Below are 46,851 nucleotides of genomic sequence, written 5' to 3'. Positions count from 1 at the left end.
AAGGCCACTGCCTCGCTCGCTGTGAGCCAGGTTTCGGCATTGACCATGCGCCGCAGCTCGACTTCATCAATGTTCGGCGCCTTGGATTTGTAGGCGGCAATGATGACTTCCAGCGCCTGATCCAGCGCGGCGGCAACCTTGCGCAAGTCCTCGGCATCGCCGGATGCGTAGGTGTAGGGGTTATGAATCATCAGCATGGCATTGGACGCGATCACGACCTTGTGCGCGCCGCACACCGCAACACTTGCCGCGCTGGCTGCCAGTGCATCAACCCGGCCGGTGCAACGCTCGCCAAGCCGCGACAGCGCGTTGTGAATGGCCAGACCGTCAAACAGGTCGCCGCCGATGCTGTTAAAGGCCACAACAATTGGCGACACGCCGTCATCGAGCGCTGCAAGGTCACGCACAAACTGGTTGGCAGTGATGCCCCAGGTACCGATCTCACCGTAGACATAGACCTCAATGCTGCGCGCCTCGGCCTCGCCGCTGGCCTTCAGGCTGTACCAGTGTTTGTTTTGCGTCGCCGGTGGATCACCGGCCTTGTTGAAAATGCGTAGCCTGTTCATGGTTTCTCCTTGTCGGCAGGCTCTTCTGGCAAGTCGACGAGCGTTTTGTAGTTGAGGCCCAAGTCACGGGCGCGGGCCTGATCGGCAGCGTTTTCAGCATCGACGGTTTCGGCGTCGTAGCCTGAACGCAGGACCATTTCACTGCGGGAGTTAAAGCCCGCATTGACCTCCATCATTCGCGCCTGAATGTCCTGCACTGGCTGGATATAGGCCCAACCCTGCGGTACCCAGCGGGTGCGCAGGTATTCGCGGCGCCGTTGCGCGTAGTCGTTCAGCTTGAGGCGACCGGCTAACACCGCCATGTCCATCCATGCGGCTCGGACCGGGCGGCAGAGTTGGTGGACGTACACACCGAACTGCAGTTGCTCCAGTCGCCGGCGGAACTCGTTGAGCACGACCCGTAACGCACGATCGTTAACCTCGCGCATATCGCCGGTGAGGATCTCGTAAGGCGTGCCGGTACCGGCTGCTGCGGCCATCAATTGTTGGCGCATAAAGTCCGGGTAGTTGTTGCCCGCATCCGGCGGCTTGGAAAACTCCACCTCTTCGCCCGGTCCCAGTTCCTGCATGGTTCCGGGCTCCAGCGCGACCATCGGGGTAAAGCCGTCGCGGTCTTCGTTGAAGGGCTGGCCGGTCACCGGGTCGAGCGCTAACTGCCTGCCTTCTGGCGGCGGCCGGGAGATAAAGCCGGCAAACAGGTTGGCCACCTCCTGGCGAAACAGCACCGCGTCGTCGTAGTTGTCCAGGCTGCGCAAGCGTTTAAGTACCGGTGCCAAACGCGGCACGCCGCGCAACTGGCCGGGCTCGACCGGTTCAAAGATATGCAGCACCTGCTCGGCCGGTACCCGCACTAACTGGTTGTAACCGGCGTTCAACGACGAGGCATCGCGGGGGTGAACGCGGTACATCCAATAGGCCACCCGCTGGTGAGCCGGGTTGAACTCGATCCCGGCACGGATGCTGTTGCCGTTTTTGGCGGGCTCAAATTTGTCATGGGGTACAAATTCGGGAGCCAGTACCTGGAGCTGCAGCGGTACTGCCAGATCCTCGTCCTGGCCCCGTGGTCGAAGGCGCACAAAGCACTCACCGGCCGTTTCCACGGTTCGGGCAATCAAGGCCTGCTGGCCGTAAAAGTCGGTCAGGCCATCAGCGTCTGATTCATCAACCCAGTCGTCCCACAGCTCCTGCTGCACTTTGCGCAGGGCATCGTCCTCGATCTTGGGTCGTGGAGTGATGCCCGTGCCGATCAAGTTGCTGACGCGTTTGTCGATGACGTTGAAGGCGTACGGGTCATTGCGCACCGCGGCCCGTGAACGTGCACGCAGGTTGCGCAAGGCCGGGGTATTGATGCTGTTGATGCCGATATCGGGCGCGTCCCAACTGGCCGAACGCCTGCCCTCACCGGCTCCTTCGTAACTGGCTTTGATCCGTTCCGGCAGCAAGAAGCCGCTGCGGGTCAGGGTTGGATAGTGGCGTGCCATTAGAGTCCCTTGCCTCCGTGATAAAGCCGGATCACCCGCGAGCGCGGCCCCGCCGAAGCCACCAGCGAAGTGCGGATCTGGTCACGGGCCTTGAGCAGCTCATCCACCGTGCGGTACTCCACAGTACGATCGGCGTAGCGCACGGTTTTTTCGCCACGCGCGATGGCCGCCTCAACCGCGTCGAGGTGCTTCTGGGTAAAGGACATAATCAGCGTCTCTTGAGATAGCCGCTGCTGGAGCTGCGACGTTGAGGAGGTCGTGCGACCGGCTTCGGTGGAGCTACTGGGGTTGGTACAGGATCAGGATCAGGTGATTCCATTGCGGGCTCGGAAACAATGACTGGCCGCGAAACTTTCGAGGAAGCAGTCGGTGCTTTTTCGGCAAACAACTCAGCCTGAGCCAGTGCCTGGGCAACTCGGTCCCAGTCACGCTCCTTGTAGCGATCCAGCCCTAGGTAATGGGCCATTGCCAGGCAATAAACCATCAAGTCCAACGCTTCGTTACGCTCGGACTTGCCTTTGATCCACTCGGTGACCGGCTTACCTTTCACGTAACGCGTCATTCGGCGTTCAGCCACGCACTGCGCAAAAAAGTCATCGGGCAAATCTTTCGCAAAGTGCAATGCCCCAGGACCGCTTTCAAACGGGTAACGGTTATAGATCCAGTCCTTGGCAGTATCAGTCCCGACGATCCAAAGCTCGGCGCCGTTTCGTTCAGTTTGGCCACGCCATGTCACATCGACCATCGAAGGCCGCTGGGCAATGGGGGGTTTGCCAGGCTTACTCGCACCTTTGATTGCAAACACATTGCGCCACCGCCGCAGACGGCAGAACTGGTACACCTCATTTGTGTGGTGTCCCCCGGTGTCGATAGCCGTCGCCAAAATCGACAAGCCCACGCCGCATGGATGCCAATAACGCGACTTCAACTTTTCATCCAGCGCGGACCAGGTGCGCTCATCAGAGGGATCACCCATGATGACCTGGTGATCGATAATCCAGCGCTCTAAGCCCACCCCCCAACCCATCACCATGAATTCAAGCCGGTTGGCCTGCACATCGACCGAAGCTGTGAGCATCAAAGCGCCTTTCGGTACAGAGCCAAGGACATAGTCTTCCTGTAAGGCACGGGCCTGAAGAACGCTAGCCTTGGTCTGCTCCTGAGTGCTGTCCCAGACCTTGGCCAACCGGGTGTTGAAGAACACCTGCATCGCTTCCAGGTCACCACTGGCCTGCTTCACAATGGCCTCGTCGTAGTCCTTGGCCATCGACAACCAACTGGTCCAACCCAATGGCGCATACAGGGCATTGAGGTGAAACCCTACAGTTTCACCATCCCCTTCAGCGTGAGAACGCCACTCGCCCTGGGCCAGCATTTCACCTTTGTGGTGCTCTTCAATCAGTGCACCACAATCAGGGCCGCTGCAGAGGTACTCAATACGGCTGTAATCCTCCGTGTATTTGAGGTTCTCCCACTCAAGAATTTGCATGTGTCGGCAATGAGGGCATGGGACGTAGTAGTAACGCTGGTCGCTGATAGCAAATAGATCAGCGATGCGAGAAGCACCTTTCAGCGTGGGCGAACTCGAAAAGTAGAACTTGGCTTTCCTGCCGAAGGTGCTGCCACGGATTTCAGCGAGCTTGACCGGGTCACCCTCGTTGCCTACGTCCACCTCCCAACGGTCAATTTCATCACCATAAATAAACCGGGCGGCCAGCTCTGCCAGGTTGGCTGCCGAGCCTGCTGTCACTGCATACAAGGTACCACCCTCAAACTCCTTGGTGTCCTGGGTATTCTTGGCATCGCGTGACCTCGGCGCAGCCACTCTTTCGCGCAGCACGGGGGTGGCGTCTATGGTCTTGCTTATCCGGGATGAAACCCGTGACGCCAGTTTGAGTGTTGGGAGCAGCGTCAGAATGTTCGACGGCGACATGTGGATAAGCGCGCCAATCCAGTTCAAAGCTATCTGGGTTTTCATCAACTGCGAAGCCACCATCGTGACCACGCGTTTGCAGGGGTGAGCCGGAGACAGACAACGCATTGGCTCCCGGGCGTATGGAGTGCGAGCGGTTCGATATTGACCTGGCTCAGCAGCACCGACACTACGAGGAATGCGCATGTACTCGTCGGCCCATTCATCAACCCAGAGATCCGGGTCTGGTCGCAAGCCACGGTAATACGCCAAACGGTAAACCTCCGTTCCGTCAGCGTATGGAAAGTACATATGATCAGCTCTTGGTAAGTGCTCGGGAAAGATCACTGATGGACATGCGTTCAGCGTCTTCAAGCGTTCTGCGAATAGAAGTAGTTAGGTGTTTTTCGATTTCCCAGGGATCGGTCATCGCAACCAATTCAGAGGCAATCTGCGGTGGCAGTCCAAGAAGTAGATCCCGCAGCATGCGGCCTGCTTCAAAAGCCGCCTTATCGACGACGCTCGCCTCTACCAGAGAGCCGTTTTCTTTTCGGACCTGGGCTTCGATCTGTTCCGCCTGGGCGTGTTCACGACGTGCCCGGGAACGCTGGTAGTCAGGAATAGACGGAAGCGAGGCGTTAGCCAGTGTGTGAATCGGCGCAGTAGCTGGAGTACTGGCCTGCTTGTCCTGAGCATGACGAGCGCTCACACCAGCCTTGCTGGGGTCACGAGTCATCGCCAGAAATTGCTCACTGGCGTCAACATCCACAAGGCCTGCTTCATTCAAAACCAGACGATCATTTTGAATCAGCTTGCTGATGTGTTGTTTGGACCAACCCTTGAGTTCGCCATATTCCTTACGTGTCAAAAACGCCATGTGGTCGTCCCTTTCAATACCTAGTCAACTGGTCAACCAGTCAACTGTGGTCAACTAACTTTGAAACCCAGCCACTAACGATTTCCCGCGGGTTTCCTGCCCCGTACCCTTGGATATTCCCCAGGGTCCCCGGCAGGATTTCGACTTGGCATTCAGTCTGCGCGATCAATCGGGGTCGGAACCTCACAAACCCCGAGGCGCTTGGCGGCCCAGCGTTCGTAAAGGCCAATGGCAACGTCCGCCCCGGCCATCGCGGTGAGGCAACCCACCGCCGATGACGCCCAGATCGACACACCGTTAGCATGCAGCAACATCATCGTGGACAGCCCGCAGCCAATACAGGCACCCGATCGCAAGGCCAGGCGCCGTACCAGCGACCAGCCCCGGGCGCCGTCCTTATCTGCTCGCCACATCTCGCCCGATACACCGCCGATCAAGGACAGTGCGATCACCAGCCAGATCGGCATATCAGCTAACGCTTGTTGCTCAGTTGTCATGTATGACCTCAATCAAAGAGCGGCGCGTGGTGCTGAAAAAAGAAAACCCCGCCGGGGTGGGCAGGGTTTTCAGTGCGCTGGTGTATGCCAGGGCTTGGTGCACAGCACGTGCTCGGGGAGCGCCTAGGCGCAGAATTCATATCGTGGGGACTTTTTACCCCTGTTCGGTAAAACCGAAAAGTGGGAATTTTCGGTCATTCTGCTCTACTCACTTTGACGCAACTTTGACGCAGGCTTGAGGTAAGTCACCCCGACAAACGGTCAGCGCTTAACCTGCATTGCTCAGCAACGTTGCACGTGTCAGGTTGGTCTCCAGATGGCCGCTGCGCCGAGTATAACCTCGAGTGGTACCGCTTCGAACGGTCAGGATCAACATCACTTGTTGATGCAGTCGTTTAACCCAGTTGCGATACGTTTGGTCTGCCCCCTCAGTGATGCCGAGGAGCCGCATCTGTTCACGTCGCGATATCGCTGGTTGATGCAGGTAACGCAGTCGGGCCAACTGGGCCAGTTGCTTACCTTTGGTTGACTGGCGATCCAACTCGGCAACGGCCGCCGCCACTTCGCTGGCAATGTGATCCATGCCTGCGCCCGCTCCCACCAACAAATCCCGCGAACCGGCCGTACCCCTTGGAGCGCAGCCGCCGTATTGCATGATTGTGGCCATTGGACTACCCAAGCCACCAGCATCCCCAATGTGGCAATGCTGCTCGCCCCAGTGCTGCATAAGCTCTTCGATTTCCTGAATCATCCTCATCTACCCCCTGAAAACCCAACCCGACACAGAAAACAGCCAACCCGACACACACCTAACACACTTAAAAACCTTTAAAAACATACTCTTAATGCCCTATGTGTTGGGTGTGTCAGGTGTGTTGGGGTTCTTCTTACGTACGAGAAATAATTTATAAACATCAGTCTTTGATTTGTTTGGCATGCACATACGCCCGCATGTGCGAGAAACCCAACACACCTGACACACCGATCCCGAAAGCCTTTAAAAACGTGGCCTGTAGCTGTGTCAGGTTGAAGGTAATGACCCGCCACACTGTCAACACACCCCACACAGATTGGGTCGTCATGCTGCGCTGTCCTGTCGTAGCCCGAACTTGACGTGCTCCCAACTGCCCACACTCCAGCCCCCGGCTTTGGCTGCTTCGCGCCAGGCAACGACCGCCGCCCCGAGCCCGGCCGCTGTCACAGATGGGGGTGGGGAAGGTGCAGGATCGATGCCAGCCCAAGGGAAGAAGAACGTACCAAAGGATCGCCGCGAGCCATCCATCCAGGGCTTGCCCTGAATCTTGTCCACTTCGGTGGAGATGAATCCGCTGAACTTGGTATGACTTAAGGTGTGTTCCTTGTTGCGGTGGCACCATTCCAAAAACAACGCGTACAGATCACTGCTGACGCACACGCTAAATGGTGCTCCCAGCAGGCCATTACGCCACTCACGCAGAAAGGTTTGCCAACTGGCCATACTCAAATCTACCAAGCGTTGGCGGGCTTCGGTGTTGGGTGGCCGGGTACGCTGATCGAAGTCCCCCAAGTCATAACTGAGCAGGTATTCATAAAGCGCCGGGATGCCATCATTGGCCAGCTCGTACTTCACCCTCTCCTGCTCCTCAGGCCCCAGTGTCTCCTTGGGCCACACTACCAACATCCGGCGGTCATTTTCACCAATGGGCCAGGGCATGATCTCGTTGGAGAGGAACACCGCATTCATGTGGTTGGCTTCCTCCCAACCATTAACAAACTTGGATTCCATACGCACCGTTTTGCCGGTGACCATGTGTTTGATCTTGCCCACCTGGTTGTATCGCTGGTCACGGCTAACCACTTCCTCGAACACGCCATACAGCTTGTTTGACTGCCATACCGTCCAGCTCGACTCCAGTTGTGACTGCCCAACTGTGGCCGCATATTCGCCATAAATTGCGCCCATGATGTCGCTGAGCAACAAGCTCTTGCCGCTGCCTTCCATGGTCGAGTGCAGTAACACGGCTGTGTCCATCTTGGCGCCAATGTTTTGCAGCGGGTATGCCAACCACTTGATCAACCAATCAGTTGCCGCTTCGTCGTGGTTGCACAAAAAACCAAACAGCGAGCGCAAGGTACGGCACTTGTACGGTGCATCGATCGGGACCAAAGGCAGTCCCTCAAAGGTATTGATGTACACCTCCGGGTCTTTGGTCATACGTGGATCGAACACAATGTGCTGCATGTCCACGGTGCGCCGGTCAGGGCTGTTCAACCACATGCCATAGGCATCACCCAACGCCATACGCATAGCACCCTCGGGGACTCGGCGGCGGCATTTAATGTCCCAAGAGTCTTTGGTGCCGTCTATATAGACGTAGCGTTCGGTCGGGCTCATGCCCTCCCCTGATACCTGCTTGAACTTGGCCTCTGCTTTCGCTTTGCTGGCTTGGCGCTCCGCCATGTCATCGGCAATGACCTTTTTCTGCGTCGACTCAAACCAGTCTTTGGCCAGCGCTTTGGTGACCAACAATTCAAACGCAGGCTTTTTGATAATGACACGCCTGAACATGTCGAAAACTGCAGTCTTACCTTCGATCAAAGCAAAACGCTGAAAGATTCGCTCGGGCGTCCAATCACTCCCCCCGCCCCCCTCAGGTGCAGGAGCCGCTGCGACGGATACGGATTCGCCCGGCCCGCTGGCCTCCTCAGATGGGGTCGGGGGAAGATCCGCCGGGGATGGTCGGGACGACTGCTGCATACCCAACATGCGCGCAGCATCTTTGACCGCTTTGGACTGATCACCGTCATGCTCGAGCAAGCAGAACACCTCAAACGCATCGTTCTGGTGACCATTGGCCAATGGATCTGCCCCGTGGTGCGAATACAGCTTGCCATCGGTGATGGTGATACCCGGTAAGCCCGTGCTGCTTTGCGGATAAAGCCATTTACTGCCGCGCTTGATGTACCCGTGAGTGCGCAGTAATTCTTCAACATCATGACTGCGGTTGAATTCATCAATCACCGAAGGCCGATTGCCAGTTACCTGGGTAGACGACTTGCTCGACTTTGGTTTGACCTTTTCAGCCTTCGGCGCCCAAGGGCAAGCAGCCTCGGCATCACGTTTAAAAATGTCCCAGTTTTGCCAAATGGCCAGTAAGTCGGTGGTCAACACCGGCAGGCCATCAGCGGAGGGTGGTGTGCGCCAGGTATACGGTTTACCGGTACCGGGATGAATTGAAGGAGGCAATACGTCTTGCACCAAGCCTGCGCGCAACTCGAAAACCGTGAACCGCTTGTAGGGCTCGGCTTCGGCACGTGCAGCCGCTTCACCATCCAAATCGCCTGCTTCTTTTGCTGCTTTGGCTTTCTCGATCAGACCTTTAAAAATCGACCCATCAGGGTCGTTTTCGTTGGGCCATGCAAGCGAATGACGCGTGAGATCTATTCCATCCGGCAACTGGAACAGAATACGAAAACGCGCTGGGTTACCGACTACTGTCGGGTACACCAGCGCCATTGCGTCCAAGTCCAGGCCGAGCAACTCGTACAAGACGTGGCGTGTCCACTGGACATCATCAACGTCTAATGAGCACACCCGGCTCGGCCCTAAGACTACGCCAAGGTTGTGCGTTGGATTTGCAGCCCAGAAGGCTTCGGCAGCCTGTGCATCAGTGATGTAACCACCGGGCTTATTCCAGCCAAACTCTTTGGGAGCTTTCTCACCCGGTTCGATGGCAACAAGTGCCAGTTTGAAGGTGTCAATGTAACGTCGTGCCCATGTCGCCATAGGCACAGCGTGAAAGCGATCGGTCATCTGCGGCGCTCCCGCAACTCTTGGCAACTGACGCAGGTTTGGCAGCCTTTGACCTTCTCCTGGCGGAGAACAGGTATCGGTTCATCGCAATCAACACAGATTGATGCACTGAGCGCGGATGCTGAAGCTCGCTGACGTTGCTCCAAAGCGCGTTGTAAAAACTCATCCGCATAGTCATTAGCCAGATCAACGATGTCAGCCATTATCGCGATCCTCCATTGCCTGGCGTGCGCCGGCCATGATGCCCAGTACCTCGCGGATTACGTCCATGCCACGCTTCTCAAGAATGGCAACTTCGTGAGCCTCCCAAATTTCGTCGGCTACACCGTCGTGCATACATGACACAAACTCGCCAGATTCATGAAGCAACTTGCCTACCGCTTTTAACGCTTCTTTTGTGGCAGGCACAGGTGTTGGCTTGTACCAGACAGCTCCGGCTGGGCGCACTAAGGCATCGAGCAAACGCGGATCAGCCGTGAGGCGAATCACCTCCTCCAGCTCATCCGGCGTAAGCCAGCGGCGTTCTTCATCAAGCTTGAGCTTCTTCTGCAGGGAGTCGTTGTCGATCACCATTGCGAATGCAAGTGCGGTGACACCACCCTTGTAGGAACGTCCTGCGCGATAGAGCGCGTGACGCAATGAAAGCACCGGACCAGCGTCCGGTAATAGATCGATGCGACTCATAACCGTAAAAACCCCTTTTACGGTGTAGCCATAAAACAGGGTACGCCCTATCCTACGACCACGACCGATGTACATGTGCTGTGTATCGTCGTAGCTGGACCGGAGGATCTTTGGTGAGAGGCTCCGGTCCAGCATCCTTTTAAGCAGCTTCGTTATTATTCAACTCTGGCCAAATCGCCATCCAGTCGGCGCGTAGATCTTTTCGTGTTACCACCGCCCCAGTGGCCAATTCAATTGCTGAAGCAATCTCGGGACCCGCAGTTTTGTAGCCATAACCAATGGCACGTAGGTAAGAGCGAGTTGTTCCAGTCCTGGCAACAGATTTATCGTCCGCATTCTTGAGCCATACAAGTAGCTTTGTGTTTTTGGGTCGCATGGCGCGCCTCCTCGTTGTCACAGCGCAAATATTACCCAAAGGTAATCACAAAGCAATACCTAAAGGACATTTACCTCTGAGTAACAAGAATGGAATATGAGCGATATGGATATTCATGACATTCGAAGACACAACCTGCAGACGATCCTGACGGTCAGGTTTGGCGGCTACCGAGCAGGCTTAGCTGCTGCAATCGACCGGCAGGCAAGCTATATCTCTAGATGCCTTACGCAAATCGAGAAAAACCGTAAAAGAATTGGCGAAGAATTCGCCCGTCACATAGAGAACAAGCTGGATCTACCGGCAGGCTCCTTAGATACCCCAGACGGAATAAAGCTGCCTGACGGAGAATCAGCTACAGACCACGTCCACGCTATTTCACTGGAAAAAGGTCCGCTATTTTCGAGACCTTTTAAAAGGACGCCAATTTTAGGAACAGCGCAATTGGGACCAGAAGGATACTGGGAGGCACTGGAGTTAGCAGATGGCTGGATTGACGTGCCAAGCTCAGACCCAGGGGCTTACTCCCTACGTGTCAAAGGAGACTCAATGGCTCCAGCCATCCGCAGTGGCTGGGTTGTTTGGTGCGAGCCTAACCATAGACTTGTACCAGGCGAGTACGTCATGGTTCGAAGAGTTAACGGCGAATGCATGGTCAAAGAACTTCTCTATGCAAATGAGGAGGAAGTCAGCTTAATGGCCGTCAACGACGGGTATGGACGCCTCACCATTGATCGGCATGAAATCGAGCAAATTCATTACGTAGGCGGAATTATCCCTCCGAGTAAAATCAACTACTGATCACGCCTTCTCGAACAAAACCGCCCAATCGGCGGTTTTTTTTCATCCCCAGAAAACAAAAATTACCCGAAAACAAAAAAAAATTACCCCAAGGTATTGAATAGATATTTTACCTTGAGGTAATGTTGACTCGTAAACCTCTCACCAAGAGTACAAGCCATGCGAACAACACAGCACAACAACACTCACTGCCGGATATACATCCACCCAGCCGCATGCACTAGCCGCGCCTCAGTCGAAGCCATCCAACGCCATACAGGTCGACTGGTCATCATCACCGCTCCAGGCCGTCTCGCATTGGCAAGTCATCTTGTCGATACTTTCACTCCATTCGGGGGTGATGCAGCATGAAAAAGTTACTGATTGGATTGTCAGGCCGCGCCCGCTCGGGCAAAACAACCGCTGCTAAACACCTCGTCTGCACGCACAACCTCCAAGCCTACGCATTCGCAGACCCGCTGCGTGAAGGCCTAACAACCATCCTCAACCTTAGCCCACGTGACTTTGACGACGAGCACAAAGAACAGCCAATCGCCTGGCTAGGCCGTTCCGCACGTGAACTGATGCAGTCGATGGGCACCGAGTGGGGCCGTAATCAGGTGCACCCAGAACTGTGGCTGCTTCTGGCCGAGCAAAATCTTGGATTCCTCGAGCAAACCAACACAGCAGCCTCCGGCTTTGTGATTAGCGATCTTCGTTTCGAAAACGAAGCGGCTTTCGTTCGGGAGAAAGGCGGCCTGGTCATTCATTTGCTGCGCGAAAGCGCACCCGATGTGAACCCACATATCAGCGAAACCGGGATAGCCATACACGACAACGATTTCGTGGTGCACAACGACGAAACGATTGAGCAGATGACCGGCCAACTGGACGAGATCTTCAATGCTCTTTGCGCTCGCGCAGCGGCTTAAGGAGCAGTCACATGAACCGAACCCTGGATGCTACTGCCGCCCTACTTGGCTTAAAACCACGCGCCTTCCGCAGTCGCTTACGTGAGCTTGGCATTTTGACTCAGAACGGTGAACTGGCCAGCAAGCACCGAGACCAGGGTTATCTGTATGTAGACACGCGCAGTCGCTGGAACGCGAACATCAACACCTTCAGCTATTACGCGGTTGTGATGGTGAAAGAGCCCGGCGTGAGTTGGTTAAGCAAGCAACTGGGCATCACCGTGACCCCTGCTAAAAAGGACGCCGCCGCATGAAACAGAACGCCATCACGCAAGCGATCGGCGCCTTGAAACTGGTCCCGATATTCGTCAACAACCCGGCCATCGTCAGTCGCGCCACGATGATTGGGGCATCAGCAGAGGCTGTTGCTCTGCTTGAGGCACTTCCCGCGGCATCTGCTGAGCTGATCGAGGTGTTTCGTTGCGTAAATGCAGTAATCAGTGACGGGCAGACTGCTTACGTCACCCCTACCCGCTGCCCTGAATACCCATACGGCGCTGTAATTGCCGACAGCGAGGGGCACATTTGTGCCGCGGCGATGGGGAAGACCAAAGAAGGCTTGGCTGAGTTAATCCGCCTCAAGTTGCTGCCCCCACAGGAGCGGTACGGGGAGGATCCAGCGTGAGCAACACACTCGATCAACTGCGCAAGGAGTTCGCCACACCTTGCCCCAGTCTGACGGCGGTACGCGAACGCTACTTCGCACACATCAGGACTGATCGCTACCTGCTCAGCGAAATCAAAGCCGGACGCATCGCACTGAAAGTAACGCGACTACACCGCTCAAGCCGAGCAAAGCCAGTGGTGTATTTGCACATGTTGGCGGCCTATCTAGATGCACAGGCACCTAGCCAGGCCGCCTAAGCCCCCCCCCTGATATCCAGGGGGCTACAAAAACCAACGCAATGAGGCACAGCACATGAGCAAGTCACGTCCATTCATTGACACCCTACGCGACATCGAAGCCGGCGGCCTGCTGGATGAGCTTAGCGAGACCCAGCACAGCCTGATCGACGCCATTCGTTTAACAGGCAAAGGGGGCGAGCTGACGATCAAGCTCGCCTACAAGCCTGATGGCAACGGCCAGATGACTATCAAAGCGGACGTAAAAGCCAAAGAACCGGCCCTTTCACGTGGCACGTCTTTGTTCTTCCTGACCCCCGAAGGCAACCTCACCCGTCGTGACCCACGCCAACAGGATCTTCCGCTTCGGACGGTGAACGATGACAAGCCTGAAGTACTGCGGCAAGTCAGCCAGTAAAAACCTCTCACCACTTGCACTACCCACTGGAGCACATCCAATGCAACAAGCCCTACAACAGCTGTTCACTCTGGCCCAAGCCCTTGGCAAGCCTGTCGACCACCCAGGCCTGGCAGCGCCGATTGCGCTGGTACCGCACGGTGTATCGCTCGAGAATCTGGAGTACCTGCTACCTGCCCCTACCCGCACCAAGCAAAAGCTCACCGTTCTGGATGCAGAGTCGTTCATTGAGTACGTGAATCGCTTCGCAACTTCTGCCACTGCAGTCTTCTGTAACGGTCCAGAAGGCCGAACCTTCTCCGCGGTTATCGATTACCACCAGCCAGAGAGCCCGGCATGGCGCGAACACGTTGCTACCTATCGTTGCCCGACCACTGTTGAGTGGGGTCGCTGGAAGGAAAACGACCGCAAGCGTATGGACCAGGCGACCTTTGCCGAATTCATCGAAGAAAACGTGTGGGACATAACTCAGCCTGCAAACGAACAAAACGCACCAGGTGCAGCTGACATGCTGGAAATCAGCCGCACCCTCGAAGCCAAGAAAAACATCAGCTTCCGCCAAGGCACCCGCCTCGACAATGGCCAAGTGCAACTGACATACAACGAAGAAATCGACGGTCGAGCCGGTGAGGCTGGTCAGCTGCGTATTCCTGAACAGTTCTTTATTGGTGTGAAACCGTTCCTCAGCGGTGACGCATTCTGTGTACCGGCGCGCTTCCGTTATCGCATTCAGGACGGCCGTTTGATGATGTGGTTCGAACTGGTGCGCCCGGACAAAGTACTAGAAGAAGCCTACAACGCAGTACGCGACAAAATCCAAACCGCCATCAACGAAGTGCCGCTTTACGAAGCCACTTTGTAAATAGCCTCCAGCATTACCCAGCCGTCGGCCTCTCACCAATGATCCCGGCGGCGATTTTAACAAGGTACACAGCACATGCACTTACAGCACACGCTCGCGAATAATCCGTGGCAGCAAATCCAACACTCTAGGAGAGCTGCATGATGGAACTTCAAAGCGAGACACTCACTGACGATGAGCTGGCCACCATCACTGGTTATCAAATCCCTTCAAAGCATATCCAGTGGCTGACTAATAACCACTGGGAGTTTGTCCTGACTGGCGCGCGTCGCCCAATCGTAGGCAGGGTATATGCCCGAATGAAGCTTGCGGGTGTCCAGCCTTTGGCTGTCCAAGCGGTGGCCGAAGCGTGGACACTAGACTTATCGAAGGTAAGCTAATAAATGCGCCAGAGAAGTTCTGCCAACCGAGATCTTCCGCCGCGAATGATACGTCGTATACGCAAGGGTACGACCGGAAAGATCTGGGTATCGTATTACTACAACGGAAGGGATGCGGCCGGTAAAAGAAAAGAAATACCGCTAGGTACAGATCTCGATCAGGCCAAAGTTGAGTGGGCCCGACTCGAACGTAAAGCACCACCCAAACCCAACCACCTGATGGCATACGTATTTGATCGGTACGAAAAAGAAATCATCCCCGGTAAGTCAATCCGTACTCAATCCGACAACTACAAGGAACTCAAACAGCTAAGAAAAGCATTTGAGAACGCCCCTATTGAGTCGATAACACCCCAGGTTGTGGCTCAATACCGCGATGCTAGAACAGCTAAGGTCAGGGCCAACAGGGAAATAGCCCTACTCTCGCACGCGTTTACAATCGCACGTGAGTGGGGCCTGACGGACAAGGCCAATCCTTGCTTCGGGGTTCGTCGTAACAAAGAGAAACCCCGGGACTACTACGCCGGTGAAGTAGTCTGGAACGCAGTCTATTCAGAAGCATCACAAGAATTAAAGGATGCCATGGACCTAGCATACCTGACTGGGCAGCGCCCTGCCGATGTACTCAAAATTGCAGCCACCGATTTGAATAACGGATTTTTGCTGATTGGCCAGGGCAAAACCGAAAAACGTCTGCGCCTTCGGTTGGAGGATGCAGGTGTCCAATCTGGGCTGAGCACCTTTCTCAATGATTTGCTGGAGCGCAGAGCTCTCAACGGAGTTAAATGCTCGACGCTAATCACGAACTCGTCCGGACTGCGTATGAGCCAGCAGATGCTGCGTAACCGGTGGGACGATGCGCGAGAGAAAGCAGCAATCAAAGCAGCAACAGATGGTGATCCGGCACTTGCTATCAGCATCCGGCAGTTTCAGTTCAAAGATATTCGCCCCAAAGCAGCCAGTGAGATCGAGTTAACGCACGCGAGTCGCCTGCTGGGACACTCCACTGAGGAGATGACTAAGAAGGTGTATCGGCGAGTCGGGGAGATTGTTAAACCTACAAAATGACCAACCTGATGCCAACATAATGATTACCAGAAGACCACAAAAAGCGAACGCACAATTCAATGCCTGCTATAGGGTGACTTCGTCTTTGTGAGAGCATATAAATGGCCGAAAGCGGCCTTCCCTAAGAGGCTGCTACGGCCAAAAGGAGATACTAGTAGCATCTACTCCACAAAGTCTATGTATGCTCACACCACGGAATCACAACGAATAAATTCAGCTCGAAGACCCTATGGATGCTACGAAGTCTATCGATGACGTAGTGGACGACGGTGCTGCGGGAGTCACCTGAGGAAGCTCAGCAGCATACTGTACAAATATATAGTCAATAACTGAAACTAGCAACTCAATCAGTACAGACCAGTCATCGTTAGTTATGGTTATTTCATTTTCCGCATCAAACTGATGAACCATCTGATTTCGGAGCTTATAAATAAACTTAGCAAGACTTTCAATACCTTTTCCGTTAGTTTCGGGGAGGGTAAAGTCCCAATCGGCGCTATTGACATATGGTAGCCTTGAAAGCGTTAACGGCTGAAGACGAGACACAGGCATCAAACTTAAAACTCTAAACAGTGAATCCTCCTCCTTCCTGCGCCAGCCTAGCTCCTCTATGCATATCTTCGCAACTAGGTGCCCTGCGAGGGTCAAGCCTGTTTTACTCTTTAATGACAAGGCTCTTGGGAGCGTATAGACACTTTCTATGCATCGATAAAGCTCGAGAAATGCATGCTTGTAATGAGTAGAAGTCATACTCCAGAATATATTCTGCTTCATGAAGCTACCATCATGAGAGAGCAAAGATCTGAACTCTGCAAGAAATGGTTCTAGTTTAGGATTTATTAGCTCCAGGGAGTAACTCGCAACATAGTAAGCGACCTCATTTACAAGACGACTCCTGTAAACACTGTCAGGTAAGATCTCAAAGAAAACAACCGGCTCAAAAAAATCTTGCAACTCACTCAGATCGTGCCCTATGTATTCCTTCGAGTCTTCCTGCTGACTTAAGATATTTTCTTCAAGTTCTTGCAAATTAACAGAAGGAACTCTTCTAACGCTCATATCTTTCAGACTTGCAAGTAACAACGCAGAATTCGCATCAACCCTAAGTATTCCCTCCATCTCAAGAACTAGCAGTGCATCTTCCGAAACAAGCAAGTTTGTAAACGCAATATATTTAGTGCTCTCGTAGGTTATTTCATGCAGCCTGATATTGTTGATAAGGTATTCAGGATCACTTACTCTAAGCCGAAGAAATTGCTTGAAAAGCGCCGGAGCCTCTTCTGTGCTAGGAGGGGATATTTTGGCATCTGCGAGCGACTTGATAGTTATGCCTTCACTCAAGGTATCGAAAACATATCTTACATAGTCAATCATTTTACGGGCCATTAGTAGGCCGCCCAACATACTTCCATATTTGGAAGGCTCGGAGCATTAGAGAAAAAGGCAGCAAAAGACTTGAAGAAAAAATCTCGCTCAAACTCTCCAACCTTACCGCTAGATCGCCCGACACGCTCATTCAAACTTACTAACTCTAAGTAGTTGAACAAATCTTCTTCGCTAAGCGTTTCAAGGCGTTCAATTAATGCGTAACACTTATTTTGAAGTTCATTTGCCCTAGCTCGCGAAACATCATTAGCCAGTGAGTATCCGGGCGCTCCAAAAATAAAAACAGCTGCAGCCGTGACAAATCCTAGCCCCGCAGGGGTACTTGTGAATATGTCTTTCCCACTTTTAAATCTTCCATCGACTGCTTCAGCGGCTCGCGCCCTAAAAAACACCGTATCCAAAGACGCGAGAAGCTTTACAACATCTACAAAGCTATCAATAAAGTTATCGTTTGCTGTAGCTTCCGCAGCATCCATTCGAACAAAGTCTTCTGCAACCCGCTCCTTAATATCAATGTTTGTCTTTCTTGAGGAAAAAGCAAGAAAAAACTCGATCAACTTGCTTGCCTGGTATTGGCCAGCCTCAGTTCTTCTTTTTGAATCATCTATTACTAACACATCGACATTGGAAACATCTGCCTTTATTCTTGCTAGAATAGGATCATATATTGTCTCTAACTGTCGTTTTATATCCCATGGAACTTGCCCAGTATTGAGTATCAGCATTCTATAAATAAGACTATTAATATTTGTAGCAAACCAGATTTCAACTCGAACCAAATTACTCTTAAGATCACCCAACTCCGACGCTTCCAACAACGCTGTAGTACGTTGCATACCGTCAATTATAGAAAGTTGATTGTTATCTAAACAACCTAAAATCTGTCTAATCTCTTCATCAACCTTTAAATCTTTCGCCTTATTGAAAATCTCAATAGGCAATATCGCACCCAACACAATAGGCGGTAGAACTGCGCCCGCGGCAATATCCCTGACCATTCTCTCGCGAATTCTTATCCCGGTTTTAGTTTTAAGCGGGGCTCGCTGGCCTTTTATCCCACCTTTGGACTTATAAATATCTTCAATAAGGCCTAAATATTCAAGAGCAGGAATTGTTAGGATCGCCGATAAACATCCTGTTCTTCTGTCAGCTAGAATTTGGTGACCCATAATTTTCCTAAAATACTCAAAAAAACACCCCGATAGCTACGCGCTACGGATTCTGAGTTCTTTATCTCAAAATTTTTGGCCGAGTGGAATAGCAAAATGCCTCTACTGCAGACTCAGAGCGCAAAATTAAGGACATTGCGGATCAATTATCGACCCTCGAGCCAGGGCTACGCTGATGCAAACGAGATCAGTTTGGGTCGTACGTATTCGCCCGGCAGCCTTAGATCGAGAGCTACAGGTTTTCAAGGGCAGCTTAGGCGGCTTATGAACGATAGAAAGCTACATGATATATGAGATCGGTCGATGCCCTACCTCCCTCATAGCAGGGTGCAAATTCCGGAGCTGAAGAGGCTGCTTGCGGAAGCGATCCAAAAAGTTGCGGAAGTGATCGTCAAATCGCAGGCATAAAAAAACCCCGCAGACCTTGATCTGCGGGGCTTTCGAATGTGGAGGCCGAAGCCGGAATCGAACCGGCGTGGGCGGATTTGCAATCCGCTGCATAACCATTTTGCTATTCGGCCAATTGTGTTTGAGGCTTCATTCGAAACATCAAAAACAAGAAACTTTGCCTGGCGACCCTATCGCTGCAAGCCTTTGATTCATCAGCACTTCAGGTGGCTGCCCGGGCTGATGGCGCGCATTATGTACTAGATCATGGAAGCTGGCAACCCCCTGAATTCTAATAATTTTTAGCGAACGCCGAGGGCCGCTGAATGCTCCGGTCTGCCTGCGTCAGAGCAACATCCTTCACCAAGCAAACAAGCGTCCTACCGCTTGTGATACTTATGCCCTCACCATCGGAGGATTTGGCCGACTTCTTCGCCAGAGATGCTCACGTACAGTCTCGCCGCCGTTAACGAACGGACTGACGAACTTATTGGAGCTTTATGATGAAAACGATATGGAAGACTGCCGCTGTCGCTGCAGTAGTTTTGGCAACCAGCGGCTGCATGAGCCACAACGTAAGCCAGCCCAATGCTCCGATCGCCGGCACAGTGACTGCTGACCTGAAAGCCAACATTGAAGTGGGCAGCGAAATTACCGGGCAATCGTCCTCGAATATCTTGTTCGGCATGCTGAAGATCAGCGGCGACAGCGAATTCGCGGACGGCGTGACGTACGGCGGCCCTGCACCTGCCTTCAGCTTGCCGGATCCGGTATCGGCGACCAAGGCTGCCGCTGCCTATAAAGCAGTCAAGAGCTCCGGCTCCGATCTGATCGTCGCTCCGCGCTACGCCGTTTCGGTTGAGGACTACTTCATCTTCAAGAAGGTCAATGTGACCGTGACCGGCAGCAAAGGCACGATCAAGACCATTCGCTAAGCCGCATCATTGACCCGCCTGCACGCCTGAAGTCGCTCGGGCTGATTCCCCAGTCAGCACATGCCCTGCCCTGGCAGCCCTGATGATGTGCCAGGGTTACGAGCGACCGATTGATCGCCAGCGGGTTCGGCGGGACGCATGTCCCGCCACCTGCCGTCAAATCACCACATTGCGAATGAAGCGCACCACCCCCTCGCCATCATTGCGGTAAGCATGCGGCCTGTCACTGGCGTACATATAGAATTCCCCCGCACTGAATGTCAGCGCCTGATCGTCGATCACTAACGTCAGGCAACCGTCAAACACGTAGAGCTGCTCACTCCAGCCCTCGGCATCCGCTTGCGAGAAATAAGTCTCGCCCGGCTGCAGTGTCCACTCCCAGAGCTCCACCTCGCGGCAAGCGACGGCCTTGGCCAGTAACACGGCCTTGCTCCCGGCAATGGCACCCGTCCACGCCACTTCATTGATCCGGCTTGGATCAGGCGAACCCGGCGCCTGAATCAAATCACTGAACGCGACATTGAGGGCCTCGGCGACCCGGTCCAGCGTACTCAGACTGACATTCTTTTCACCCGCCTCGATCGCCACCAGCATCCGCCGACTGACACCGGACAATTCGGACAGAGCGCTTTGACTGAGTTGCGCCGCTTGCCTCAAGCGCCGGACATTCTGACTGACATGCTGCAAGACCGAGGCGCGTTGTGAATTTTCTTTGGGCACTATATTGCTCACCTTATGGGACTGCGCAGTATACTGCTCAGCTTTGGCGCATTGTGCGTCCCCCTCAACCCAGTGCGCAAGGTTGCGACGCCCTTGAAATTTTCCAGACTGCTGTCTTTGAGTTCCCGCCTCAGCAAAGCGGAATGCGTACTGGTGCTGATCACCATGGTGTGGGGCATCACCTTTTTGCTGGTGCAACATGCGCTGACGGCCAGTGGGCCGATGTTCTTTGTCGGCCTGCGCTTTGCCGCGGCAGCCTGTATCGTCGCGCTTTTTTCGATGAACCGCTTGCGCGGCATTACGCTGCTCGAGTTAAAGGCCGGGATGTTCATCGGTGTCTCGATCATGCTCGGTTACGGGCTGCAAACCATAGGTTTGCAAACCATCCCAAGCAGCCAGTCTGCTTTTATTACTGCGCTTTACGTGCCCTTTGTCCCGTTGCTGCAATGGCTGGTCCTGGGGCGACGCCCCGGTTTGATGCCAAGCCTGGGCATTATTCTGGCGTTTACCGGGCTGATGCTGTTATCCGGACCTGGCGGCGCGTCGCTGAATTTCAGCCCGGGTGAAATCGCCACGCTGGTCAGCGCCATTGCCATCGCCGCAGAAATCATTCTGATCAGCGCCTATGCCGGCCAGGTGGATGTACGCAGGGTCACCGTGGTGCAACTGAGTACGGCCTCGATTCTGGCTTTTTTGATGATTGTGCCGACACAAGAAGCCATACCCGACTTTTCATGGCTATTGTTAGCCAGTGCGGTCGGGCTGGGTGCCGCCAGTGCGGTGATTCAAGTTGCCATGAACTGGGCGCAAAAAAGCGTATCCCCCACTCGCGCCACGCTGATTTACGCAGGTGAGCCGGTATGGGCGGGCATCGCCGGGCGCCTGGCGGGCGAGCGGCTGCCAGGGATTGCCTTGCTCGGCGCGGTATTGATTGTTGCAGCGGTGATCGTCAGTGAGTTAAAAACCAGGGGTAAGCCCCTCGCCGCCGATCAGGAAAGGCCAGGCGACGAAGCCTGCGACTAAAGCCACTGCCCTGACCTGTCATGTGAAAAATCCTATTCAGGAGCGTTCATACAAGGACGAAACCGGAACACGCAGCAACGGGTTGCACACATTTTGTAGGATTCCTCTGCAGACTCGTTGTTGGTGATCCACTAACGGCCACGTATGATCGCTCACAAACTCCTGCAGATTAGAAGCCTATGTCCCTGATAGTTCTACTGCTTCTGCCCTTTATCGGCAGCTGTCTAGCGGCTGTTTTGCCGCACAACGCCCGCAACAGTGAATCACTGTTGGCCGGTCTGATTGCACTGATCGGTACCGTTCAAGTAGCCCTGCTCTACCCGCAAATTGCCCATGGCGGCGTGATTCGCGAAGAGTTCATGTGGCTGCCCAGTCTCGGCTTGAATTTCGTCCTGCGCCTGGACGGATTCGCCTGGCTGTTCTCCATGCTGGTGCTTGGCATCGGCACGCTGGTGTCGCTGTACGCGCGCTATTACATGTCACCCGAAGACCCGGTGCCGCGTTTTTTCGCGTTTTTCCTGGCATTCATGGGGGCCATGCTTGGCCTCGTGCTTTCAGGTAATTTGATTCAGATCGTTTTCTTCTGGGAGCTCACCAGCCTCTTTTCATTCTTGCTGATTGGTTATTGGCACCACCGTTCGGACGCTCGACGCGGCGCTTATATGGCGCTGATGGTCACGGGCGCCGGGGGGTTGTGTCTGTTGGCGGGGGTCATGCTGCTCGGCCATGTCGTCGGCAGCTATGATCTGGACACAGTGCTCGCGGCCGGCGATCAAATCCGCGCACACAGCCTGTATCCGATTTTGCTCCCCCTTATCCTGATCGGCGCCCTGAGCAAAAGCGCGCAGTTTCCGTTTCACTTCTGGCTGCCCCACGCGATGGCCGCGCCAACGCCCGTATCGGCTTATTTGCACTCGGCAACCATGGTCAAGGCCGGGGTCTTCTTGCTGGCCAGGTTATGGCCCTCATTGTCCGGCAGTGAAGAGTGGTTCTGGATTGTCAGCGGCGCCGGCGCCTGCACCCTGGTACTCGGCGCGTACTGCGCGATGTTTCAAAATGACCTCAAAGGCCTGCTGGCTTATTCGACCATCAGCCATCTCGGCCTGATTACCCTGCTGCTGGGCCTCAACAGTCCATTGGCCGCGGTCGCCGCGGTGTTCCACATCCTCAACCATGCAACCTTCAAAGCATCCCTGTTCATGGCCGCAGGCATCATCGACCACGAAAGCGGCACCCGTGATATCCGCAAGCTCAGCGGCCTGTTCAAACTCATGCCCTACACCGCGACCCTGGCCATGGTCGCCAGCGCTTCGATGGCCGGGGTGCCGCTGCTCAACGGTTTCCTGTCCAAAGAGATGTTCTTCGCCGAAACCGTGTTCATCAACTCCACGGCCTGGGTTGAAATCGCCCTGCCCGTGATCGCGACCATCGCTGGCACATTCAGCGTGGCCTATGCCTTGCGCTTTACTGTGGACGTATTCTTCGGCCCACCCGCGACCAACCTGCCGCATACCCCGCACGAGCCGCCGCGCTGGATGCGCGCACCGGTTGAACTGCTGGTGTTCACCTGCCTGATGGTCGGGATATTCCCGGCGCAAACCATCGGCCCGTTGCTGGCGGCCGCCGCGCAACCGGTGGTGGGTGGCGAGTTGCCGGAGTACAGCCTGGCCATCTGGCACGGCTTGAATGCGCCGATGATCATGAGCCTGATCGCCATGTCGGGCGGTATCGTGCTCTATGTCCTGTTGCGCAAGCAGCTCAAGCTCGGGCGCTTCCCGCGGCCGCCGCTGACCCGCTACTTCGACGGCAAGCGCTTTTTCGAGCGCAGCCTGGTGGTGATCATGCGCGGCGCGCGCCGGATCGAGCGGCGCATCAGTACTCAGCGCCTGCAAACCCAGCTGTTCCTGTTGGTCCTGGCCGCCGTGATTGCCGGTCTGATCCCGATGCTCTACAGCGGACTCACCTGGGGCGACCGGCCGAAAATCTCGGGGTCGATCGTATTCGTCACCCTTTGGCTACTGGCGATTGCCTGTGCGCTGGGTGCCGCCTGGCAAGCGAAATATCACCGGCTGGCGGCCCTGACCATGGTCAGCGTGTGCGGCCTGATGACCTGCGTGACCTTTGTCTGGTTCTCGGCACCGGACCTGGCCCTGACTCAACTGGTGGTCGAAGTCGTGACCACCGTGCTGATCCTGCTGGGCCTGCGCTGGTTGCCACGCAGGATCGAAGACGTCTCGCCCTTGCCCGGCACCTTGCGCAAGGCTCGGATCCGTCGCCTGCGCGACTTGCTGCTGTCCTTTGCCGTCGGTGGCGGCATGGCGTTGCTGTCCTACGCAATGCTGACTCGCCAGACCCCCAACGACATCTCTTCGTTCTACCTCAGCCGCGCCCTGCCGGAAGGCGGCGGCAGCAATGTGGTGAATGTGATGCTGGTGGATTTCCGGGGGTTCGACACCCTGGGTGAAATCACCGTACTGGCCGCCGTGGCACTGACTGTATTTGCCCTGCTGCGCCGCTTCCGCCCGCCCAAGGAAAGCATGGAACTACCGGCCCAGCAGCGCCTGCTGGCCAAGGACGTGGTCACCGATCTGGTCAACCCGCGTAGCGCCAGCGATACCGCACTGGGCTTCATGATGGTGCCGGCGGTGCTGGTGCGCCTGTTGCTGCCAGTGGCCTTCATCGTATCGATGTACCTGTTCATGCGCGGTCACAACCAGCCGGGCGGCGGCTTTGTTGCCGGCCTGGTGATGTCGGTGGCGTTCATCCTGCAATACATGGTTGCCGGTACACAGTGGGTTGAAGCCCAGATGAGCCTGCGTCCCTTGCGCTGGATGGGCACCGGTTTGTTGTGCGCCACGCTCACCGGCCTGGGCGCGATTCCCTTGGGCTATCCGTTCCTGACCACGCATACGGCGCACTTCAGCCTGCCGTTGCTGGGCGATATTCATGTCGCCAGCGCCCTGTTCTTCGACATTGGCGTATTCGCGGTGGTCGTCGGTGCCACCCTGCTCATCCTGACTGCACTGGCTCACCAATCCGTGCGCGCCCATCGACCCGCTCTTCAAAACAAGACTGGAGCCTCCTGATGGAAGAAGTCATCGCTATCGCTATCGGCGTTCTGGCCGCTTCAGGCACCTGGCTGGTATTGCGTCCACGGACCTTCCAGGTGGTCATGGGCCTGTGCCTGCTGTCGTACGGGGTCAACCTGTTCATTTTCAGCATGGGCAGCCTGTTTATCGGCAAGGAGCCGGTGATCAAGAACGGCGTGCCTCAGGACCTGCTCAATTACACCGATCCACTGCCCCAGGCGCTCGTTCTGACCGCCATCGTCATCAGTTTCGCCATGACCGCGCTGTTTCTGGTGGTCTTGCTGGCCTCCCGGGGCCTGACCGGTACCGACCACGTAGATGGCCGGGAGCCTAAAGAATGAATTTGATGCCGCATCTGATCGTCGCGCCCATTCTGTTACCGCTGCTGACCGCCGCCTGCATGCTGTTGCTGGGGGAAAAACGCCGACCGCTGAAAGCCCGGATCAATCTGGTCTCGACCCTGCTCGGCCTCGGCATTGCCGTGTTGCTGCTGGTGTGGACCCAGCAGCAGAGCACACCGGCAGCCATTGGCGTGTACCTGCCCAGCAACTGGCAAGTGCCCTTCGGGATTGCCCTAGTGGTTGACCCTCTGGCTGCGCTGATGCTGGTCCTGACCGGCATCATCGCCAGCTGCGCCCTGTTGTTCGCCATGGCCCGCTGGGACCGTGCCGGAGCCAGCTTCCACGCCCTGTTCCAGATCCAGTTGATGGGCCTGTACGGGGCCTTCCTGACGGCCGACCTGTTCAACCTGTTCGTATTCTTCGAAGTGCTGCTGGCCGCTTCCTACGGGCTGATGCTCCACGGCTCGGGCAAGGCGCGGGTTTCGGCGGGGTTGCACTACATTTCGATCAACCTGCTGGCCTCGTCCCTGTTCCTGATTGGTGCGGCCTTGATCTACGGCGTCACCGGGACCCTGAACATGGCCGACCTGGCCTTGAAAATCCCCTTGGTACCGGAAGCTGATCGCGGCTTGCTGCACGCCGGTGCCGCCATTCTCGCCATCGCCTTCCTGGCCAAGGCCGGCATGTGGCCGCTGAACTTCTGGCTGGTACCGGCCTATTCGTCGGCCAGCGCGCCGGTTGCCGCGCTGTTCGCGATCATGACCAAAGTCGGGATCTACACCGTGTTGCGGTTATGGACCTTGCTGTTTTCCGGTCAGGCCGGGGCCTCGGCCTACTTTGCCAGCGACTGGCTGATCTACGGCGGCATGGCGACCATCGTCTGCGCCGCCATCGCCATCCTCGCCGCCCAGCGTCTTGAGCGCATGGCCAGCCTGAGCATCCTGGTCTCGGCCGGGATCCTGCTGTCGGCGGTCGGTTTCGCCCAACCCAACCTGACCGCTGCCGCCCTGTTCTATCTGGTCAGCTCGACGCTGGCCCTGAGCGCCTTGTTCATGCTGGGCGAGCTGATCGAGCGTTCGCGCTCCTCCAACGAACCGATCCTTGAAGACGATGCAGAACCCCTGCCCAGCCTGATGGAATCATTGAACCCACCGCGCGGCACCAACCTGGATGACGAGCAGAAAGCCGTGGTCGGCCTGATCATTCCGTGGACGATGGCGTTCCTGGGGCTGAGTTTTATCGCCTGCGCCCTGTTGATTATCGGTATGCCGCCGTTGTCCGGATTCATTGGCAAACTGAGCCTGCTCAATGCCCTGCTCAATCCGATGGGCCTGGGTAACGACACCGGAGCACCGATCTCCGGCAGCGCCTGGAGCCTGTTGGTGCTGTTGATCCTCTCGGGCCTGGCATCGCTGATCGCCTTTTCACGCATGGGCATTCAACGCTTCTGGACACCCCTTGAGCGCCCTTCGCCGCTACTGCGTCGTTTCGAATGTATCCCCATCGTGATCCTGCTTGGCCTGTGCGTGGTGATGACCTTCAAGGCCGAGCCCGTGCTGCGTTACACCCAGGCCGCCGCCGACACCCTGAATACCCCCGAGCGTTATGTGATGGCAGTTCTCGGCACACGCCCGGTACCCAGCCCTGAAGCCAGGGCCGCCCTGCAGGAGGTGCAACCATGAAGCGCCTGTTTCCGGCTCCCTGGCTGTCCCTTGCGCTGTGGCTGCTGTGGCTGCTGCTCAACCTTTCGTTGAGCGCCGGCAACCTGCTGTTGGGCGCCGCGCTGGCCTTTGCGGCCCCGCTGATGATGGCTCCGCTGCGACCGTTGCCGATTCGCATTCGACGTCCCGGGGTGATTCTCAAGCTGTTCTTTCTGGTCGGCCGTGACGTGGTGATTTCCAACATTGCCGTCGCCTGGGGCGTGCTCAACGCCGGCAAAAAGCCGCCACGTTCGCGGTTCATCAAGATCCCCCTGGACCTGCACGACGCCAACGGCCTGGCTGCCCTGTCAATGATCACCACCGTGGTGCCCGGCACGATCTGGTCGGAACTGGCGCTGGACCGCAGCATCCTGCTGCTGCACGTGTTCGACCTGGATGACGAAGCGCAGTTTATTGAGCACTTCAAGGCCACCTACGAACGCCCTCTGATGGAGATCTTTGAATGAGTGCCCTGCTCTCCAATGCGATCCTGCTCAGCCTGTTCATTTTCAGCCTGGCCATGGTCCTGACCGTGATCCGGCTCTTCAAGGGGCCGTCTGCCCAGGACCGGGTTCTGGCGCTGGACTACCTGTACATCCTGGCCATGCTGATGATGCTGGTGCTGGGGATCCGCTACGCCAGTGACACCTACTTTGAAGGTGCATTGCTGATAGCCCTGTTCGGTTTTGTCGGCTCGTTTGCGCTGGCCAAATTCCTGTTGCGTGGCGAGGTGATCGAATGAATTCCGTCAGCGAGCTCTCTCTCTGGATTGAAATTCCGGTGGCGCTGCTGCTGGTACTGAGCAGCCTGTTTGCCCTGTGCGGCGCGATCGGTCTGTTACGCCTAAAAGACTTCTTTGAGCGCATGCACCCACCGGCTCTTGCCTCCACCCTCGGCGCCTGGGGCGTGGCACTGGCCTCGATCCTGTACTTCTCGGCCCTTAAATCGACGCCCGTGCTTCACGCATGGCTGATTCCAATCCTGCTGTCCATCACCGTTCCGGTGACCACCCTTTTGCTGGCACGTACCTCACTGTTCCGCAAACGTATGGCGGGCGAAGACGTACCGGCTGAAGTCAGCAGCGGTGGACGCAGCGAAGGCGGCAGCTGAGACAAGCACAGAAAACAAACGCCCTCAGCCAGCACGCTCTCCGGGAGAGGGCTGGCTGAGGGTCAGACGCCAGTCGAACGCTTCACACCCCCGGCACGCTGACCGGCTGGCCATCCCACTACGCGGGGTTGGTGGCGCAGCCTCGCTGCGCTCGTCAACGGCTACGGATTGCGAGCCGGACCTTACCCTGCCAACGCCCGCAATTTAGCCAGTTCATCGGCCGCCAGCGGGATACCGTCTTCCAGGGATTTGGCCCGCTGGTTGAATCGACGATCGCCGGGCAGGCGCTCCAGGCCGACGGCGTGCATTTGTCGAACGAGTTCCGCGCTGCGCTGGGCGAAGCTGTTGCCACCGGATTTAGTCGGATCGATCACGATCAGCAATTGCCCGGTCCACGGGGTTTGTGCACCCGGGTGCCTGGACCAGTCGAACTCGAATGAGAAGTTGCCCCCGGTCAGCGCGGCCGCCAGCAGTTCGACCATCATCGACAAGGCCGACCCCTTGTGCCCGCCAAAGGGCAGCAAGGCACCGCCTTCGAGGATGGCTTTCGGATCTTCGGTCGGCGCACCGTGTTTGTCGACGCCCATGCCGGCGGGCAACGAATGCCCCTTGCGTGCAGCAATTTGGACATCGCCGTGGGCAATGGCGCTGGTGGCCAGGTCGAATACGATCGGGTGGCCGTCCGCACACGGCGCAGCAAAGGCGATCGGGTTGGTACCGAACAAGGGTTTTTGTGCGCCGTGGGGCACCACGCAGGTCATGCTGTTGACCACACTCAAGGCCACCAGGCCTTCCTCCGCGAACGGCTCAACATCGGGCCACAATGCGGCAAAATGGTGCGAGTTACGAATCGCCAGTACGGCAATCCCGGCACTCCGGGCCTTTTCGATCAGCAACTGGCGGGCCGCAGCCAACGCCGGTTGCGCAAAGCCATTGGCCGCATCGACACGAATAAAGCCCGATGCCACGTCTTCAACCACAGGCGTCGCCTGACCGTCGACCCAATGGCTGGCCAACGACGATAGATACCCCGCAATACGAAACACCCCGTGACTGTAAGAACCATCGCGCTGGGCCCGGGCGCAGTTGTCAGCCAGTACTTGAGCAACAGCCGCTGAAGTACCGTGACGTTCGAAAATGCGTTGCAGCAAGGCGGTCAGTTCGCTGAGGGACAACGACTCTACGGGCTGAGTGGCAGGGGTCTGAGACATGCGGGCGCTCCAATCTAGTTGTTATTGTCGATGTGCAATGGTGGGGCCAACTATCCTGCGATGACAGTTATCTGTCAATTGTTGACTTAATGACAGAAAACATTCACTTTCTGTCTCGCGCTGAAAATAAAAACAGGAAATACAGTTGTGAGCCAGCCCATCAAGCAACGCCTCGAGAGCAGTCTGTCAACCGCCGCCCCTTCGGGCCGGGCGATTGCCAGCTACATGCTGGCCAATCTCTACGAACTGCCCTTTCAGACCGCCGCCGACATCGCCAGCAAACTGGGGGTCAGCGAATCCAGCGTCGGGCGTTTTTGTCGCGCATTGGGCTACAGCCATTTCAAGGACCTGAAAAACGACCTCAAGGAAGACCTGGGTGATGGCCCGTGGCTGGTCGGTGATCGCCTGCAGGAATTCCGCCAACAGTCGAGCCAGAGCCCGCAAGGCCTGCCGCGCAGTTTTGAGCTGGAAGTCGGGGCGCTGGTCAAGGTCTATGAATACAGCCTGACCCCTGAATGGCAAACGGTCAGCCAGCGCCTGGCCACCCGGCGCAAGGTGTTTGTGGCCGGCTTTCAAACCGAGCGCGGGATCGCCGCCTCAATGGTGCATTTACTGCAATACCTGCGTGACGGCGTGCACTTGGTCGATGGTTCGGCCGGGCATTACGCCGACGTACTGCTGTGCCCGGCAGAAGACTGCGCGCTGGTGGTGTTCGAAGCGCGGCGCTATTCACGCCATGCTCAGCACTTATGCCGCAAGGCGCGCGAAGCCGGGATCCCGGTCACGCTGATTACCGATACGTTTTGCGACTGGGCAGACTCGGTCGCAGATGAAGTCTTCCGAGTGCCCACCGAATTCAATCTGTTCTGGGAATCCACGGCAGCCATGCTGTCGCTGGTGCATCTGCTGATCAACGAAGTGTGCAAACAACTGGGACCGGACGTGGAAAAACGTCTTGAGGCAACCGCGGCCTTACACAATGAGTTCGTGGGCTACACATCCTCACCCGGATCAAAACAATAAAACGAGGTGCCAGATGAAAAACGTCATTCGCTTTGCCAGTGCCTGTGCCATGGTTGTTGCCGTCGCGTCCAATGCGCACGCCGACACGCTGACAATCGCCACGGAAGGCGCTTACCCTCCGTTCAACACCATTAACTCAGACGGTACGGTGTCCGGTTTTGACGTGGATATCACCAAAGCCTTGTGCGAACGCATGAATGCCCAGTGCACGATCGTGGCGCAGGATTGGGACGGCATCATTCCCGGGCTGATGGCGAAAAAGTACGACGCTATCGTGGCCTCGATGATTGTGACCGATGAGCGCAAAAAGAAAATCGCGTTTACCAATCATTACTACCGCACACCGCTGTCGATCGCCGTGCCCAAGGATTCAGACATCACCGATGCCCAGACCAACTTCAAGGGCCGAACCATCGGCGCCCAGGGCGCAGCCACCCAAGGCATCTATGCCGAAGATCACTACGAAAAGGCCGGCGCCAAGTTAAATCTCTATCCGACACTGGACGAAGCCAACAGCGAGTTGAAATCAGGCCGGGTCGATGCCGTGATTGCCGACAAGTTTCCGTTGCTGGAATGGATCAACAAGTCCAGCGATGACTGCTGCAAGATCATTGGTGATGTCGACGGCACCATGGCGGACGCCTCGATTGCCGTGCGCCAGGAAGACAACGCGCTGCGCGAGCGCTTTAACAAAGCGCTCGACGAAATCGTCGCCGATGGCACCTATAAAAAGATCTCCAGCCAATACTTCGACTTCGATATTTATTAAGTCGCCCGCCCTCAGCCCAGGCTGAGGGCCTCCCTGCCCAATTACCTTGCCCTGCGTACATGCTGTACGCAGCGGTTGAATGTCGGCCCAATTCTGCCCGGGGATTCGAGCATGCTCGATCAACTCTCACTTCTCTCTTTCGCCAGTGGTGGCTGGGGTTCGGCGCTGCTCGCCGGGGCCTTGGTGACCATTGCCCTGGCGCTAAGCTGCCTGCCCATCGGTTTGCCCCTGGGGCTGCTGGTGGCCGTGGCGGCACGCTCGAAAAACCGCTGGGCGCGCGCCTGGGCCACCACGTTTTCCACGGTGTTTCGCGGCTTGCCCGAATTGCTCACCCTGCTGATCATTTACTACGGCTGCCAGATTGCTGCGCAAAAAATCCTGGCCCTGATGGGCTACGACGTACAGGTCACGATCAATACCTTTGTGGCCGCCATGGTTGCGTTCAGCCTGGTGTTCGCCGCATTTTCCAGCGAAATCTGGCTGGGGGCGTTCAAAACCATTCCCAAGGGCCAGTTCGAAGCGGCGTCTGCACTGGGTCTGTCCCGATTCACCACATTCCGCAAGGTGGTGCTGCCACAGCTGGCACGCATCGCCCTGCCCGGCCTGTCTAACAACTGGCTTTCGCTGCTCAAGGACACCTCTCTGGTGTCGACCATCTCGCTGGTGGACCTGATGCGCCAGACCAATCTGGCGGTCAGCGTGACCAAGGAACCGATGCTGTTCTACAGCGTCGCCTGCCTCGGCTATCTGTTTTTCTCGGCCATTTCCGGGCGGCTGTTCAGCTTCCTTGAACGCTATTTCAGCCGCCACCAACGGAGCGTGCGCCCATGAGCCTGACCGATCTGCAAAACATGTTTCTCAGCCCTGACCTGCTGGAACGCTACGGCCCGCGCTTTATCGACGGGCTCCTGGTGACCGGCAAACTGGTGGCGATTTCGTTCACCCTGGGCGCGTTGCTCGGTTTGCTGATTGCCCTCGGGCGTTTGTCCAGCAACCGCTTTTTACGCAGTTTCACCGGCGCCTACGTCTACTTCTTCCGCGGCTCGCCGCTGCTGGCGCAATTGTTCCTGCTGTATTACGGCCTGGGCTCGTTCAAAGGCTTTTGGCAAGACGTCGGCTTGTGGTGGTTTTTCCGCGATGCCTGGTTCTGCACCCTGCTCGCCTTCACCTTGAACACCGCGGCCTATCAGGCCGAAATTCTGCGCGGCAGCATCCTGTCGGTGGCCCAGGGCCAACGCGAAGCCTGCAAGGCATTGAACCTGTCGCGCTGGACGACGTTCCGCAAAATCATCCTGCCGCAATCACTGCTGGTGGCCATCGGCCCACTGGGCAATGAATTGATCCTGATGATCAAGGCCAGCGCCATCGCCTCGCTGGTGACCATCTACGACTTGATGGGCGTCACCAAAATGGCCTTTTCCCGCAGCTTCGACTTCCAGATCTACCTGTGGGCCGCCGTGCTGTACCTGTTAATTGTGGAAGTGGTGCGCCGCAGCCTGAAGCTGATCGAAGGCCGCCTCGGACGTCACGTGCAGTAAGCCCATTATTCGGGCTGCAAACACGGCCCTCTGCATTAAGGATTTGTTTATGCATTGCGACACTATCGTTCTGGGGGCCGGCATCGTCGGCGTCAGTACCGCGCTGCAACTCCAGGCCCGCGGGCGCAACGTGGTGCTGATCGATCGCGCCCAACCCGGTACGGGAACCAGTCACGGCAACGCCGGGCTGATCGAACGCGCCAGCGTTATTCCCTACTCGTTCCCCCGGGAAATCGCCCGGCTGCTGCGCTATGGCCTCAATCAACAGTCAGATGTGCGCTACAGCCTCAAGCACCTGCCCAAGGCTGGCCGGTGGCTGATGCATTACTGGCGCGAGTCCGGCCCCTCAGGGCTGGCCAAGGCCACGCAAGCGATGCTGCCCCTGATTGAAAAATGCGTCAGCGAACATGACCTGTTGTCCGAGCCGGCCGGCATGGGCGGCCTGATTCAAGACAGCGGCTGGATCGAGGTCTATCGCACCCCGGCCGACTTCGACAAAGCCCAGCGCGATGCCGTCGCCCTGGCTGAGTACAAGCTCAACTACCGGGTGCTGGACCAGCAGCAAGTCCACGCACTGGAGCCGGGCCTGCACTCCGACGTCATCGGCGGCATTCACTGGCTCGACCCCAAGACCGTCAGCGATCCCGGCGGCCTGACCCGCGGCTACGCCGAACTGTTTATCAAACGTGGCGGCCACTTTGTGATCGGTGATGCCACCCGCCTGCGCTCAACGGCCGGCCAGTGGCAGGTGGAAAGCCAGAAAGGCCTGATTGTGGCCAACGAAGCGGTGATCGCACTCGGGCCACAGGCCCGGGATATTTTCGAGCCGTTGGGGTACCCGATTCCCCTGGCTATCAAGCGCGGTTACCACATGCATTACGCCGCACGGGATGGCCAGACCATGCAGCATCCTATTCTCGATTCGGTGGGCGGCTATGTCCTGGCCCCGATGGTGGGCGGCATTCGTCTGACCACCGGCATCGAATTTGCTGACAGCGATGACCCGATCAATGAAATCCAGCTGCGTCGCTGCGAAGCCCATGCCCAACGCCTGTACCCCCTGGGCGAGCGAGTGGACGCCGAGCCGTGGCTCGGGCGGCGTCCCTGCCTGCCGGACATGTGCCCGGTGATCGGCCCGGCCAGTCGCCACAAGGGCTTGTGGTTCAACTTTGGCCATGCTCACCACGGACTGACACTGGGCCCGGTCAGCGGGCGCTTGCTGGCCGAGATGATGACCGGCGAAAAACCCTTCACCGACCCGACCCCCTACAGCGCCGAGCGCTTTAACTGATCATTGGAGACACACTATGCACGCTCAAACTGCCCAGGTTCACAGCCATGTGTCGCCAGTCACTGACACTCGCAAGGTAGTGGTGGATATCGCCGGTCTGAACAAGTACTACAGCGCTTTTCACGTTCTGAAGGGCATCGACCTCAAAGTACGCGAAGGTGAGCGCATCGTTCTGTGCGGGCCGTCCGGCTCAGGCAAGTCGACCCTGATCCGCTGTATCAACCGACTGGAGATTGCCGAAAAAGGCAGCATCCTGATCAACAACACCGACCTGTCGCAGACCACCCGCGAAGCGGCCAAGGTGCGCAGCGAAATCGGCATGGTATTTCAGCATTTCAACCTGTTCCCGCACATGAGCGTGCTCGACAACTGCATTCTGGCGCCGATGTCGGTACGGGGTTTGTCGCGTAAAAAAGCCATCGAACTGGCGCAGCACTTTTTGAACAAGGTCGGCATCGCCAGCCAGGCCGACAAATACCCGAGCCAACTCTCCGGCGGCCAGCAGCAGCGCGTGGCTATCGCCCGGGCCTTGTGCATGGAACCGAAAATCATGCTGTTCGATGAGCCGACTTCGGCGCTTGACCCGGAAATGGTCAGCGAGGTGCTGGACGTGATGGTCAACCTGGCAGGCAGCGGCATGACCATGCTCTGCGTCACCCATGAAATGGGTTTTGCCCGGCAAGTGGCGGAGCGCGTACTGTTTCTGGATGGCGGCATGATCATCGAAGACGCGCCGCCGAACGACTTCTTCAATGCGCCGAAAAGCCCGCGGGCCAAGGCGTTCCTTGCACAGATCGTGCATTGAGACCCCGCCAGGCGCGAGCCTTCTCGCGCCTGGCGTTCAACAGGACTGTTACAGTTGCGCCGCCAGACGCGAGCCCTGATTGATCGCGCGCTTGGCGTCCAGTTCGGCCGCCACGTCGGCACCGCCAATCAAGTGCACGCTCTGGCCGGCTGCCAGCAGCCCGTCCTGCAACTCGCGCAACGGATCCTGCCCGGCGCAGATCACGATGTTGTCCACCGCCAGCAGCTGCGGCTCGCCCTCGCCCACCCGGACGTGCAACCCGGCGTCATCAATGCTCAGGTATTCCACACCGCTGAGCATCTGTACGCGCTTGTTCTTGAGGCCCGCACGGTGAATCCAGCCCGTTGTTTTACCCAGCCCGTTGCCGACCTTCGATGCCTTGCGTTGCAGCAGGTAAACCTGACGCGCCGGGGCCGGCACCTGCGGCGTGATCCCGGCAACCCCACCACGGGCCTCCAGCTGCGTATCAATGCCCCACTCACGCCAGAAAGCGTCGCGGTCCTGACTGGACGCCTCGCCCTGATGCACCAGGAACTCGGACACATCAAACCCGATGCCGCCGGCGCCAATGACTGCCACCTTGGTGCCCACCGGCTTGCGCTGGAGAATCACGTCCAGGTAGCTGAGCACTTTGGGATGCTCGACACCCGGGATCGCCGGAGTACGCGGGGCAATCCCGGTGGCCAGAATGATTTCGTCAAACTGGCCGGCCACCAATTGCGCCACGTCCACGCGGGTGTTCAGGCATAGTTCGACCCCGGTGGTTTGCAGCTTGCGATTGAAGTAACGCAGGGTTTCAAAGAATTCCTCCTTGCCCGGCACGCGCTTGGCGACATTGAACTGGCCGCCGATCTCGCTCGCGGCGTCAAACAGCATCACCTGATGCCCGCGCTCGGCCGCCACGGTTGCAGCAGCAAGCCCGGCAGGGCCTGCACCGACCACGGCGATTTTCTTCACGGCAATGGCCGGCAGGTAGTTGAGTTCGGTTTCGTGGCAAGCCCGCGGGTTGACCAGGCAACTGGTGAGCTTGCCACTGAAGGTGTGATCCAGACACGCCTGGTTGCAACCGATACAGGTATTGATTTCGTCACTGCGACCGGCGGCCGCCTTGTTGACGAAATCCGGGTCGGCCAGGAACGGACGCGCCATCGACACCATGTCAGCATCGCCCTCGGCCAGAATCTGCTCAGCGATGTCCGGTGTATTGATACGGTTGGTGGTGATCAACGGCACGTTGACCGAGCCCCGCAGCTTGGCCGTGACTTTGCTGAACGCACCGCGCGGAACCTTGGTGGCGATGGTCGGGATACGCGCTTCATGCCAGCCGATACCGGTGTTGATCAGGGTTGCTCCGGCCTGCTCGACAGCCTTGGCCAACTGCACGATCTCTTCCCAGACACTGCCTTGCGCCACCAGATCGAGCATCGACAGGCGATAGATAATAATGAAGTCCGTGCCAACGGCTTCGCGCACACGGCGCACGATCTCGATCGGCAGGCGCATGCGGTTTTCGTAACTGCCGCCCCAGCGGTCTGTGCGCTGGTTAGTGTGCGCGGCGAGGAACTGGTTAATCAGATAGCCTTCCGACCCCATGATCTCGACACCGTCGTACCCGGCGCTCTGGGCCAGTTTGGCGCAGGTCACAAAGTCGCTGATCTGCTTCTCGATGCCGTCTTCATCCAGCGCTGTTGGCGTGAACGGGTTGATCGGCGCCTGAATCGCGCTCGGCGCCACTTGCCGCGGGCTGTAGGCATAACGCCCGGCATGCAGGATCTGCAGGCAGATTTTGCCACCGGCCTCATGCACGGCACGGGTCACGACCACATGCTTTTCGGCCTCTTCGGCGGTGCTGAGCTTGGCGGCGCCGCTGTAAACACCGCCTTCGTCGTTGGGCGCAATGCCGCCGGTCACCATCAAACCCACACCACCCCGGGCGCGCTCGGCAAAGTAGGCGGCCATGCGTTCAAAGCCGCCGGGCTGCTCTTCCAGGCCCGTGTGCATCGAGCCCATGAGGCTGCGGTTGCGCAAGGTGGTAAAACCCAGGTCCAGCGGGGCCATTAAATTCGGGTAGTGAGAGGCGGTCATCGGGAAGCTCCACAACAGGCTGAATCACGGAACGCGGGATGCTCTGCGGCTCCCGTCGTTGGATGTCAGGCACAGTAAAGGCTCATCCCACCCCGCTCAATGACCCAAAATTACAAATTATTAACCCAAATGCGCAGCCCCCCTTGGCAAGCCGGCATGGGCCACCTACCCTAGAGGCCGAATCCTGAATACGGCTGCCTGCTCTATTTCCCATGCGTAAACTCATTGGCTGCACCTTACTGACCGCCCTTGTCGCCGCTGCCGGCGCTTACGGGTACTGGACCACTCAACGTGATGTCGGCCACTACCTGTCGGATTTACGTGTCGATCTGGCCATCAACGATGGGGCGGACAATCAGCGGGGCAATCTGCTCGGTATCGAGCCCGACTTGTCACCGCGCGACTTTCAAAGCCTGGCCCTGGTGCACCTGAAACTCGCCGCCTACCTTAATGCTGCCCGCGACGCCGGGTTGCTCAATGACAAAACCATCGTGGTACTGCCTGAGCACATCGGCACCTGGCTGATGTTCAAGGGCGAAAAGAATGAGCTGTACCAGGCTGCCAACCTGAACGAAGCCATGCGCTGGCTGGCGCTGAGCAACCCGCTGGATTTTGCTGGCGCCTGGTTGCGCGCTGATGGCGAAAGCCGGGTCAATGATGCGCACCTGCGGATGAAAGCCGACAGCATGGCTGCCGATTACCAGACGCTGTTTGGCGGCCTGGCCAAGGAATTTGGCGTGACCGTGGTGGCCGGGAGCATTGCGTTGCCGGCACCACGCATCGAGCACGGCAAGCTGCTGCCCGGCTCGGGGCCGCTGTACAACAGCAGTATCGTGTTTGGCAGTGACGGCGCACCGCTCGGCAAGCCGCAACGCCAGCTGTTGCCGACGTACGAAGAACAAAGCTACATCATGCCCAGCCCGGATCATCAGCTGAGTGTCATCGACACCCCCGCCGGCCGATTGGGCATCCTGGTGGGCAGCGACAGCTGGTACCCCGAAAACTACCGCTCCCTGAATGAACAAGGGGCGCAATTGATCGCCGTACCGGCGTTCATTGTGGGCAAGAACACTTGGGAAAATCCTTGGGGCGGCTATAAAAGCGTTTCCACGCCCAGCGAAATCAGCCTGCGCCCCGGTGAAGTCAGCGAAGGCGCAGCCTGGCACCGCCTGACCCTGATCAGCAGCCTGCCCACCAGCTCGGCCGAAGCCGGTGTCACGGTGTTCCTGCGGGGCAAGTTCTGGGACAAGCACAGTGCCGGCCAAGGCTTTATCAGTCGTAATGGCCAGACCAGCCCGGACATGCCGGCGACCGGTGCCCGACTGCTGAACCTCTGGCTGTAAGGCGATGAAACCGCTGCCGATGCGCCTGGGGGACCTGTCGGTGGGGTTTGTGCAAACCCTGGCGGACGCGGTGATCAGCTGCGGTCAGGATCCCCGACCGCTGCTTGAGCAGTTCGGCCTTGATCCTGCACGCCTCGCCCAGCCACTGGCACGGTTGTCGATCCCGCGTTACATGCGTCTGGGGCATGCAGCCATTGCATTGACCGGCAACCCGGCCCTGGGCTTGTGCATGGGCCGCCTCAGTCGCCTGAGCCAGCTCGGACTCGCCGGTGTCACCGCCGCCCAGGCCCCGACCGTCCGAGAAGCGGCCCGCACCCTGATTCGCTTCGAGCCCCTGTATGGTTCCAATTATCGCGGCCAGTCGAGCCTGCACGAGGACGCCCGGGGCGCGTGGCTGCGCTTCTATTCCATCAGCCCGTACAACGCCTATAACCGCTTTGTGGTGGACTCGATCATTGCCGGATGGCTGCAGCAGCTGTCATCCGTTGCAGACCAGCCCCTGAGCTGCGAACAGATCGACATTGAATTCAGCGAACCTGACTATGCCGGGCATTACGCCTCGCTGAGCCAGGTACCGGTGCACTTTCGCGCCGACACCAATCAACTGCGCCTGAACCACGCCACCCTCGACCTGCGCAACCCTCAGCACTGCCCGAGCACCTGGGCCTACCTGCTGCAATTGTGCGAGCGTGAACTGGAGCAATTGACCCGCACCCGCAGCCTGCGCGAGCGCATCACTCAATTGCTGGGACCTTTGCTCAATGGCGGTCGGGAGCCCGACCTGGAAGAAGTGGCGGCACGCCTGAAGCTGCCGACCTGGACGCTGCGGCGCAAGCTCAGCGAAGAAGGCACACAATTTCGCGCCATTCTCAACGACACGCGCCGCGACCTGGCCATGACCTATATCCGTGACACGGAGCTGGCCTTTGGCGAAATTGCCTATCTGTTGGGATTTGCCTCAGCCGAGGCGTTTCAGCGGGCATTCAAACGCTGGAACGCCGAAACTCCGGGAGAGTTCCGACGTCGCCAGCGCCATTCGGCGTGAATGCGACGCCGCCGAGTCAAAGCTCGGTGGCGTCGTCAGCAGGTTCCAGCGGGTCCAGTTCAAAGGCCTGATACTCGAGCAACTCTTCCTGATAGTCATCCATGGCTACATCCTCATCATCTGTTGGTTTTGATCATTGTTCAATGACAGTGAGCGCCAGCATAAAGTGCCCGCATGAAGAAAAAATGACAGCTTCATCGGCCTCCGGTACTCACAGTAAAACGTAGCAGATCGCTTCGGATTTAGCGCACCTTTATTGCGCTGGCGCAGGCTCTGCGCTGGCGGGTGCAGAGGGCTGTACCGTTTCAGGCACCGGGTCCTGCGGCGCAGGTTGCGCAGCGGCTGGAGGCGCAGTGTCCGGCACAGGTTGCACCTCGACCGGGCTGATGGGTTCTGCGGCTGCCGGCGGCACCACCGGCTGCGAGCCGGCAGGCTCGACTACTGCCTCGCTGGCAGGCACCGGAGCCGGTTCAGGTGCTGCCGGTGCCGGTGCCAGCGTCTTGGGCGCAGGTGCCGCGTCGATGTCAGCGGGTGCAGGCTCAGGCACACCGAGGTCAGCCTTGGGCTTTTCAGGGATGTGGGCCGCTTTTTTCACTTCCTTGGGCAGAAAGACTTCCACCAGGGTGAAATAACGCTCGTAGAACTGCGGTGAGGACACGGTTTCGCTGGCGACTTTAACCATCGAATCATCGGAAGAACCGATCGGCATCGATACCGAACCCAATACACCCACGCCAAGGCTGGCCGAATTGTTCACTTTCTTCAGCGCATAACGGTCCTGAAGCGCATTGGCAAACATCGTTGAATGGTGTTCCACCCCACCGTCTTCGGCGCACACCACGTTGAAGCTGATTTCCAGGTGGCTTTCGCCGGTCTGCTGGAAACTCTTGTGACCGCTGATCATGGTCGGGTCATTGCTGGTGATGATGTAGCCCTGACTGAGCAAGGCACGGCGCGCAGCCTCGCACGAGGCTTTGTCGGTAACCGGGTAATTACGCGAAAAAGTCCCTGAGTCATCGAAGTGCTCATGCTCGTAAATCGCGGTTTTCTGCGATGAGCAACCTGCGAGCCCCGTCAGCACTAGGGCGACAAGCGTGGTACGCAAGTGGAATGGCATAGACATTGAACATCCTGAAGATAACGGTGCGAGGCGTATTGTGCATCAGTTCGAGAGGCTCGCGCGCGGTTTGATTCCATACCGCTTGCTGTCTACGACGGCTGCACCGCCGGGCGCGGCCTCGCTCCCCCCGACCGCTGCTACGGGCCACGCCTTTGAGCCGTGATCAGCTCCTGGCTTGCTGGCGTAATGCTAAAGCGGCCACGCCGCACACAATCAACGCCACACAGGAAACGTAGAACGCATCGCTGTATGCCATCAGGTAAGCCTCGCGGCGCACGGTGTGCATGAGGCTTTCGATCACAAGCTGTTGAGCGGGCAACAATTGATTGAAGACAAAATCCTCGCTGCCAGCCATCCCGGCGCGCAGGCGCTCCTGAAACGACGGAGAAAACAGGGTGATGGACTCCCCCACCCGTTCCGAGTGAAAACGCTCGCGTATCGCCACCACCTGGGTCAATCCCGCCGTGCCCACGGCGCCGCCGAGGTTGCGCAGCATGGAAAACAAGGCGGAGGCGGAACCGGCCTCATCTTTGGCCAGCCCGGAGACCGCCAGCACCGACAACGCCACCATAATCAGCGGCTGCCCGATGCCTCGCACCACCGTGGAAGGAATAATCACGTTGGCGGCGCTATCGACATTCAGGTGCGCGCCCAGATAGCACCCCAGCGCCATGATGAAAAAACCACTGGCAACCATCAGCTTCGGGTTGAGCCATTTCATCAGGCGCGGCATGAACGGTGCCAGTACCAGTTGCACCATGCCGTAGGCAATCAGGCTGACACCGATTTCCCGTGCGCTATACCCCTGCAATTGGGAGAGGTAGTTGGGCACCAGAAACACCAAGCCAAAGGTGGCGCCGCCAAAGATGAACATCGCAGCGCTGGCCACGCCGAAGTTGTAGCTTTTGAGCAGACGCAAGTTGATGAAGGACCGCCGGCCGTACAGCTGTGACAGCACGAAATACACCAGGGCAATGCCTGCAATCACCGACATCCAGACAATGAACCCGGAGCCGAACCAGTCCTTGCGTCCCCCTTCTTCCAGAACGATCTGCAAGCCGCCCAAGCCCACGATCATGGCGGCAATGCCACCCCAGTCGCCGCGCCGGAGCAGGCTCAACTGCATGGGCTTGGCATCGATGGACCAGGCGACCGCCATCAGCAGGAGAATGCCCGGCGCCAATTGCAGATAGAAAATCCAGCGCCAGGAATAGGCGTCGGTGAGCCACCCGCCAATGGACGGGCCGGCGGCCTGGGCAACGCTGTTGGACAAAGCAAACAACGCCATGCCCATAGCGATCTTGCTGGGCGGAAATTCGGTGATGATCAGCTGGAACGACAGGGGGATCAGCACCGCACCCGCCGCACCCTGGATCACCCGGATAATAATCATCACCTGCAGGTTCGGCGCCCAGGAGCAGGCAACGGATGCCACCAGGAAAACAAATGAACCCATGAGCATCACCCGGCGCAGGGAGAACACCTGGACCAGCCAGGCCGTCAACGGGATCATCACGATTTCCGCGACCAGGTACGCGGTTGAAATCCACGATCCCTCCTCGAAGGTTGCGCCCAGGGATCCTTCGATTTCCGGCAGTGCAGCACTCGTCACATGCACGTTCATGCCCGCCATGAAACAACCGAACAGCCCGCCGATGACCGCAACCCAGGCGCGCATGGAGACGGCCTTTTCACCTGCCTCACTCATGGGCGGCGCCTTGCATCTGTGGGCGGGTATCCACGCGGGTAATCACAGACATGCCCGGCAAAATGGGGCCGCCCTCATCATGCTCATCAATTTCAACCTTCACTGCAAAGCGCTGCACGATCTTGGTGAAGTTGCCGGTTGCGTTATCCGACGGCAACAAGGCGAACACCGCCCCCGAGCCGGGCGAGAAGCTCACGACATGACCTTTGAGCCGACGCCCCGAATAGCTGTCGATCGTGATGTCCACCGCCTGCCCGGCGCGCATGTCACGCAGCTGGGTTTCCTTGTAATTGGCTACCACGTAAGCCTGCTGCACAGGAACCACCGCCAACAGCGGCAAACCCGGCACGACATATTGGCGAATCCGCACTTTGCGCTGCCCCACAACGCCGTCTATCGGTGAGCGGATCAACGTATCGTCCAGTGCGTGGACGGCCAGATTCAACCGGGCCTGCGCCTGGCGACGTCGGGCAATCTGTTGCTTGAGCGAAGCTTGCGCCAATTGGCGCCGAGTGATCGCAACACTCAGCCGGGTTTGTTGCTCTCGCTGCATCGCCTGCGCACTGTCCACCGCGGCATTGGCCTGGGTGTAGCTGGCGGCAGCGCTTTCCAGGCGCTGGGTACTGGCGGCGTGCTCGCGGGCCAAGCCTTCGTAACGGCGCTGATCGAGGGCCGCCCGACGCCTCTCTGCGCTCGCGCCACGGACATGGGCATCCGCTTGGGCAACAGCGGCCTTCTGCTGGGCAATCAGGCTGTCGGTGACGTGCAGATTCGCCTGTCGGGCTGCGACCGATGCCTCGGTTTCAGCCAATTCAGCGCGTGCCTGTTCCAGCCGGGCCTGATAATCACGATCCTCGATACGCACCAGTACATCCCCAGCCTTGACCGGCTGATCATCCTCCACCAGCACTTGGGCCACGTATCCGGACACCCGGGGACTGATCGGGATCCAGTCAGCACGCACATAGGCATCATCGGTCTGCTCCAGGTAACGGCCGATGGTCATCCAGTACACTCCGACCCCCACCGCCCCGAGCAACAGCGCAGCACCTCCAAGCAGGATCAAACGCCGTTTGCGGCGCTGCTTGCGCGCATGCGCTTGCTCGTCCTGGAGAACGGTTTTTTCATCAACGGCGATATTCATGGGCGGGCACCGGAAAAAGTGACGTTAGCGTGTGAGTACGAATCGACCGGGGCAGCGACCGAAGAGGATTGCCAGCCCCCGCCCAGCGCCCGGAACAGGGCGATCTGGCGTTGCAGCAACTGGCCATCGGCATCGGCGCGTGCGGCTTGCAGGCGAACCAGTTCGCGCTCGCTGTCCAGCACATCAAGAAAGTCGATAGAGCCAGCGCTGTAATTGATCTGTGCCAATGTCCAGGCCTGGCGACTGCTGTCGAGGGCCTGGCTCAAGGCCGCATGGTGTTGCCGCTCGCCGTCATACAACGCCAGAGCCTGACGCACCTCCTTCAGGGCGTTAAGGACACTGGCCTCGAATTGCGCCACCTCTACCTGCTCCAGCGCCCGGGCCTGGTTGACCCGTGCGCGATTGGCTCGCCAGTTGGGAAACTGCCAGGTCATCAGCGGGCCAATACCGAACATCACCGCGCTGCTGTCCCCCAACTCATGGGGCCTGTGACTGGATGCGGACACCGAAGCGCCAAAGGTCACCTTCGGGTACAGGTCAGCCTGAGCGATATCCACTTGTAACGAAGCTGCCTGCAGCACTCGCTCGGCCTGGCGAATATCCGGACGACGCGCCAACAGCTGCCATCCATCGCCCACCGGCAGCGCAGCGTTGAGTTGTGGCACAACGTCACAAGCGGCAACGCCGGTGCCCTGCTCCAGATCAGCCACGCCGGTCAACATCGCCAGCTCGTAAAGCGCCGCTTGCCGACGCGCCTCAAGCATGGGCAGCAGGGCCCGGGTTTCGCCTTGCAATGCTTGCATTCGGCGGTACTCAAGATCCGTGACCACACCGGCGCGACGCTGGCGGTCGATCAACGCCAGGCTTTGCCCGACCACTTGCAGGGAATGGCGCTGGACCTTCGCCCGCGCCCCCAGGGCACACGCGTTCACGTAGGCGCGGGTGGTTTGCGCCGCCACCGTGACGCGCAACAGGTCTTCGGCATCCTGTGCCGCTGCCGCCTGCACCTGAGACCGCTCGAGGGTACGTTGCACCTGGCCCCAGACGTCCACTTGGTAGGCCAGTTCGAGGCCGGGGTTGAACGCCCACTGTGACGGGGCCTGACGCTCGGTCGCCTCGGCCAGGGTCTGATCGTCGGCGGTCCTGCCATAAGCAGCGCCCAGCGATACCCGGGTCGACGGCCAGCGTTCGGCATCGGCCTGCATGATACCGGCCAGCATCGCTTCCACATGGGCCTGAGCCGCCGCAAGGTCACGGTTATGCGCCAACGCCTGCTGCACCAGCGCATCGAGCTCAGGATCGTTGTACAACTGCCACCAGCGCTCGGGCAATGCCCGGGCTGAAACACCTTGCGGCAGGCGATTCAATGCATCGGCTGGCGGCAGCTGCGGTTGGGCCGGCGGATGAGTCACCCATGCGGAGCAACCGGCCAACAAAACGAGCGCCCCGCCCAGGAACGAAAGACGGCCCGGCCACGGGTAAAAAGAAAGCGAACACATCACAGGAATCCAGAGTGCCAAGGAGAAGCGCAGCGTAAAAGAGCGCCGGACTGCGCTTCTCCCGAGTTCCAGACAACCATCGTTTCGATTGGGACAACGTAGCGTCAGCCGCGGTCTTGAGCACAGCCCAAGGTGCCCCGCAGGCGCAGGCGGATCGTGTTCGAGAGCATGGGAGGATGCATTGCGCGCTATCAGGCCAGACGGCAGGTGCTTGGGGTGTAACCCATCGTGCGCTTGAACATGGCGCTAAAGGCGCTGGGGCTTTGGTAACCGTGCTCCAGTGCCACTTCCAGAATGGATACGCCGCAGGCCAGTCGCTGGATACAGAGCAGCAGCCGGGTACGCTTGCGCCATTCGCTGTAGCTCATGCCCAGTTCTTTCTGGAACAGCCGGGCCAACGTGCGCGAACTCATGTTGAGTTTCACCGCCCAATTCTCCAGTTTCGATTCCTGCGAGGGGTTGTCGATAAAGTCGGCACACAACGACTTGAGCCGCGGCTCGTCAGGCAGCGGAACGTGGGCCAGAACCCGTGGTGCCCTGCCGAGCTCCGAGAAGATCAGTGCAACGATTTGTAGGTGCCGCACCAGGGCCGGTTCGCTGTCGGACTCATCGGCCGCCGCGACGATCAACTCACGCAGCAACGGCGAAACCTTGATGACATGACATTCCCCGGTCAGGGCACAGGGCGCACCCGGGGTGATCAACAAGGTGCGCATGCGCACTTCGCCCGTCATGCGGATCTGATGCTCCACACCCGAAGGAACCCAGAGCGCATGCCCGGAAGGCACCACCCATGTTGTCCTGGCCACCGACACCAGCATCACACCATTAATGGCGTAGACCAGTTGACCTTCCGCATGCCGATGCGCAGCCACGATGTCGCCGTGAGCGTAGTTGCCGGCAAGTGCCGCCAGCGCGGTATGAGCATTCATCTCAGGAGGGCACCGGAACGGTCGGCCATTCGGGTGAGATGAGGACAGTGGCGTGCAGGACCCTGAAGCACATGGTGGTTCTCTTTTTTCGGCGGCGGCCAGCCGGGAAGGCGCTGCCCGGCTGAAGACTGGATCCAATATTAAACGAAATGAGGTAGCGACCTCTTGCGTAATCAGGCGCTGTACGTCTCGATAAACACCCGAAAATCGCGTCTGTCTGGATTTTTTGGTGATTTACAGCACGCCTTATCGGACACCAGGCTTTAACGCGGCCTCGCTGCGCTCGACGGCTGCTACAGACCAGGGAGGATTCTCTAGCCGCTGCCGCAGGCTGCAATGCGCTGAACAACTGAAGGTCCTTCGGCTCTTTTCGCAGCCTTCGGCAGCGGCTACACCTGCCTGCAATTGCCGAGCAGAACGAAGCGAACCAAATTCCGGGCACAAAAAAAGCGACCCTAAGGTCGCTTTCTTTGCAGCTTCAGAGAGTTCAAGGGCTCTGAAGCAAATATGGCGCAGCGGACGGGACTCGAACCCGCGACCCCCGGCGTGACAGGCCGGTATTCTAACCGACTGAACTACCGCTGCGTATCGCTCGGACTTGCGTCCGTTTGAAACTTTTAAACCTGTGACTGAAGGGCTTCGGTGCCTTTCAATCGCAAGCCAGGAAAACCTGACTTGTACAAATATGGCGCAGCGGACGGGACTCGAACCCGCGACCCCCGGCGTGACAGGCCGGTATTCTAACCGACTGAACTACCGCTGCGCGTCGGTTGGCTGTTCTTTTCAGAACACCCTTCTCTTTCGAGAAACTCAAGAAGTGGTGGGTGATGACGGGATCGAACCGCCGACCCTCTGCTTGTAAGGCAGATGCTCTCCCAGCTGAGCTAATCACCCTTTTACTTCGTTGAGGCCGCGAAATTTACGCACCTATCGAAGCTAAGTCAAGGACGAGATTGAACTTTTTTTAAAAATAAGCAAAACCCGAAAAGTCCTGACAATAGCGAGCAATCGGCGCGCAAACACACGGATGACTCATCCCCTACTCTTCGTACACCATTTTCTTGCTCATGCCGCCGTCCACCACAAATTCCTGCCCGGTCACAAACCCGGCATTGCGCGACAGCAACCAGGCAACCATGGAGGCAACGTCCTCCACGGTGCCGGCACGACCCGCAGGATGCTGGGCGTGATCGGCGTCGGTCAGTGGCTCGGCACGCCGCGCTGAAGCATCACGCGCGTCGATCCAGCCCGGGCTCACCGCATTGACCCTGATCTCCGGCCCGAGACTGATGGCCAGCGCATGGGTCAAGGCCAGCAAGCCGCCCTTGCTCGCCACATAAGCCTCGGTGTCGGGCTCTGACTGACGGGCCCGGGTGGAGGCCAGGTTCACGATCGAACCACAATGCGCACGCAAATAAGGCGCGCAATGCTTGGCCAGCAACATGGGCCCGGTCAGGTTGACAGCCATGACCCGGTTCCAGTGCTCCAGATCAAGGCTTTCAAGGGTCATGTTGCGCGGATCTGCAATTGCAGCGTTGCACACCAGTGCATCCAGCCGCCCGAACTGACCGAGCACCTGAGCCACGCACTGCGTGACATCCGTCTCGATCGCAACGTCCATGGCCACGAACCAGGCGCTGTCGCCCAATGCCTTGGCCACCTTCGAGCCGCGGGCCCGGTCAATATCGCTCAGCACCACTTGCCAGCCTTCACTGACCAGCCATGCCGCGATACCCAGCCCAATGCCACGTGCAGCGCCTGTCACCAGCGCTACACGGCCATTACCGGCTACCGGCGCCTGAAGTGTCCAGTCGGTCACAGCGCCGCCAAGCCTCGCGCCAGGTCAGCCTGCAGGTCAGTCACGTCTTCCAGGCCGACCGCGATACGGATCAGACTGTCGCGAATGCCGGCAGCTTCGCGCTCCTGAGGTGCCAATCGACCATGGGACGTGGTCGCCGGATGGGTGATGG

At 57.9% G+C, this 46,851-nt stretch carries 49 protein-coding genes and 4 tRNA genes (1 of these 53 only partly in view); 25 read left to right on the top strand and 28 right to left on the bottom strand.

Features of this window, described 5'->3' with window-relative positions:
- The 12 genes from AWM69_RS11830 to AWM69_RS11775 form a co-directional block, all read right to left on the bottom strand.
- On the bottom strand, nucleotides 1–566 hold a 566-nt coding region (locus AWM69_RS11830; protein WP_218726916.1), incomplete at its 3' end, for a head maturation protease, ClpP-related.
- Nucleotides 563–2,047 carry a phage portal protein gene (locus AWM69_RS11825; protein WP_218726914.1) on the bottom strand — a complete coding sequence of 495 codons (1,485 nt, stop codon included), beginning with the start codon at nucleotides 2,045–2,047 and terminating at the stop codon, nucleotides 563–565. The genes AWM69_RS11830 and AWM69_RS11825, both read right to left, overlap by 4 nt.
- Entirely contained in the window at nucleotides 2,047–2,253 is a 207-nt protein-coding gene (locus AWM69_RS11820) for a phage head-tail joining protein (protein WP_133079633.1), read from the bottom strand. The genes AWM69_RS11825 and AWM69_RS11820 overlap by 1 nt, the downstream gene beginning before the upstream one ends.
- A 2-nt stretch (nucleotides 2,254–2,255) precedes the next feature.
- Nucleotides 2,256–4,271, bottom strand: a complete 2,016-nt coding sequence (locus AWM69_RS11815) for a phage terminase large subunit family protein (RefSeq protein WP_218726913.1) — start codon at nucleotides 4,269–4,271, stop codon at nucleotides 2,256–2,258.
- Between the two features lie 4 nt (nucleotides 4,272–4,275).
- On the bottom strand, nucleotides 4,276–4,836 hold the full coding sequence (locus AWM69_RS11810; RefSeq protein WP_218726912.1) for a hypothetical protein: 561 nt from the start codon (nucleotides 4,834–4,836) through the stop codon (nucleotides 4,276–4,278).
- A 152-nt stretch (nucleotides 4,837–4,988) separates the two neighbouring features.
- Nucleotides 4,989–5,333, bottom strand: coding sequence for a phage holin family protein (locus AWM69_RS11805; RefSeq protein ID WP_218726911.1), 345 nt, complete (start codon nucleotides 5,331–5,333; stop codon nucleotides 4,989–4,991).
- A 268-nt stretch (nucleotides 5,334–5,601) separates the two neighbouring features.
- Nucleotides 5,602–6,084: a hypothetical protein gene (locus AWM69_RS11800; protein ID WP_218726910.1), complete on the bottom strand. Its 483-nt coding sequence runs from the start codon at nucleotides 6,082–6,084 to the stop codon at nucleotides 5,602–5,604.
- Between the two features lie 163 nt (nucleotides 6,085–6,247).
- On the bottom strand, nucleotides 6,248–6,415 hold the full coding sequence (locus AWM69_RS11795) for a hypothetical protein (protein ID WP_218726909.1): 168 nt from the start codon (nucleotides 6,413–6,415) through the stop codon (nucleotides 6,248–6,250).
- Nucleotides 6,412–9,126, bottom strand: coding sequence for a DUF5906 domain-containing protein (locus tag AWM69_RS11790; protein ID WP_218726908.1), 2,715 nt, complete (start codon nucleotides 9,124–9,126; stop codon nucleotides 6,412–6,414). The genes AWM69_RS11795 and AWM69_RS11790 overlap by 4 nt, the downstream gene beginning before the upstream one ends.
- Nucleotides 9,123–9,329, bottom strand: coding sequence for a TraR/DksA C4-type zinc finger protein (locus AWM69_RS11785; RefSeq protein ID WP_218726907.1), 207 nt, complete (start codon nucleotides 9,327–9,329; stop codon nucleotides 9,123–9,125). Before AWM69_RS11785 ends, AWM69_RS11790 begins: the two co-directional genes overlap by 4 nt.
- Nucleotides 9,322–9,810, bottom strand: a complete 489-nt coding sequence (locus AWM69_RS11780; RefSeq protein WP_218726906.1) for a phage regulatory CII family protein — start codon at nucleotides 9,808–9,810, stop codon at nucleotides 9,322–9,324. The genes AWM69_RS11785 and AWM69_RS11780 overlap by 8 nt, the downstream gene beginning before the upstream one ends.
- A 139-nt stretch (nucleotides 9,811–9,949) precedes the next feature.
- Nucleotides 9,950–10,186 carry a hypothetical protein gene (locus AWM69_RS11775; protein ID WP_218726904.1) on the bottom strand — a complete coding sequence of 79 codons (237 nt, stop codon included), beginning with the start codon at nucleotides 10,184–10,186 and terminating at the stop codon, nucleotides 9,950–9,952.
- A 96-nt stretch (nucleotides 10,187–10,282) separates the two neighbouring features.
- Between AWM69_RS11775 and AWM69_RS11770 the strand changes: the two genes are divergently transcribed.
- From AWM69_RS11770 to AWM69_RS11730, 9 genes are all read left to right on the top strand, one after another.
- Nucleotides 10,283–10,987, top strand: a complete 705-nt coding sequence (locus AWM69_RS11770; protein ID WP_256930289.1) for a S24 family peptidase — start codon at nucleotides 10,283–10,285, stop codon at nucleotides 10,985–10,987.
- Between the two features lie 347 nt (nucleotides 10,988–11,334).
- On the top strand, nucleotides 11,335–11,898 hold the full coding sequence (locus AWM69_RS11765; RefSeq protein WP_218726903.1) for a deoxynucleotide monophosphate kinase: 564 nt from the start codon (nucleotides 11,335–11,337) through the stop codon (nucleotides 11,896–11,898).
- Between the two features lie 11 nt (nucleotides 11,899–11,909).
- Complete coding sequence (locus tag AWM69_RS11760) at nucleotides 11,910–12,191, top strand: hypothetical protein (RefSeq protein WP_046808749.1); 282 nt, start codon at nucleotides 11,910–11,912, stop codon at nucleotides 12,189–12,191.
- Nucleotides 12,188–12,562 (top strand): hypothetical protein, encoded by a 375-nt coding sequence (locus AWM69_RS11755; protein ID WP_218726901.1) that lies wholly within the window; start codon nucleotides 12,188–12,190, stop codon nucleotides 12,560–12,562. The genes AWM69_RS11760 and AWM69_RS11755 overlap by 4 nt, the downstream gene beginning before the upstream one ends.
- Entirely contained in the window at nucleotides 12,559–12,801 is a 243-nt protein-coding gene (locus AWM69_RS11750; protein WP_046808751.1) for a pyocin activator PrtN family protein, read from the top strand. Before AWM69_RS11755 ends, AWM69_RS11750 begins: the two co-directional genes overlap by 4 nt.
- A gap of 55 nt (nucleotides 12,802–12,856) precedes the next feature.
- Nucleotides 12,857–13,198, top strand: a complete 342-nt coding sequence (locus AWM69_RS11745; RefSeq protein ID WP_046808752.1) for a hypothetical protein — start codon at nucleotides 12,857–12,859, stop codon at nucleotides 13,196–13,198.
- A 40-nt stretch (nucleotides 13,199–13,238) separates the two neighbouring features.
- The gene (locus AWM69_RS11740; protein ID WP_218726900.1) at nucleotides 13,239–14,060 is read left to right on the top strand and encodes a YfdQ family protein; all 822 of its coding nucleotides are present in this window, start codon (nucleotides 13,239–13,241) and stop codon (nucleotides 14,058–14,060) included.
- A 143-nt stretch (nucleotides 14,061–14,203) separates the two neighbouring features.
- On the top strand, nucleotides 14,204–14,440 hold the full coding sequence (locus AWM69_RS11735; RefSeq protein WP_218726926.1) for a DUF4224 domain-containing protein: 237 nt from the start codon (nucleotides 14,204–14,206) through the stop codon (nucleotides 14,438–14,440).
- A gap of 3 nt (nucleotides 14,441–14,443) precedes the next feature.
- A complete protein-coding gene (locus tag AWM69_RS11730; RefSeq protein WP_218726898.1) occupies nucleotides 14,444–15,508 on the top strand; it encodes a tyrosine-type recombinase/integrase in 1,065 nt (354 codons plus the stop codon).
- 213 nt (nucleotides 15,509–15,721) lie between these two features.
- Here the strand turns inward: AWM69_RS11730 and AWM69_RS11725 are convergent, their stop codons facing one another.
- The 3 genes from AWM69_RS11725 to AWM69_RS11715 all read right to left on the bottom strand — a co-directional run bounded on the left by AWM69_RS11725 (nucleotide 15,722) and on the right by AWM69_RS11715 (nucleotide 18,584).
- Complete coding sequence (locus tag AWM69_RS11725; RefSeq protein WP_218726896.1) at nucleotides 15,722–16,882, bottom strand: hypothetical protein; 1,161 nt, start codon at nucleotides 16,880–16,882, stop codon at nucleotides 15,722–15,724.
- Nucleotides 16,883–16,893: 11 nt separating this feature from the next.
- Complete coding sequence (locus tag AWM69_RS11720) at nucleotides 16,894–18,063, bottom strand: hypothetical protein (RefSeq protein ID WP_218726895.1); 1,170 nt, start codon at nucleotides 18,061–18,063, stop codon at nucleotides 16,894–16,896.
- A gap of 447 nt (nucleotides 18,064–18,510) precedes the next feature.
- Nucleotides 18,511–18,584 (bottom strand) — tRNA-Cys (locus tag AWM69_RS11715).
- Nucleotides 18,585–18,953: 369 nt separating this feature from the next.
- Between AWM69_RS11715 and AWM69_RS11710 the strand changes: the two genes are divergently transcribed.
- A complete protein-coding gene (locus AWM69_RS11710) occupies nucleotides 18,954–19,385 on the top strand; it encodes a hypothetical protein (RefSeq protein ID WP_131654747.1) in 432 nt (143 codons plus the stop codon).
- Between the two features lie 156 nt (nucleotides 19,386–19,541).
- Here AWM69_RS11710 and AWM69_RS11705 read toward each other — a convergent pair whose 3' ends face one another.
- Complete coding sequence (locus AWM69_RS11705) at nucleotides 19,542–20,105, bottom strand: XRE family transcriptional regulator (protein WP_218726893.1); 564 nt, start codon at nucleotides 20,103–20,105, stop codon at nucleotides 19,542–19,544.
- Between the two features lie 93 nt (nucleotides 20,106–20,198).
- On the opposite strand from AWM69_RS11705, the gene AWM69_RS11700 reads away from it, so the two are divergent.
- The 7 genes from AWM69_RS11700 (at nucleotide 20,199) to AWM69_RS11670 (ending at nucleotide 27,368) form a co-directional block, all read left to right on the top strand.
- Nucleotides 20,199–21,128: a DMT family transporter gene (locus tag AWM69_RS11700; protein ID WP_373274316.1), complete on the top strand. Its 930-nt coding sequence runs from the start codon at nucleotides 20,199–20,201 to the stop codon at nucleotides 21,126–21,128.
- Nucleotides 21,129–21,307: 179 nt separating this feature from the next.
- Nucleotides 21,308–24,214 carry a monovalent cation/H+ antiporter subunit A gene (locus tag AWM69_RS11695; RefSeq protein ID WP_218726890.1) on the top strand — a complete coding sequence of 969 codons (2,907 nt, stop codon included), beginning with the start codon at nucleotides 21,308–21,310 and terminating at the stop codon, nucleotides 24,212–24,214.
- Entirely contained in the window at nucleotides 24,214–24,558 is a 345-nt protein-coding gene (locus AWM69_RS11690; RefSeq protein WP_019829081.1) for a Na+/H+ antiporter subunit C, read from the top strand. Before AWM69_RS11695 ends, AWM69_RS11690 begins: the two co-directional genes overlap by 1 nt.
- Nucleotides 24,555–26,240 (top strand): monovalent cation/H+ antiporter subunit D, encoded by a 1,686-nt coding sequence (locus AWM69_RS11685; RefSeq protein WP_131654717.1) that lies wholly within the window; start codon nucleotides 24,555–24,557, stop codon nucleotides 26,238–26,240. The genes AWM69_RS11690 and AWM69_RS11685 overlap by 4 nt, the downstream gene beginning before the upstream one ends.
- Nucleotides 26,237–26,725 (top strand): Na+/H+ antiporter subunit E, encoded by a 489-nt coding sequence (locus tag AWM69_RS11680; RefSeq protein WP_048382147.1) that lies wholly within the window; start codon nucleotides 26,237–26,239, stop codon nucleotides 26,723–26,725. The genes AWM69_RS11685 and AWM69_RS11680 overlap by 4 nt, the downstream gene beginning before the upstream one ends.
- On the top strand, nucleotides 26,722–27,000 hold the full coding sequence (locus tag AWM69_RS11675) for a K+/H+ antiporter subunit F (RefSeq protein ID WP_016780538.1): 279 nt from the start codon (nucleotides 26,722–26,724) through the stop codon (nucleotides 26,998–27,000). The genes AWM69_RS11680 and AWM69_RS11675 overlap by 4 nt, the downstream gene beginning before the upstream one ends.
- The gene (locus AWM69_RS11670; protein WP_131654716.1) at nucleotides 26,997–27,368 is read left to right on the top strand and encodes a Na+/H+ antiporter subunit G; all 372 of its coding nucleotides are present in this window, start codon (nucleotides 26,997–26,999) and stop codon (nucleotides 27,366–27,368) included. Before AWM69_RS11675 ends, AWM69_RS11670 begins: the two co-directional genes overlap by 4 nt.
- A 182-nt stretch (nucleotides 27,369–27,550) precedes the next feature.
- Here AWM69_RS11670 and AWM69_RS11665 read toward each other — a convergent pair whose 3' ends face one another.
- Nucleotides 27,551–28,579 carry an Ldh family oxidoreductase gene (locus AWM69_RS11665; protein WP_218726888.1) on the bottom strand — a complete coding sequence of 343 codons (1,029 nt, stop codon included), beginning with the start codon at nucleotides 28,577–28,579 and terminating at the stop codon, nucleotides 27,551–27,553.
- A 147-nt stretch (nucleotides 28,580–28,726) separates the two neighbouring features.
- Here AWM69_RS11665 and AWM69_RS11660 point away from each other — a divergent pair, with 147 nt between their 5' ends.
- The 6 genes from AWM69_RS11660 (at nucleotide 28,727) to AWM69_RS11635 (ending at nucleotide 34,005) form a co-directional block, all read left to right on the top strand.
- Nucleotides 28,727–29,602, top strand: a complete 876-nt coding sequence (locus AWM69_RS11660) for a MurR/RpiR family transcriptional regulator (RefSeq protein WP_218726886.1) — start codon at nucleotides 28,727–28,729, stop codon at nucleotides 29,600–29,602.
- 13 nt (nucleotides 29,603–29,615) lie between these two features.
- Nucleotides 29,616–30,371 carry a transporter substrate-binding domain-containing protein gene (locus AWM69_RS11655; protein WP_048382137.1) on the top strand — a complete coding sequence of 252 codons (756 nt, stop codon included), beginning with the start codon at nucleotides 29,616–29,618 and terminating at the stop codon, nucleotides 30,369–30,371.
- A gap of 111 nt (nucleotides 30,372–30,482) precedes the next feature.
- On the top strand, nucleotides 30,483–31,202 hold the full coding sequence (locus tag AWM69_RS11650; protein ID WP_131654710.1) for an ABC transporter permease: 720 nt from the start codon (nucleotides 30,483–30,485) through the stop codon (nucleotides 31,200–31,202).
- Nucleotides 31,199–31,909 (top strand): ABC transporter permease, encoded by a 711-nt coding sequence (locus AWM69_RS11645; protein WP_218726885.1) that lies wholly within the window; start codon nucleotides 31,199–31,201, stop codon nucleotides 31,907–31,909. The genes AWM69_RS11650 and AWM69_RS11645 overlap by 4 nt, the downstream gene beginning before the upstream one ends.
- 49 nt (nucleotides 31,910–31,958) lie before the next feature.
- Complete coding sequence (locus AWM69_RS11640) at nucleotides 31,959–33,200, top strand: FAD-binding oxidoreductase (protein ID WP_218726883.1); 1,242 nt, start codon at nucleotides 31,959–31,961, stop codon at nucleotides 33,198–33,200.
- A 79-nt stretch (nucleotides 33,201–33,279) separates the two neighbouring features.
- Nucleotides 33,280–34,005, top strand: coding sequence for an amino acid ABC transporter ATP-binding protein (locus tag AWM69_RS11635; protein WP_131654746.1), 726 nt, complete (start codon nucleotides 33,280–33,282; stop codon nucleotides 34,003–34,005).
- Nucleotides 34,006–34,053: 48 nt separating this feature from the next.
- Here the strand turns inward: AWM69_RS11635 and AWM69_RS11630 are convergent, their stop codons facing one another.
- Complete coding sequence (locus tag AWM69_RS11630; RefSeq protein ID WP_218726881.1) at nucleotides 34,054–36,090, bottom strand: NADPH-dependent 2,4-dienoyl-CoA reductase; 2,037 nt, start codon at nucleotides 36,088–36,090, stop codon at nucleotides 34,054–34,056.
- Nucleotides 36,091–36,302: 212 nt separating this feature from the next.
- Here AWM69_RS11630 and AWM69_RS11625 point away from each other — a divergent pair, with 212 nt between their 5' ends.
- Together AWM69_RS11625 and AWM69_RS11620 are read left to right on the top strand one after the other, a co-directional pair.
- Nucleotides 36,303–37,433, top strand: a complete 1,131-nt coding sequence (locus AWM69_RS11625; RefSeq protein ID WP_218726880.1) for a carbon-nitrogen hydrolase family protein — start codon at nucleotides 36,303–36,305, stop codon at nucleotides 37,431–37,433.
- Between the two features lie 4 nt (nucleotides 37,434–37,437).
- Entirely contained in the window at nucleotides 37,438–38,478 is a 1,041-nt protein-coding gene (locus tag AWM69_RS11620; RefSeq protein ID WP_218726878.1) for an AraC family transcriptional regulator, read from the top strand.
- Between the two features lie 253 nt (nucleotides 38,479–38,731).
- Here AWM69_RS11620 and AWM69_RS11615 read toward each other — a convergent pair whose 3' ends face one another.
- The 10 genes from AWM69_RS11615 to AWM69_RS11570 form a co-directional block, all read right to left on the bottom strand.
- The gene (locus tag AWM69_RS11615; protein WP_218726876.1) at nucleotides 38,732–39,601 is read right to left on the bottom strand and encodes a DUF2242 domain-containing protein; all 870 of its coding nucleotides are present in this window, start codon (nucleotides 39,599–39,601) and stop codon (nucleotides 38,732–38,734) included.
- 160 nt (nucleotides 39,602–39,761) lie between these two features.
- Nucleotides 39,762–41,306, bottom strand: coding sequence for an MDR family MFS transporter (locus tag AWM69_RS11610; protein WP_218726874.1), 1,545 nt, complete (start codon nucleotides 41,304–41,306; stop codon nucleotides 39,762–39,764).
- Nucleotides 41,299–42,450, bottom strand: a complete 1,152-nt coding sequence (locus AWM69_RS11605; protein WP_218726873.1) for an HlyD family secretion protein — start codon at nucleotides 42,448–42,450, stop codon at nucleotides 41,299–41,301. The genes AWM69_RS11610 and AWM69_RS11605 overlap by 8 nt, the downstream gene beginning before the upstream one ends.
- Entirely contained in the window at nucleotides 42,447–43,949 is a 1,503-nt protein-coding gene (locus AWM69_RS11600) for an efflux transporter outer membrane subunit (RefSeq protein ID WP_218726871.1), read from the bottom strand. Before AWM69_RS11600 ends, AWM69_RS11605 begins: the two co-directional genes overlap by 4 nt.
- 191 nt (nucleotides 43,950–44,140) lie before the next feature.
- Entirely contained in the window at nucleotides 44,141–44,881 is a 741-nt protein-coding gene (locus tag AWM69_RS11595) for a helix-turn-helix domain-containing protein (protein ID WP_218726870.1), read from the bottom strand.
- A gap of 508 nt (nucleotides 44,882–45,389) precedes the next feature.
- Nucleotides 45,390–45,466: transfer RNA gene (locus tag AWM69_RS11590), tRNA-Asp, on the bottom strand.
- 101 nt (nucleotides 45,467–45,567) lie between these two features.
- Nucleotides 45,568–45,644, bottom strand: a tRNA-Asp gene (locus tag AWM69_RS11585).
- 55 nt (nucleotides 45,645–45,699) lie between these two features.
- Nucleotides 45,700–45,775 (bottom strand) — tRNA-Val (locus tag AWM69_RS11580).
- A 145-nt stretch (nucleotides 45,776–45,920) separates the two neighbouring features.
- Nucleotides 45,921–46,700 (bottom strand): SDR family oxidoreductase, encoded by a 780-nt coding sequence (locus AWM69_RS11575; protein WP_131654699.1) that lies wholly within the window; start codon nucleotides 46,698–46,700, stop codon nucleotides 45,921–45,923.
- Nucleotides 46,697–46,851, bottom strand: partial view of an O-succinylhomoserine sulfhydrylase gene (locus AWM69_RS11570; protein WP_131654698.1) — the 3' portion only. Its footprint extends 1,057 nt past the window's final position; 155 of the gene's 1,212 nt are visible here — the last part of the coding sequence; its start codon lies beyond the right edge, outside the window — the gene reads right to left on this strand; the stop codon is at nucleotides 46,697–46,699. The genes AWM69_RS11575 and AWM69_RS11570 overlap by 4 nt, the downstream gene beginning before the upstream one ends.

The organism is Pseudomonas sp. D1HM (genome assembly GCF_019266105.1).
In the GTDB taxonomy this organism is placed as follows: Bacteria; Pseudomonadota; Gammaproteobacteria; order Pseudomonadales; family Pseudomonadaceae; genus Aquipseudomonas; species Aquipseudomonas taetrolens.
The sequence above is the reverse complement of the archived record's forward strand: the minus strand, read 5'-3'. Positions and strand labels throughout refer to the sequence as shown.

Bases quoted from the DNA above. Each gene is read 5' to 3' on its own strand.
- AWM69_RS11825 (WP_218726914.1), bottom strand. From the start codon at position 2,047: ATGGCACGCCACTATCCAACCCTGACCCGCAGCGGCTTCTTGCTGCCG.
- AWM69_RS11820 (WP_133079633.1), bottom strand. From the start codon at position 2,253: ATGTCCTTTACCCAGAAGCACCTCGACGCGGTTGAGGCGGCCATCGCG.
- AWM69_RS11815 (WP_218726913.1), bottom strand. From the start codon at position 4,271: ATGTACTTTCCATACGCTGACGGAACGGAGGTTTACCGTTTGGCGTAT.
- AWM69_RS11810 (WP_218726912.1), bottom strand. From the start codon at position 4,836: ATGGCGTTTTTGACACGTAAGGAATATGGCGAACTCAAGGGTTGGTCC.
- AWM69_RS11805 (WP_218726911.1), bottom strand. From the start codon at position 5,333: ATGACAACTGAGCAACAAGCGTTAGCTGATATGCCGATCTGGCTGGTG.
- AWM69_RS11800 (WP_218726910.1), bottom strand. From the start codon at position 6,084: ATGATTCAGGAAATCGAAGAGCTTATGCAGCACTGGGGCGAGCAGCAT.
- AWM69_RS11795 (WP_218726909.1), bottom strand. From the start codon at position 6,415: ATGACGACCCAATCTGTGTGGGGTGTGTTGACAGTGTGGCGGGTCATT.
- AWM69_RS11790 (WP_218726908.1), bottom strand. From the start codon at position 9,126: ATGACCGATCGCTTTCACGCTGTGCCTATGGCGACATGGGCACGACGT.
- AWM69_RS11785 (WP_218726907.1), bottom strand. From the start codon at position 9,329: ATGGCTGACATCGTTGATCTGGCTAATGACTATGCGGATGAGTTTTTA.
- AWM69_RS11780 (WP_218726906.1), bottom strand. From the start codon at position 9,810: ATGAGTCGCATCGATCTATTACCGGACGCTGGTCCGGTGCTTTCATTG.
- AWM69_RS11775 (WP_218726904.1), bottom strand. From the start codon at position 10,186: ATGCGACCCAAAAACACAAAGCTACTTGTATGGCTCAAGAATGCGGAC.
- AWM69_RS11770 (WP_256930289.1), top strand. From the start codon at position 10,283: ATGAGCGATATGGATATTCATGACATTCGAAGACACAACCTGCAGACG.
- AWM69_RS11765 (WP_218726903.1), top strand. From the start codon at position 11,335: ATGAAAAAGTTACTGATTGGATTGTCAGGCCGCGCCCGCTCGGGCAAA.
- AWM69_RS11760 (WP_046808749.1), top strand. From the start codon at position 11,910: ATGAACCGAACCCTGGATGCTACTGCCGCCCTACTTGGCTTAAAACCA.
- AWM69_RS11755 (WP_218726901.1), top strand. From the start codon at position 12,188: ATGAAACAGAACGCCATCACGCAAGCGATCGGCGCCTTGAAACTGGTC.
- AWM69_RS11745 (WP_046808752.1), top strand. From the start codon at position 12,857: ATGAGCAAGTCACGTCCATTCATTGACACCCTACGCGACATCGAAGCC.
- AWM69_RS11740 (WP_218726900.1), top strand. From the start codon at position 13,239: ATGCAACAAGCCCTACAACAGCTGTTCACTCTGGCCCAAGCCCTTGGC.
- AWM69_RS11735 (WP_218726926.1), top strand. From the start codon at position 14,204: ATGGAACTTCAAAGCGAGACACTCACTGACGATGAGCTGGCCACCATC.
- AWM69_RS11730 (WP_218726898.1), top strand. From the start codon at position 14,444: ATGCGCCAGAGAAGTTCTGCCAACCGAGATCTTCCGCCGCGAATGATA.
- AWM69_RS11725 (WP_218726896.1), bottom strand. From the start codon at position 16,882: ATGATTGACTATGTAAGATATGTTTTCGATACCTTGAGTGAAGGCATA.
- AWM69_RS11720 (WP_218726895.1), bottom strand. From the start codon at position 18,063: ATGGGTCACCAAATTCTAGCTGACAGAAGAACAGGATGTTTATCGGCG.
- AWM69_RS11710 (WP_131654747.1), top strand. From the start codon at position 18,954: ATGAAAACGATATGGAAGACTGCCGCTGTCGCTGCAGTAGTTTTGGCA.
- AWM69_RS11695 (WP_218726890.1), top strand. From the start codon at position 21,308: ATGTCCCTGATAGTTCTACTGCTTCTGCCCTTTATCGGCAGCTGTCTA.
- AWM69_RS11690 (WP_019829081.1), top strand. From the start codon at position 24,214: ATGGAAGAAGTCATCGCTATCGCTATCGGCGTTCTGGCCGCTTCAGGC.
- AWM69_RS11685 (WP_131654717.1), top strand. From the start codon at position 24,555: ATGAATTTGATGCCGCATCTGATCGTCGCGCCCATTCTGTTACCGCTG.
- AWM69_RS11680 (WP_048382147.1), top strand. From the start codon at position 26,237: ATGAAGCGCCTGTTTCCGGCTCCCTGGCTGTCCCTTGCGCTGTGGCTG.
- AWM69_RS11675 (WP_016780538.1), top strand. From the start codon at position 26,722: ATGAGTGCCCTGCTCTCCAATGCGATCCTGCTCAGCCTGTTCATTTTC.
- AWM69_RS11670 (WP_131654716.1), top strand. From the start codon at position 26,997: ATGAATTCCGTCAGCGAGCTCTCTCTCTGGATTGAAATTCCGGTGGCG.
- AWM69_RS11665 (WP_218726888.1), bottom strand. From the start codon at position 28,579: ATGTCTCAGACCCCTGCCACTCAGCCCGTAGAGTCGTTGTCCCTCAGC.
- AWM69_RS11655 (WP_048382137.1), top strand. From the start codon at position 29,616: ATGAAAAACGTCATTCGCTTTGCCAGTGCCTGTGCCATGGTTGTTGCC.
- AWM69_RS11650 (WP_131654710.1), top strand. From the start codon at position 30,483: ATGCTCGATCAACTCTCACTTCTCTCTTTCGCCAGTGGTGGCTGGGGT.
- AWM69_RS11645 (WP_218726885.1), top strand. From the start codon at position 31,199: ATGAGCCTGACCGATCTGCAAAACATGTTTCTCAGCCCTGACCTGCTG.
- AWM69_RS11640 (WP_218726883.1), top strand. From the start codon at position 31,959: ATGCATTGCGACACTATCGTTCTGGGGGCCGGCATCGTCGGCGTCAGT.
- AWM69_RS11630 (WP_218726881.1), bottom strand. From the start codon at position 36,090: ATGACCGCCTCTCACTACCCGAATTTAATGGCCCCGCTGGACCTGGGT.
- AWM69_RS11625 (WP_218726880.1), top strand. From the start codon at position 36,303: ATGCGTAAACTCATTGGCTGCACCTTACTGACCGCCCTTGTCGCCGCT.
- AWM69_RS11620 (WP_218726878.1), top strand. From the start codon at position 37,438: ATGAAACCGCTGCCGATGCGCCTGGGGGACCTGTCGGTGGGGTTTGTG.
- AWM69_RS11615 (WP_218726876.1), bottom strand. From the start codon at position 39,601: ATGTCTATGCCATTCCACTTGCGTACCACGCTTGTCGCCCTAGTGCTG.
- AWM69_RS11610 (WP_218726874.1), bottom strand. From the start codon at position 41,306: ATGAGTGAGGCAGGTGAAAAGGCCGTCTCCATGCGCGCCTGGGTTGCG.
- AWM69_RS11605 (WP_218726873.1), bottom strand. From the start codon at position 42,450: ATGAATATCGCCGTTGATGAAAAAACCGTTCTCCAGGACGAGCAAGCG.
- AWM69_RS11600 (WP_218726871.1), bottom strand. From the start codon at position 43,949: ATGTGTTCGCTTTCTTTTTACCCGTGGCCGGGCCGTCTTTCGTTCCTG.
- AWM69_RS11595 (WP_218726870.1), bottom strand. From the start codon at position 44,881: ATGAATGCTCATACCGCGCTGGCGGCACTTGCCGGCAACTACGCTCAC.